General features: G+C 70.1%; 56 protein-coding genes and 2 pseudogenes (1 of these 58 running past the window's edge). 25 read left to right on the top strand and 33 right to left on the bottom strand.

Going from position 1 to position 56,765, the window contains the following annotated elements; translation table 11 throughout:
* Both ACLQ25_RS08735 and ACLQ25_RS08730 read left to right on the top strand, forming a co-directional pair.
* Positions 1-480 carry the 3' portion of an oxygenase MpaB family protein gene (locus ACLQ25_RS08735; RefSeq protein ID WP_425730390.1) on the top strand. Its footprint begins 363 nt before the window's first position, so the window shows 480 of its 843 coding nt (coding positions 364-843); its start codon lies beyond the left edge, outside the window; it ends in the stop codon at positions 478-480.
* A gap of 391 nt (positions 481-871) precedes the next feature.
* Complete coding sequence (locus tag ACLQ25_RS08730; RefSeq protein WP_425730389.1) at positions 872-1,264, top strand: hypothetical protein; 393 nt, start codon at positions 872-874, stop codon at positions 1,262-1,264.
* Positions 1,265-1,345: 81 nt separating this feature from the next.
* Here ACLQ25_RS08730 and ACLQ25_RS08725 read toward each other — a convergent pair whose 3' ends face one another.
* Positions 1,346-2,581: a low temperature requirement protein A gene (locus ACLQ25_RS08725; RefSeq protein WP_425730388.1), complete on the bottom strand. Its 1,236-nt coding sequence runs from the start codon at positions 2,579-2,581 to the stop codon at positions 1,346-1,348.
* A gap of 159 nt (positions 2,582-2,740) precedes the next feature.
* Here ACLQ25_RS08725 and ACLQ25_RS08720 point away from each other — a divergent pair, with 159 nt between their 5' ends.
* A complete protein-coding gene (locus tag ACLQ25_RS08720) occupies positions 2,741-4,588 on the top strand; it encodes a glycoside hydrolase family 15 protein (RefSeq protein WP_425730387.1) in 1,848 nt (615 codons plus the stop codon).
* Between the two features lie 40 nt (positions 4,589-4,628).
* Here ACLQ25_RS08720 and ACLQ25_RS08715 read toward each other — a convergent pair whose 3' ends face one another.
* On the bottom strand, positions 4,629-5,522 hold the full coding sequence (locus ACLQ25_RS08715) for a LysR family transcriptional regulator (protein WP_425730386.1): 894 nt from the start codon (positions 5,520-5,522) through the stop codon (positions 4,629-4,631).
* Between the two features lie 70 nt (positions 5,523-5,592).
* Between ACLQ25_RS08715 and ACLQ25_RS08710 the strand changes: the two genes are divergently transcribed.
* Positions 5,593-6,459, top strand: a complete 867-nt coding sequence (locus tag ACLQ25_RS08710; protein ID WP_425730385.1) for an NAD(P)H-binding protein — start codon at positions 5,593-5,595, stop codon at positions 6,457-6,459.
* A gap of 68 nt (positions 6,460-6,527) precedes the next feature.
* Positions 6,528-7,268, top strand: coding sequence for an AAA family ATPase (locus ACLQ25_RS08705; protein ID WP_425730384.1), 741 nt, complete (start codon positions 6,528-6,530; stop codon positions 7,266-7,268).
* 315 nt (positions 7,269-7,583) lie between these two features.
* Here the strand turns inward: ACLQ25_RS08705 and ACLQ25_RS08700 are convergent, their stop codons facing one another.
* Positions 7,584-7,946 (bottom strand): VOC family protein, encoded by a 363-nt coding sequence (locus ACLQ25_RS08700; protein ID WP_425730383.1) that lies wholly within the window; start codon positions 7,944-7,946, stop codon positions 7,584-7,586.
* Between the two features lie 6 nt (positions 7,947-7,952).
* On the opposite strand from ACLQ25_RS08700, the gene ACLQ25_RS08695 reads away from it, so the two are divergent.
* Together ACLQ25_RS08695 and ACLQ25_RS08690 are read left to right on the top strand one after the other, a co-directional pair.
* Complete coding sequence (locus tag ACLQ25_RS08695; RefSeq protein ID WP_425730382.1) at positions 7,953-8,204, top strand: hypothetical protein; 252 nt, start codon at positions 7,953-7,955, stop codon at positions 8,202-8,204.
* 27 nt (positions 8,205-8,231) lie between these two features.
* Positions 8,232-8,402: pseudogene (locus ACLQ25_RS08690) on the top strand (AAA family ATPase); the annotation flags it as partial.
* 146 nt (positions 8,403-8,548) lie between these two features.
* Here the strand turns inward: ACLQ25_RS08690 and ACLQ25_RS08685 are convergent.
* Both ACLQ25_RS08685 and ACLQ25_RS08680 read right to left on the bottom strand, forming a co-directional pair.
* Positions 8,549-8,980 carry a DUF2000 family protein gene (locus tag ACLQ25_RS08685; protein ID WP_425730381.1) on the bottom strand — a complete coding sequence of 144 codons (432 nt, stop codon included), beginning with the start codon at positions 8,978-8,980 and terminating at the stop codon, positions 8,549-8,551.
* A gap of 89 nt (positions 8,981-9,069) precedes the next feature.
* Entirely contained in the window at positions 9,070-9,519 is a 450-nt protein-coding gene (locus ACLQ25_RS08680) for a helix-turn-helix transcriptional regulator (protein WP_425730380.1), read from the bottom strand.
* A gap of 428 nt (positions 9,520-9,947) precedes the next feature.
* On the opposite strand from ACLQ25_RS08680, the gene ACLQ25_RS08675 reads away from it, so the two are divergent.
* Positions 9,948-11,444, top strand: coding sequence for a sulfatase family protein (locus tag ACLQ25_RS08675; RefSeq protein WP_425730379.1), 1,497 nt, complete (start codon positions 9,948-9,950; stop codon positions 11,442-11,444).
* Between the two features lie 212 nt (positions 11,445-11,656).
* Here the strand turns inward: ACLQ25_RS08675 and ACLQ25_RS08670 are convergent, their stop codons facing one another.
* From ACLQ25_RS08670 to ACLQ25_RS08625, 10 genes are all read right to left on the bottom strand, one after another.
* Positions 11,657-12,055, bottom strand: a complete 399-nt coding sequence (locus tag ACLQ25_RS08670) for a DUF4913 domain-containing protein (RefSeq protein WP_425730378.1) — start codon at positions 12,053-12,055, stop codon at positions 11,657-11,659.
* Positions 12,056-12,168: 113 nt separating this feature from the next.
* Entirely contained in the window at positions 12,169-13,419 is a 1,251-nt protein-coding gene (locus tag ACLQ25_RS08665) for a hypothetical protein (RefSeq protein ID WP_425730377.1), read from the bottom strand.
* 98 nt (positions 13,420-13,517) lie between these two features.
* Positions 13,518-15,293 carry a type IV secretory system conjugative DNA transfer family protein gene (locus ACLQ25_RS08660; RefSeq protein WP_425730376.1) on the bottom strand — a complete coding sequence of 592 codons (1,776 nt, stop codon included), beginning with the start codon at positions 15,291-15,293 and terminating at the stop codon, positions 13,518-13,520.
* Complete coding sequence (locus ACLQ25_RS08655; protein ID WP_425730375.1) at positions 15,290-17,017, bottom strand: ATP/GTP-binding protein; 1,728 nt, start codon at positions 17,015-17,017, stop codon at positions 15,290-15,292. Before ACLQ25_RS08655 ends, ACLQ25_RS08660 begins: the two co-directional genes overlap by 4 nt.
* On the bottom strand, positions 17,014-18,507 hold the full coding sequence (locus tag ACLQ25_RS08650; RefSeq protein WP_425730374.1) for an SCO6880 family protein: 1,494 nt from the start codon (positions 18,505-18,507) through the stop codon (positions 17,014-17,016). The genes ACLQ25_RS08655 and ACLQ25_RS08650 overlap by 4 nt, the downstream gene beginning before the upstream one ends.
* An 85-nt stretch (positions 18,508-18,592) precedes the next feature.
* A complete protein-coding gene (locus ACLQ25_RS08645) occupies positions 18,593-19,819 on the bottom strand; it encodes a hypothetical protein (RefSeq protein WP_425730373.1) in 1,227 nt (408 codons plus the stop codon).
* 12 nt (positions 19,820-19,831) lie between these two features.
* Positions 19,832-20,536, bottom strand: coding sequence for a hypothetical protein (locus ACLQ25_RS08640; RefSeq protein WP_425730372.1), 705 nt, complete (start codon positions 20,534-20,536; stop codon positions 19,832-19,834).
* A 31-nt stretch (positions 20,537-20,567) separates the two neighbouring features.
* Positions 20,568-20,888 (bottom strand): hypothetical protein, encoded by a 321-nt coding sequence (locus tag ACLQ25_RS08635; RefSeq protein ID WP_425730371.1) that lies wholly within the window; start codon positions 20,886-20,888, stop codon positions 20,568-20,570.
* Positions 20,889-20,969: 81 nt separating this feature from the next.
* Positions 20,970-21,281 carry a hypothetical protein gene (locus ACLQ25_RS08630; RefSeq protein ID WP_425730370.1) on the bottom strand — a complete coding sequence of 104 codons (312 nt, stop codon included), beginning with the start codon at positions 21,279-21,281 and terminating at the stop codon, positions 20,970-20,972.
* A gap of 5 nt (positions 21,282-21,286) precedes the next feature.
* Positions 21,287-21,826 carry a DUF6668 family protein gene (locus tag ACLQ25_RS08625; protein ID WP_425730369.1) on the bottom strand — a complete coding sequence of 180 codons (540 nt, stop codon included), beginning with the start codon at positions 21,824-21,826 and terminating at the stop codon, positions 21,287-21,289.
* A gap of 216 nt (positions 21,827-22,042) precedes the next feature.
* On the opposite strand from ACLQ25_RS08625, the gene ACLQ25_RS08620 reads away from it, so the two are divergent.
* Positions 22,043-22,822, top strand: a complete 780-nt coding sequence (locus tag ACLQ25_RS08620; protein WP_425730368.1) for a lytic transglycosylase domain-containing protein — start codon at positions 22,043-22,045, stop codon at positions 22,820-22,822.
* Positions 22,823-22,849: 27 nt separating this feature from the next.
* Here ACLQ25_RS08620 and ACLQ25_RS08615 read toward each other — a convergent pair whose 3' ends face one another.
* The 4 genes from ACLQ25_RS08615 to ACLQ25_RS08600 form a co-directional block, all read right to left on the bottom strand.
* On the bottom strand, positions 22,850-23,590 hold the full coding sequence (locus tag ACLQ25_RS08615) for a hypothetical protein (protein ID WP_425730367.1): 741 nt from the start codon (positions 23,588-23,590) through the stop codon (positions 22,850-22,852).
* Between the two features lie 75 nt (positions 23,591-23,665).
* Positions 23,666-24,433 carry an anti-sigma factor family protein gene (locus ACLQ25_RS08610; RefSeq protein WP_425730366.1) on the bottom strand — a complete coding sequence of 256 codons (768 nt, stop codon included), beginning with the start codon at positions 24,431-24,433 and terminating at the stop codon, positions 23,666-23,668.
* A 100-nt stretch (positions 24,434-24,533) separates the two neighbouring features.
* Entirely contained in the window at positions 24,534-25,103 is a 570-nt protein-coding gene (locus tag ACLQ25_RS08605; protein WP_425730365.1) for a sigma-70 family RNA polymerase sigma factor, read from the bottom strand.
* Positions 25,104-25,284: 181 nt separating this feature from the next.
* Entirely contained in the window at positions 25,285-26,964 is a 1,680-nt protein-coding gene (locus ACLQ25_RS08600; protein ID WP_425730364.1) for a beta-1,3-glucanase family protein, read from the bottom strand.
* Between the two features lie 205 nt (positions 26,965-27,169).
* Here ACLQ25_RS08600 and ACLQ25_RS08595 point away from each other — a divergent pair, with 205 nt between their 5' ends.
* Positions 27,170-28,753, top strand: coding sequence for a ricin-type beta-trefoil lectin domain protein (locus tag ACLQ25_RS08595; RefSeq protein WP_425730363.1), 1,584 nt, complete (start codon positions 27,170-27,172; stop codon positions 28,751-28,753).
* A gap of 52 nt (positions 28,754-28,805) precedes the next feature.
* On the opposite strand, the gene ACLQ25_RS08590 is transcribed toward ACLQ25_RS08595, so the two are convergent.
* Positions 28,806-30,275: a S8 family serine peptidase gene (locus ACLQ25_RS08590; RefSeq protein ID WP_425730362.1), complete on the bottom strand. Its 1,470-nt coding sequence runs from the start codon at positions 30,273-30,275 to the stop codon at positions 28,806-28,808.
* 264 nt (positions 30,276-30,539) lie between these two features.
* Here ACLQ25_RS08590 and ACLQ25_RS08585 point away from each other — a divergent pair, with 264 nt between their 5' ends.
* The gene (locus ACLQ25_RS08585) at positions 30,540-32,558 is read left to right on the top strand and encodes a hypothetical protein (protein ID WP_425730361.1); all 2,019 of its coding nucleotides are present in this window, start codon (positions 30,540-30,542) and stop codon (positions 32,556-32,558) included.
* Here ACLQ25_RS08585 and ACLQ25_RS08580 read toward each other — a convergent pair.
* On the bottom strand, positions 32,489-33,979 hold the full coding sequence (locus ACLQ25_RS08580) for a hypothetical protein (protein WP_425730360.1): 1,491 nt from the start codon (positions 33,977-33,979) through the stop codon (positions 32,489-32,491). The two genes, ACLQ25_RS08585 and ACLQ25_RS08580, sit on opposite strands and share 70 nt — an antisense overlap.
* Before the next feature lie 337 nt (positions 33,980-34,316).
* Between ACLQ25_RS08580 and ACLQ25_RS08575 the strand changes: the two genes are divergently transcribed.
* From ACLQ25_RS08575 to ACLQ25_RS08530, 10 genes are all read left to right on the top strand, one after another.
* Positions 34,317-36,512: a hypothetical protein gene (locus ACLQ25_RS08575; RefSeq protein ID WP_425730359.1), complete on the top strand. Its 2,196-nt coding sequence runs from the start codon at positions 34,317-34,319 to the stop codon at positions 36,510-36,512.
* Between the two features lie 468 nt (positions 36,513-36,980).
* Complete coding sequence (locus ACLQ25_RS08570) at positions 36,981-37,445, top strand: GNAT family N-acetyltransferase (protein ID WP_425730358.1); 465 nt, start codon at positions 36,981-36,983, stop codon at positions 37,443-37,445.
* Positions 37,446-37,925: 480 nt separating this feature from the next.
* On the top strand, positions 37,926-38,738 hold the full coding sequence (locus ACLQ25_RS08565; protein WP_425730357.1) for an ABC transporter substrate-binding protein: 813 nt from the start codon (positions 37,926-37,928) through the stop codon (positions 38,736-38,738).
* Positions 38,735-39,130, top strand: a complete 396-nt coding sequence (locus ACLQ25_RS08560) for an ABC transporter permease (protein WP_425730356.1) — start codon at positions 38,735-38,737, stop codon at positions 39,128-39,130. The genes ACLQ25_RS08565 and ACLQ25_RS08560 overlap by 4 nt, the downstream gene beginning before the upstream one ends.
* A gap of 38 nt (positions 39,131-39,168) precedes the next feature.
* Positions 39,169-39,570, top strand: a complete 402-nt coding sequence (locus ACLQ25_RS08555) for an ABC transporter permease (RefSeq protein ID WP_425730355.1) — start codon at positions 39,169-39,171, stop codon at positions 39,568-39,570.
* Positions 39,546-40,283, top strand: coding sequence for an ABC transporter ATP-binding protein (locus ACLQ25_RS08550; protein ID WP_425730354.1), 738 nt, complete (start codon positions 39,546-39,548; stop codon positions 40,281-40,283). Before ACLQ25_RS08555 ends, ACLQ25_RS08550 begins: the two co-directional genes overlap by 25 nt.
* Before the next feature lie 2 nt (positions 40,284-40,285).
* A complete protein-coding gene (locus ACLQ25_RS08545; RefSeq protein WP_425730353.1) occupies positions 40,286-41,617 on the top strand; it encodes an LLM class flavin-dependent oxidoreductase in 1,332 nt (443 codons plus the stop codon).
* Between the two features lie 20 nt (positions 41,618-41,637).
* Complete coding sequence (locus ACLQ25_RS08540) at positions 41,638-42,702, top strand: aldo/keto reductase (protein ID WP_425730352.1); 1,065 nt, start codon at positions 41,638-41,640, stop codon at positions 42,700-42,702.
* Between the two features lie 61 nt (positions 42,703-42,763).
* On the top strand, positions 42,764-43,999 hold the full coding sequence (locus tag ACLQ25_RS08535; RefSeq protein WP_425730351.1) for a vanadium-dependent haloperoxidase: 1,236 nt from the start codon (positions 42,764-42,766) through the stop codon (positions 43,997-43,999).
* 78 nt (positions 44,000-44,077) lie between these two features.
* Positions 44,078-45,127 carry an LLM class flavin-dependent oxidoreductase gene (locus ACLQ25_RS08530; protein WP_425730454.1) on the top strand — a complete coding sequence of 350 codons (1,050 nt, stop codon included), beginning with the start codon at positions 44,078-44,080 and terminating at the stop codon, positions 45,125-45,127.
* Positions 45,128-45,151: 24 nt separating this feature from the next.
* On the opposite strand, the gene ptsP is transcribed toward ACLQ25_RS08530, so the two are convergent.
* From ptsP to ACLQ25_RS08470, 12 genes and pseudogenes are all read right to left on the bottom strand, one after another.
* A complete protein-coding gene (gene ptsP / locus ACLQ25_RS08525) occupies positions 45,152-46,828 on the bottom strand; it encodes a phosphoenolpyruvate--protein phosphotransferase (protein ID WP_425730350.1) in 1,677 nt (558 codons plus the stop codon).
* Positions 46,821-47,096, bottom strand: a complete 276-nt coding sequence (locus tag ACLQ25_RS08520; RefSeq protein WP_354992317.1) for an HPr family phosphocarrier protein — start codon at positions 47,094-47,096, stop codon at positions 46,821-46,823. Before ACLQ25_RS08520 ends, ptsP begins: the two co-directional genes overlap by 8 nt.
* A 9-nt stretch (positions 47,097-47,105) precedes the next feature.
* Positions 47,106-48,146, bottom strand: a complete 1,041-nt coding sequence (locus ACLQ25_RS08515) for a zinc-dependent dehydrogenase (protein WP_425730349.1) — start codon at positions 48,144-48,146, stop codon at positions 47,106-47,108.
* Entirely contained in the window at positions 48,143-48,568 is a 426-nt protein-coding gene (locus tag ACLQ25_RS08510; protein WP_247683094.1) for a PTS sugar transporter subunit IIA, read from the bottom strand. The genes ACLQ25_RS08515 and ACLQ25_RS08510 overlap by 4 nt, the downstream gene beginning before the upstream one ends.
* 1 nt (position 48,569) lies before the next feature.
* Positions 48,570-48,878: a PTS lactose transporter subunit IIB gene (locus ACLQ25_RS08505; protein ID WP_124778212.1), complete on the bottom strand. Its 309-nt coding sequence runs from the start codon at positions 48,876-48,878 to the stop codon at positions 48,570-48,572.
* A gap of 4 nt (positions 48,879-48,882) precedes the next feature.
* Positions 48,883-50,064 carry a mannitol-specific PTS transporter subunit IIC gene (gene mtlA, locus ACLQ25_RS08500; protein ID WP_425730348.1) on the bottom strand — a complete coding sequence of 394 codons (1,182 nt, stop codon included), beginning with the start codon at positions 50,062-50,064 and terminating at the stop codon, positions 48,883-48,885.
* A gap of 56 nt (positions 50,065-50,120) precedes the next feature.
* Positions 50,121-51,029 (bottom strand): 1-phosphofructokinase, encoded by a 909-nt coding sequence (gene pfkB / locus ACLQ25_RS08495; RefSeq protein ID WP_425730347.1) that lies wholly within the window; start codon positions 51,027-51,029, stop codon positions 50,121-50,123.
* Between the two features lie 13 nt (positions 51,030-51,042).
* Positions 51,043-51,804 carry a DeoR/GlpR family DNA-binding transcription regulator gene (locus ACLQ25_RS08490; protein WP_425730346.1) on the bottom strand — a complete coding sequence of 254 codons (762 nt, stop codon included), beginning with the start codon at positions 51,802-51,804 and terminating at the stop codon, positions 51,043-51,045.
* A 278-nt stretch (positions 51,805-52,082) separates the two neighbouring features.
* On the bottom strand, positions 52,083-52,580 hold the full coding sequence (locus ACLQ25_RS08485) for a DUF3237 family protein (protein WP_425730345.1): 498 nt from the start codon (positions 52,578-52,580) through the stop codon (positions 52,083-52,085).
* Positions 52,577-53,044 carry a MarR family winged helix-turn-helix transcriptional regulator gene (locus ACLQ25_RS08480; protein WP_425730344.1) on the bottom strand — a complete coding sequence of 156 codons (468 nt, stop codon included), beginning with the start codon at positions 53,042-53,044 and terminating at the stop codon, positions 52,577-52,579. The genes ACLQ25_RS08485 and ACLQ25_RS08480 overlap by 4 nt, the downstream gene beginning before the upstream one ends.
* Entirely contained in the window at positions 53,041-53,511 is a 471-nt protein-coding gene (locus ACLQ25_RS08475) for an FAD-dependent monooxygenase (protein ID WP_425730343.1), read from the bottom strand. Before ACLQ25_RS08475 ends, ACLQ25_RS08480 begins: the two co-directional genes overlap by 4 nt.
* A 287-nt stretch (positions 53,512-53,798) precedes the next feature.
* A pseudogene (locus ACLQ25_RS08470) lies at positions 53,799-54,263 on the bottom strand (FAD-dependent monooxygenase); the annotation flags it as partial.
* A 223-nt stretch (positions 54,264-54,486) separates the two neighbouring features.
* Here ACLQ25_RS08470 and ACLQ25_RS08465 point away from each other — a divergent pair.
* From ACLQ25_RS08465 to ACLQ25_RS08450, 4 genes are all read left to right on the top strand, one after another.
* Positions 54,487-55,032 carry an ABC transporter substrate-binding protein gene (locus ACLQ25_RS08465; protein WP_425730342.1) on the top strand — a complete coding sequence of 182 codons (546 nt, stop codon included), beginning with the start codon at positions 54,487-54,489 and terminating at the stop codon, positions 55,030-55,032.
* Positions 55,033-55,104: 72 nt separating this feature from the next.
* Positions 55,105-55,917, top strand: a complete 813-nt coding sequence (locus tag ACLQ25_RS08460) for an ABC transporter ATP-binding protein (protein ID WP_425730341.1) — start codon at positions 55,105-55,107, stop codon at positions 55,915-55,917.
* Between the two features lie 151 nt (positions 55,918-56,068).
* Positions 56,069-56,365, top strand: coding sequence for a DUF7668 domain-containing protein (locus ACLQ25_RS08455; RefSeq protein ID WP_425730340.1), 297 nt, complete (start codon positions 56,069-56,071; stop codon positions 56,363-56,365).
* Between the two features lie 88 nt (positions 56,366-56,453).
* Positions 56,454-56,705, top strand: a complete 252-nt coding sequence (locus tag ACLQ25_RS08450) for a hypothetical protein (protein ID WP_425730339.1) — start codon at positions 56,454-56,456, stop codon at positions 56,703-56,705.
* The last annotated feature ends 60 nt before the right edge of the window (positions 56,706-56,765 follow it).

Genomic DNA, 56,765 nt, shown 5'->3' with positions numbered 1-56,765 from the left:
ATCCCGATTCGGTGGCTGCGCGCCTACGGCTGGCGTCCGCCCTGCTGCCACGAGCGGCAGGCCACCTACCTGTTCTACCGAGAGCTCGGCCGTCGGATGGGCATCACGGACATCCCCGGGTCGTTCGAGGAGTTCGAGACCTGGTTCGACGCCCACGACGCCGCCCACCTGCTGCCCAACGACGACGCGGCGGCCATCGAGCGGGCCACCCGCATGCTGATGCTCGCCCGCCTCCCCCGCCCGCTCGCGCCACTGGGGAACGCACTGGTCAGCGCCATGTACGACGAGCCGCTGCGGCGCGCGACACGGGTCGACACGCCGCCGTGGCCGGTCCGGGCCGGCCTGCGCCTCGCGTTGCGGACACGCGCCCGGTGGCAGCGGTGGTTCGGGGCGCCCCGGGCCACGCCGCTGTTCGCCGACGGCATCAGGGCTCGGACCTACCCCCAGGGGTACGAGATCAGCCAGCTCGGCCCGCGCTGATCAGCGGCTGGTTGGCGCCGAGGCCGCCAGGGTCGGGAACGGCTTGACGTGGCGGCCCCCGTAACGGAAGGTCAGATATCGGCAACCTTCTATGATTCGAGGAGGACCGATGAAGGCAATCGCCACCACCGCCGCAGCCCTGCTGCTCCTGGTCTCGGGCGGCGCATCCGCCGCACGAGGCGCATCCGCCGCACGAGGCGCATCCGCCGCACGAGGCGCATCCGCCCCACCAGGCGCATCCGCCCCACGAGGCGCATCCGCCCCACGAGGCGCATCCGACGCACGAGGCGCATCCGACGCACCACCGGCACCCGCCGCGCCCTGCGCCGGGCAGGTTCACCCCAACCCGTCGTTCGAGCGCGGCGCCGACGGCTGGACGGCCGGCCCCCGCGTGGTCGTGCTCGGCGACGAGACCCGGCCGGCCCACACCGGTCGCGCGTACGCCACCTTCGCCGGCCTGGACGTGACGCGTAGCGACCTGCTGCGCACGACCGTCACCGTGCCGGCCAACTGCAACCTGACGGTCCGTTTCTGGGTCCGCACCAGCACCACGGAAACCACCCGCGGTGACTACCTGAACGTCGGGCTGGCGGTCACCGGCATTCCCCCGAAGACGAGGTTCTCGCTGGCCTTCGACGGCGGTGCGCAGTGGCGGGAGTACGGCATGTCGAGCGGGACGGCGGCGGTCGAGCGCACCGCGACGGCGAGTTTCCTGAGCAGCGAGACGGCCGGCAACGGCGTCACGGCCTTCGACGTCGACGACGTGACCTTCACGTTGAGTTGACGACAACGGGCGGGCGGTCGACTCGACCGCCCGCCTCCGCGTCGCCCACCCCTGCGCCGTCTTCGCGGCAAGGCCGAGCCGTCACGCCTCGAAGTCGCGGCTGCCGGGCAACTCCCGCCCGACCGGCGGGGTGGGGACCTGTGGCGGGTGCCGCCGACTGCCCAGCGCGTCGAGGACCGCGACCAGGGTCAGCACCCCGGCCACCGCACACAGACCGACCATCGGCGGCCAGCGGGTCAACGCCGGCGTGACCAGCAGCAGGACCACGAATCCGATCGTCCGCGATCGGGAGATCTGGCCGAACACCTCGTACTCCAACCGCAACCGCGCGACGAGGAAGAGCGCCGGACCACCCACCACGAACAGCAGCCACGCCGGCCGGGGCGCGCCGAACGGGTCGCCGATCACCAGTTCGTAGCCGACCGAGGTGAGGAGCACGCTGAGCAGGATGAGCAGGTGCGTCCGCTCCAACGCCGTACCCAGGCGAGCGGGCTGGCCCGCCCCACCCAGCGCCTCGGTCAGCAGCAGACCGGCGCGGTGGAAGTAGATCCGCCAGATCAGCGCGGTGGTGACGAAGGCGACCGTGAAGGCGGCCGCTCGACCCGCGGAGTAGTCCTGGCCGCTGAACTCCACGCCGATCACCAGGATCGACTCGCCGAGCGCGATGAGGAACATCTGCTGGTAGCGGTCGGCGAGATGCGTACCGGCGATCCGCCAGTGCGCCACCGCCGCGGCGCCCAGGCGCGGCAGCGGCCACCCCAGGAACCAGGCGAGGTAGTCGACGCCGACGGCGACGGCCCACAGCGGCAGGCGCAGTCGCTCCGGGCCGAGCGCGCCGACCAGCCAGATCGGCGCGCTCAGCGCAGCCCACGCGGAGAGCCGGAACGCGACCAGCCGCCGGGGATGGCCCCGCAGCGCGGCCGCGATCACCAGCGGCCGGACCACCATCACCAGCAGGTACGCGACCACGAACGGGAGCGCCCGCTCCTCCATGGCCCGGGGCAGGGTGACCGCCATGACCAGGCCGGCGAACATCGTGCCGACCACCACGGCCTGGATGATCGCGCTCTCGGGCTCGTAGCGGCTGGTGATCCAGGTGGTGTGCGACCAGACCAGCCAGAGCGCCAGGAACAGCAGCAGGGTACGACCGAGCCCATCGACGAGTTCCCACCCCGTGTCGCCGTCCAGCTCGACGAAGCGCTGCGAGACCCGCGTGAGTGCCACCACGAAGGCGAGGTCGAAGAAGAGCTCCAGGAACGTGGCGCGCCCAGCGCTGTCCGGAGGGCGCAGGAGGTCCGCACCGCGTTTCCCCGACATCGTCCCCCTCCGTCCGCCCTCGTCGCACCAACGAGCGGCCCGCCGAGGGGGATGTGCCGTCGGGGGTACGCGACAGGGTGGTTCAACGTGAATATCCCCTAACTTCGACAAATCCCCCTTAAGTTCGATGCGCAGGACGCGGCCGAACCGGGGAGAAACGTGGACAACTATCCGGCGATCGAAGATCACGGACTCATTGGTGACCTGCAGACCGCCGCGCTGGTGACGTGCGACGGCACCGTCGACTGGTTCTGCGCGCCGCGCTTCGACTCGCCGAGCATCTTCGCCGCGCTGCTCGACAAGGACAAGGGCGGCTACTTCCGGATCGCGCCGCACGACGTGCGGTACGTGACCAAACAGCTCTACCTCCCCGGCACACCCATCCTGATCACCCGGTTCATCAGCGCCGACGGGGTGGCCGAGGTCATGGACTTCATGCCGGTCACCGGTGAGCGGGCCACCGACGCGCACCGGCTGGTCCGCATCGTCACCATGGTCCGCGGCAGCATGCGCTTCCGGGTGGAGTGCCGGCCGCGCTTCGACTTCGCGCGGGAGGAGCACCAGCTGGAAATCCACCCCAACGGCTACGTCTTTCGCAGCCGGTCCGCGACGCTGACGTTCAACCCCGTCGACCCCATTCGGCGGCTGATCCACGAACGCGGCGACGTCCGCCTTGAGGACGGCGACCTCGTCGCGTACGGCACCCTGAACGAGGGCGACGTCGGCGGCGTGGTCCTGGAGACGGGCGCCACCGAACCGCGGATCTTCCCGCCCGAGGAGATCCAGGGCATGTTCGAGTGGACGCGGGACTACTGGCGGCGCTGGCTGGAACGCTCCAGCTACACCGGCCGCTGGCGGGAGATGGTCGAGCGCTCCGCCATCACGCTGAAACTCATGACGTACGCGCCGACCGGCGCGATGATCGCCGCGCCCACCGCCGCCCTGCCCGAGCTGGTCGGCGGGTCCCGCAACTGGGACTACCGCTACACCTGGGTACGCGACACGTCCTTCTCGGTGCACGCGCTGCTCGGCCTCGGCTTCACCGAGGAGGTCAGCCGCTACATGGACTGGTTGGACGAGCGCATCCGCACGGCCAGCGAACACCAGGACCCGCTGAAGATCATGTACCGGGTGGATGGCTCCTCCGACCTGCACGAGGAGGTGCTCGACCACCTGGAGGGCTACCGCGGCTCCCGGCCGGTGCGGATCGGCAACGGCGCCGCCGACCAGCTTCAGCTCGACATCCACGGCGAGGCGCTCTACGCCATGCACCTCGCCGACGAGCAGGGCATCCGCGTCTCACACCAGGTGTGGAAGAGCACCGTCCGGCTCGTCGACTGGCTCTGTCACAACTGGGACCAGCGCGACGCCGGCATCTGGGAGAGCCGGCACCACCCCCGTAACTACACGTTCGGGCGGGTGATGTCCTGGGTGGCGCTGGACCGGGCCATCCGCCTGGCCAACCGCACCGGCCGCCCCGGCGACCTGACCTGCTGGACCGAACAACGCAACCGCATCTACAACCAGGTCATGGCCCGCGGATACCACCAGGATCGCGGCAGTTTCGTGCAGGCGTACGACGAGAACGTGCTCGATGCCGCGCTGCTGGCCATGCCGGCGGTCGGATTCGTCACGCCGAGCGACCCGCTGTGGCTGTCCACCCTGAACGCGATCGAACGCGAACTCGTCTCCGACAGCCTCGTCCACCGGTACGACCCGGTCCACTCCCCCGACGGACTGCCGGGCCACGAGGGCACCTTCAACATGTGCACCTTCTGGTACGTCGAGGCGCTGGCCCGGTCCGGCCGCCTCGACGACGCCCGACTCACGTTCGAGAAGATGTTCACCTTCAGCAACCACCTCGGCCTCTACGCCGAGGAGATCGCCGCGACCGGTGAGCAGATCGGCAACTACCCCCAGGCCTTCAGCCACCTGTCGCTGATCAACACGGCGCTGACCCTGAACAGCCTGCTCGACGCCGAGGCCGACGCCCGCCGCCGCCGCTGACGGCGCGGCGTCGCGTCACGCTGGTTGACCGCACAGGTACTCAGGCGGTCTCCGCGGCGTCCGGCAGCCGGCTGGTCCGGCGGCGGGCCGAGATCGCGGTGGCCACCCGGACGAACGCGGCGACCGCGAGCGAGTGCGAGTTCTGCGGCCACGCCACTGAGAAGGCGGCCTCCGGCGCGTCGTCGACCGGCCGCCAGGTGAGCTGCGGGCGGGCGTTGCGCTCGGCGAGCGAGACCGGGAGCAGCGCGAGCATCCGCCCGAGTTCGATCTGACGCAGCATCTGCACCATGTCCCCGAACGGTGGCGCCTGCTCGCCGCGTCGTAGGTAGACGTGGGCGCCGGGAACAGTCCGTTGGTGCCCGGTCTCGATGTCGGCCATCCGCAGCCGGGGCCGTCCGGCGAGCGGATGCCCGGCCGGTAGCGCCAGCACCTGTGGCTCGCACAGCAGCGGCTCGACGTCCAGACCATCGGCGTCGAACGGCTCGATGACGATCGCCACGTCGGCCTCGCCCGCGCGCAACAGGGCCGGCTGCTCGCGCCAGCCGGTGAACATGACCTCGATCGGCACGGCGGCGTGCTCCGCCTGGTACGCCGCGAGCACGTCCTCGAGCAGGCCGCCCTCGACGTCGGCCTTCACCGCGACCACCAGCTTGCCTCCGGGCACACCCGCGGCTCGCCGGGCGCGTCGGGTGGCGGCGTCGAGCGCGACGAGCGCTGCCCGCGCGTCGGCGAGAAACACCGCGCCCACGTCGGTGAGCGCGACGCTTCGGGTGGTGCGCTCAAGGAGACGGACGCCGAGATCCGCCTCGAGCCCGGAGATCGCGCGCGACAGGGCCGGTGCGGCGATGCCGAGCCGCTCGGCGGCCCGGCTGAAGTTGAGCTCCTCGGCGACGGCCACGAAGTAACGCAGCGGCCGGGACTCCACGAGATTCATACCCTGAGGATAATAATGCCGTCCGAACTGGTCCTTCTCGTCCGCGATCACCGGCGCGACGATGGGAACCATGATCGTCATCACGACTCCCACGGGCACGATCGGCGCGGCTGTCGCCGAGTCCCTGCACGCCGCCGGCGCACCGCTGTGCCTGATCGCCCGCGACCCCTCCCGCCTGCCCGAGACCCTTCGCGAGCACGCCGACGTGATCGTCGGCTCCCACGCCGACCCCGCCGTGCTCACGACCGCGCTGACCGACGCCACGGCGCTCTTCGTGCTCGTACCACCGAACTTCGGCGCCCCGGACGTCACCGAGCACTACCTCGGCTTCGCGCGCCCCATCGCGGAGGCGGTACGTGCGCACGCCGTACCCCGCGTCGTGGCCGTCTCCTCGCTCGGCCGCGGATTCGACGGCCCGGCCGGGCTGCTCTCGGCGGCCTGGGCGATGGACGACACGCTGGAGTCCAGCGGCGCCGCCTACCGTTCGCTCCAGGCGGCGTTCTTCATGGAGAACCTGCTGCACCAGGTCGACCTCATCAGGAGCCAGGGGATGTTCGTGCTCACCGCCGACCCTGACGCGCCGCTCGCGGCGGTAGCCACCACCGACATCGCCCGCACGGCCACCAGCCTGCTCACCGACACCACCTGGACCGGCCACCAGGACGTGCCCGTGCGCGAACCCGTCGACCACACCCCGCGCGAGATGGCGCAGATCATCTCCGAGACCCTCCGCCGGCCGGTCACCTACCAGCAGGCCACCCTCGCCGACTACCGCGCCCGGTACGCATCGTCCGGAGCGAGCCCGGCGGTCGTCGACGCCATGATCGAGATGGCCGAGGCGCAGACGGCGGGCGTCTACCCACCCGCCCACGACGGAGGCCTGGGGACGACCTTCCGCCAGTGGTGCGAATCGGTGCTCGCCCCATCCGTCGGCTGACCGGCACCACCGCCAGGGACGCCAAAGGGCTCCGAGCCAAGCCGCAGAGTTCAGGGCGCGAGGCATCCGTGAAACTGGACAACGGCGGCCCGACGACTCGGTTCCCTTACTCACGAGGTTTGATCGCTGGACGAGGGCTGGCGACCGAACTGCGGCAGATCCAGGTGGATAGACTTTCGGGCGCTTCCAGACCTGGTCCGTTCGGAAGGAGCGTCCTCAACATCACAGACGTGAGGGGAATGACCAGCAACGGGATCGTCTTGCTCTCGGGCCCTCCGTGCTCGGGCAAGACCACGGCAGGGGCGGTTCTGGCCGCCGAGCGGTCCTCCCCGGGTCACGGTCGGATCCACCTGGAGGTCGACACCCTCTTCGAACTCCTGTTCCCTGGGTCCGATCGAAATCGTGACGATCGGCTGCGCGCCTACGACGCTGCGCACCTCCTCGCCCGCATGTTTGTGGATCAGGGAGAGACGGTGGTCCTCGAGTGCACCTACGCTCGGCGTGAACAGCGTGCCAGTCTCCTGACAGCGTTGGCCGGCTCCTCCGCATCGCTCTGGGTCGTCGAGTTCTTCGTAACGCCCGACGAGGCCGTGAGCCGATTCCGGGAACGTCACCAAGCCACGGATCTCGACGAAGCGCTCGTTCGCGAGCGGGCCGACGCGTTCCCGTACTTCGATGAGGCCCTCCGCCTGGAGTCATCCGCCGAGACCCCCGAGGAACACGCCCAGCGCATTCTCACGTGGCTACAACAGGGTCCTCGGCCGGTAGACCAGGAGGCGTGGACTCGGGCTGGAAGAGGCTGGAACTGAGGCCGCACTACCATCGGACCGGCACCGGCTCGGCCCGGTCGCCTCTCCGATCTGGCAGCGCTGGGCTTCTGAGGGGTGCCTCGTGTCGCTGTGTCCAGAACTGGCCGTCGGATTCCCGGTGCCGCGCCCGCCAGCCGTCCCTGGGCGTGGCGTCGCGGTGGAGGCGTTGCGCCGCCCGGGCATCCCGGTGTTTCCTCACCACGACCTGGACCGGGCAGCGGCTGCTCTGGCAGAGCGGGAACGGCAGCACGGCGACGGCTGACGCCCGCTCGTCGCGGCGTGCGTCGAAGTCCTCCATCTGAGGACGTCGACGTCCTAGAGGACGTCGAACTCGTTCCCCTCCGGGTCGGCCATCGTCACGTGGTCGGGCGTACCGTCCGGTGCGTCCACCCCGAGCACGGATCCGCCCGCGGCCACCAGCTTGTCGACCACCGCCTGGACGCGCGGCCACCGCACGTCGAACGGCTCGCCCCGGCCACCGCCGACCTGGATGTCGACGTGCATACGGTTCTTGACGACCTTCGGCTCCGGCACCTTCGGGAACGAGATGCTGGGCCGGACGCCACCCGGGTCCTCGATGAGGGCGCCGTCGTCCCACTCGTCCTCCGGAACGCCGAAGTGGGCGTGCCACGCCTCCCAGGTGGCGAACCTCCAACCCGGTGACCGCCTCCCGCTCATCCGGAGGTGGTCGAGGACCTGGCGATCAATCCGAACACGGTCGCCAAGGCGTACCGGCAGATGGAACAGGAGAGCCTGGTCACCGGCCGGCCCGGCCAGGGCACGTTCGTCGACGCGCAGCAGTCGGCCGTGATGTCGGCATCGACGTACACGTCGCTGCGGCGCGGCGACCTGGCTGCGCCGCGCCTACGCGGCCGGCCTCGACGAGCAGGCGGTCGACGCGCTCTTCACGTCCGTCCACCAGCAGACCAGGAATGAGGACGTGGCGTGACAGCGGCCGAGTTCGTGTCGGCTTTGGCCCTGGCGAAGCGGCCGGACCTGCTCGTCCTCGACGAGCCGGTGGCCAGCCTCGACCCGCTGGCCCGGCACGAGTTCCTCCAGGTCCTCATTGGCGCGGTGGCCGAAGGCGGAGTGACCGTCCTGTTCTCCTCCCACGTCCTGCACGAGTTGGAGCGCGGACCGGTTCTGGACGTTCCAGCTCATCGAGGCTGCGCTGTTCGTCGCGGTTGCGGGGGTCCTGACCGGTGTGGCGGTGTGGCGGGTACGGCGTCGCATGATCTAGTGCCTGACCAGGGAAGGATCCCGTCGCCGGCGACCACCGGTCAGGGGTGCATGTCGGCGCCTTTCAGCACCCTGTCCACCGCGTTGCGCGGGCCGTAGACCGCCAGCCCGACGAGGTCGAGCTTCTCGGTGGGTACCGCCCGCACGGCGGACCGGTTGTCCCGGTCGTTGGCCGTGCCGAACAACTCGGACGTGAACACCGATATAGGAAGGTCCCGGCTGATGGCCCGCTGGTGCGCCAACCGCAGCACATCCCGGTCGCCCTGAAAGACCAGGACGGGCTGGCGGAACATGGGCAGGTACCGCGCGCCGTCCGCGTCCTCGTACGGCTCGCCAATCACCTCGGGCACCACCGTCCCCAATCCACTGACCAGGAACGCCGTGATGTTCAGGCGCTGCCAGGGAAGCACGTCGTCGCGGAGTAGCACGGCAATCTTGGTGTCAAAGCGCACGGGCGCTGGTTCAGGCTGCATGGCTCGATCATGTGGCCTGGGCACTTCAGGGGTCTTGTACGAAGTTGACGTGACTGCTGCGGCACGTGCCAGGACGGCGCTTCCCGCAACTACGTCGACGCTGCGGCGAGCCCAGCCGTGCGGGCGAAGACGCCCGGGCTGACGCCGAGGATCCGCTTGAAGTGGCGGGCCAGATGCGGCTGATCGTAGAAGCCGCTGCTCGTGGCGACCCGGTCCAGGGGGTGCCCGTCCAGGATCAGGCGTCGCGCCTCGTCGACCCGCCGGGAGGTCAGGTAGCGGTACGGCGACATGCCGAACTCGCGGCTGAACGCCCGGACCAGGTACGAGGGGTCGAAGTGCAGCAGCCGACCAGCCTCGTACAGCGAGACCCCGTCGGTAACGTGCTGCTCGATCAGGTCGCGAAGCAGGTAGGCCGCCGTGGGATCGGCGTCCGGCAGGACGATCCGCTCCCCCAGGCGGGCACGCACACTGTCGGTGAGCAGAGGCAGCAGCGTCTCCGCCCGCAATTCGTCGCCGGGTTGCAGAAACGCGCCGTGCAATGCCGATATGGCGCCGCGAAGCCACGGATCGTCGACCAGCGACGCATGGCGCTCTCGGCGAGCGGGTGCGCGGTGTGCGCGAGGATGACGAGCAGATGGTTGAGCCGGTCCGGCGTGCGCCCGCCGTCGATCCGCTCGATGATGCGGCGTACCACGTCGTCGTCCGCCGCCCGGTACACTCTCGCGGGTCACAGCACGTCGGCATCGAGCAGGGCCCAGGTACGGGGTCAGGCTCTGCGGATCGGCGTCGGCGATCACGCCCAGCTTCTCGATGGCGTCGTCGTCCTCGGCGGCAGCGCGCCTGATCAATTCTTCGATCACGAGGGCATGCTAGTCAGGGCGCGCCGGAGCGGGACGCGGCACGGTGTTGATCGGATCATCACCACCTGTTGAATAGATGCTGATAAATTTTGACGAGGCTTGACGGCATGGTCATCACCCATCGACGTCTCGTCGCCGCCACCCTCGTGGCCGCGCTCAGCCTGCTCGCCGCGTGGACACCGGCGCGCGGGGCCGAGCCGGCTCCGGCGTCCGCCGCCACCGCCAGCCCCAACATCATTTTCGTGCTCGTCGACGATCTCGCGTGGAACCTCGTGCAGTACCTGCCGCAGGTACGGCAACTACAGAACGAGGGCGCCACCTTCACCAACTACACGGTGACCGACTCGCTGTGCTGCCCGTCCCGCTCCTCGATCCTGACCGGCCAGTTCCCGCACGACACCGGCGTGTTCACCAACGGTGGCGCCGACGGTGGGTTCGCGGTCTTCAAGGGCCGGGGCAACGAGAACCGGACCTTCGCGACGGCGTTGCAGGGCAGCGGCTACCGGACCGGGTTCATCGGCAAGTACCTCAACGGCTACCAGCCGGCGGACACGCAGGGCGGGTCGCAGACGTACGTCCCGCCCGGCTGGTCCGAGTGGTACGTGGCGGGCAACGGGTACCCCGAGTACAACTACGACCTCAACGAGAACCACACCGTCGTCCACTACGGCAGTCAACCCGCCGACTACCTGACCAACGTGCTGTCCCGCAAGGGCAGGGACTTCATCCAGCGCGCGGCGGCCGCCAACACGCCGTTCCTGCTGGAGGTCTCCACCTTCGCCCCGCACAGCCCGTTCACCCCGGCCAACCAGGACCTCGACGACTTCCCCGGGCTCACCGCCCCGCGCACCGCGGCGTACGACCGGCTGCCCGCCAACCCGCCGTCCTGGCTGGCCGGCAACGGGCCGTTGACCGCGCAGGAGAAGAGCAACCTGGACACGAACTTCCGCAAGCGTGCCCAGTCCGTCCAGGCCGTCGACCGGCTGATCGGAAACCTGCGCGCCCAGCTCACCAGCAGCGGCATCGCCAACGACACGTACGTCGTGTTCAGCTCGGACAACGGCTTCCACATGGGCGAGTACCGGTTGACCGGCGGCAAGCAGACCGCCTTCGACACCGACGTGCGGGTCCCGCTGGTTGTCGCCGGGCCCGGTGTCGTCCCCGGTTCGCAGCGGGCCGAGATCGTCCAGAACATCGACCTGGCGCCGACCTTCCAACGCATCGGCGGCGCGGACGTCGGGACGTACGTCGACGGGCGCAACCTGCTGCCCCTCGCCCAGGGCGAAGCGGCGCCGAACTGGCGTACCGGGGCGCTGATCGAGCACCGAGGCCCCAACCAGGCGGCCGACGACCCCGACGCCCAGGACCGACGCAACGGCAGCCCCATCACCTACGAGGCGCTGCGGACGGCGACCTACACCTACGTCGAGTACTCGAACGGCGAGCGGGAGTACTACAACCGCACCACCGACCCCCACCAGCTCAACAACATCGCGGCCGGGCTCACGGCCACCCGCCGGGCCGCGCTGCACGACGCGCTTGAGGCGTACGTCGCCTGTCACAGCCACTCGGCGTGCTGGACTGCTGGGCACGTCCCGGCCTGACCGGCCGCCAGGCACGTCGATCCTGGCCTGCGGCAGGGCGCTGTCGCCGGTCAGGATCGACGGCCCTGGACCAGGGTCGACCTCACCCGCGACCGACGCCTCGGTGGGAGTGCCGGATGGAGTCCAGGCCCATCCGCCCCAGCCGTCGTTGCACGTCCGCCACGCCGGGCCGGCCCGCCGTTCGATTCCGGCGGGCCGGTGCGGGTGCGGCGTCAGGGTCCGAAGTTCTCGGGGCCGTTTGGTTCGACATATGGGCGCTCCTTCGCGCGGTGCGCCCCGGGTTTGCAACCCGCGAAGGGACCCGAAGGGTTGCGCAGCGCGGTCATGGTGGGGCCGAGGTGGTCCCGGTGCCACTCGGAGGGGCCGGTGAGACTGGCCTTTGGGCCGGTCTTGTCCTGCCAGGCCAGCCACAGCCCGTGAAAGTAGGCGACGGCCTCGGTGTGCTGGTGCCAGCGCGGGCACCACGGCGCCCCGGATGTCACCTCCTCGCCGTACACCGGGATCAGGAGCTTCTCCACCCACAGCGACAGCCGTCGCAGCTCCTCCAGGTAGGTTGGACCGTTGAGGTAGAGAATGAAGAACGGCTCGCTCTTCTTCTCGGACGCAGGCACTTCCGGCGGCGACCCCGCCTCGGGAACATCATCCCGGGCCGGCGCAGAATGCCGCATTTCGTCTATCACGGATAATCCTCACCATTCTTCTTCGACGACGCTCAGCCCGACCATCACGATCCGGGAGCGGCGGCCTTCGCCCTCTCCTGACCCTTGCGGCGGTGGACGCCCGAGACGTCTTCCCGCCCTCGATCCCGGCCCTCCGCGCTCTGCGACTCCAGGCCGGCGAAACCGTGATGCTGATTGACCCCTGCCTCCTTCACCTCCTGCGCGCGCGCCCGCCTGTCGAACACGAGTGCCGCGAAGGCACCTCCGGCAGCGATACCGGCGGGAAGAGCCGCCCATCGCATCTGGGGCCCGTCGTACACGACCTGGTCCGGGTCTCCCGCGCCTGGTTGGTATGCGCGGTACATCTGAGCAGGGATGCCAGCGGTAGCGCCGAACGCAATGGCCTTTGAGAGGCCACTCAACGCTCTGTCCCAGTTTGGCCTTCCCCCGTTCTGGTATTTCAAAAATTCAGTTTTGGCGGCCCAAAGCCCGTTCACGACATCCGGGACGCTTGCTGCGGCTACACCGGCGAGAATACCCGCAGGGGCGACGAGCGCCCTTCCCAGAGTCTCCCCCGTGAATCCCACGGCCGCCCCGAGCAGGGCGGCCTGTTCCCAGGTCGCCCAATGCTTTCGGCCAGCCGCATCGATCCGCACCACACTCGTTTGGTCTTGACTGCGGCGGTCCGGGGTTTCCTGAATCTGATACTGATCGGAGGGAGCCAACCCTCTGATGCTGGCATCGAAGTCGGCGCCCTGCGGGGAGGGCTGATGAGACCCGGGCTGCGAAGCCATACCCACACCCAGGCTCGACCCGCCGCCCTGCAGCGAAGGCGCATGTGACCCGGGCTCCGCAGCGGGAACCACACCCAGCTTGCCGTCACCAGTCGACACAATACTGACCGGCTTTCCCTCGAGCGCGGCGAGAAAGCCGGCTTCCAGCCCGCGGTAGTCGCTGTGGTTCCGATCGAGATCCAGACCCGACCGTTCAGCTACCGAGGATGTTGGCGAGTTCCCCCCTCCCATGAGCCGGTAGTCGTGGTTGATATTCGGGTAGAAGTCATTTACCGTTCGCCCGTCCGTCTGCGTGCCGTTGTCCACATACTGCGTGTCAATTCTCAGTCGGTCGGAGTCGACGACGTCACCCGGCCCGTAGCCAGCCCGACCCAGATTCGGGTCCGATCCAGCTGCCTGCGACTGAGCATACTGCGCATAGTTGTTCGACCCTGCGGCCGTCGGCGAGTTCCGGCCACTGTACGCGTTGGCGTTGCTGCCGTCCTGGTTGTAGTAGGCCCACTCATTGTAAAGATCCGACATCTGCTCTTCCTCCTACCATTTGCGGAACCGGATACACGCTCAACGCGGCACACCTGGCCAGGGTTCATGAGGATCTGGAGGTTTTCCGACACTGATCGTCAGTCGGACGGCACCGCGAATGAGCTCGGGAACTGCTTACGGGTGGCCCGCTCGGTGATGGCGGCCACCTCCCGCTTGGCGGCGGCGGAGATGCGGGCGGCGTCAGGCTCCTTGTACCAGGGACGCAACCGGATCACCGCTGGGCGGATGCCGGTGGCCAGCAGCAGCGCGGTCCCCTTCGGCATGGCGCGGATCCGGTCCGGGGGCAGGATGTTCTCCTGCCGGAACGAGGTGGAGCGCGAGGAACCGTCGCGGCTGCGCGAGACACTGAGCGTGCTCACGTCGTGCTGGCCCACCAGCTTGGAGACCTTCTCCACGAAGTCGGCGTCGTCCAGGCCCGCACCGAGCAGCTTGATCGTGGCGGCGCCCCACAACGCGTCCATCCCCGCATCGCCCCAGACCCGCGACCCCTGCCGGTAGCTCTGCAGCAGCGTCACGACGTTGATCCCCCGCGAGCCGAGGTGGGAGTAGAGGTCGGGCAGGTCGGAGATCCGGCAGACGTTCGCCGCCTCGTCGAGCACCGCCGTCATCGGCGGGTCCAACCGCCCGCCCATCCGCTCCGCGGCAACCACGCCGGCCCGCAGCGTGGCGTCCGCGATGCCGGCGATCACCCCGGCCGCCGAGCCGCCGCCGTCCTTGGAGAGCAGGTAGAGCGTGTCCCGACCGAGTACGTGCAGGTCCGGCAGGAACTCCGGCAGATCCGGGTCATATGACACCCAGGCGAGGATCTCCGGGTCGAGCAGGCAGGCCACGCACTGGCGCGAGGTCTCGTAGATGCCGTCCCGGGTCTCCACCGCGCCGCGCACCGTCCCCTGCAACTGCTCGGCCATCGCGCCCATCCCGGCATCGCGGAGCAGGTCGATCGGCGTACGGTCGGCCGGGTCGGCGAGCCAGCCCAACAGGTCGGAGATGGTGGCCCCGCCCCGAGCCGCGGCGAGGAACAGCGCCGTCAGCGTGTTCTGCGCGGCCGCTATCCAGAAGTCCTTCTTGGTCGTGTCGTCGTTGACCGACGCCACGAAGTGCCCGGCCAGCCGCCGCGCACCCTCGATCGTCACGCAGCCGCCGAGCATGTCCCACCACATCTCGCGCGGTGTGTGCGCGATGCCCTGCGGGTCGAAGGTCCAGACCGTGCCGATCCGCTCCCGCTCGGCTCGGGTCACCGAGTACACGTCGGACTTGTTCGAGGTGAGCAGCACCGCGCCCCGGGCCCGGAGCACCCGGGGGATGGCGATTCCGGTCGACTTGCCCGCGCGCGGCGCCATCAGGTCCAGCTCCACGTCCTCATAGGAGGAGCGCAGCTCCGGCCCGTTCGGCATCAGGTCACCCAGGAGGTTGCCCCGCTCGTCCGGCGGCAAGTCCCGCATGCCCGCCAGCGAGGGGCGCAACTCGCGGGCGCGGGCCGCGATCCCCGCCGGGGCGAGCGACGCCAGCTCGTGCGTACCGGCCAGTCCCTTGCCACGGGCCCGCAGCTCCAGGACCTTGCGGACGCCCAGCGCGGCGGACAGGACGAGCAGCGCCATCGACACCACGATGCCGCCGTAGACCGCGATCGGTGAGACCCCCGGCCACAGCACGTCGATCCGCCCGGAGACCAGCAGGACGTACGAGTCCATCGTCGCCGGTGGCGGGTGCCAACCGTGCAGGGTCACGACAGCGCCGAGGGTGCCGCCGAGCCAGGCCACCAGGAAGATCCCCGCGTTCGCGAGCACCATCACGGTGAAGGCCCAGAAGATCAGGTCGGTGCCGTGCGGACGGCCACCGGGTGAGCGGCTCATGACGACCACCCCTCGCCGTCGGACACCAACTCGGGACGGATGGCCAGGTTGCCCAGTTCGGCCTCGGCCTCGAAGGCCACCATCCGGGCCGCCGCCCGCTCGGCGGCCTGCTCCTGCGCGTACCCGTTCTGCACCCAGCGCAGGTTCGTGTCGTGCAGCCGCCGCTCGGTCTCGGTGATCGTGACCCGGATCGGGATGCCCGGACGTCCACCGACCTTGATCAGGAAACGGCCGCGACCGGGCGGTTCCTCGTTCGAGCCGGTGCTCGCCCAGCCGGGCGGGGACGACCACGACGAGACCAGCTCGATCTCCCGCCGGGACATACCCACCACCCGACCCAGCTCCTGCATCTCGGCCATCGGCAGGCCGGCGCAGGCGACGATCCCGGCCCGCTCCACGAAGCCGCGCGCCTTCGCCCGATCCGCGTCGGTGCCCAGCGCCTCGGCGTCCTTGAGAGTGTGGGTGATCTTCGCGTCGCCGAGGCCCAGCGAGCGGTTGAGCCGGGTCAGGGCGTCGATCCGGTCGACGATACCGGAGGCGGCCCGCAGCGGACGCCACAGCTCGTCGAGGATGGTGAAGAACCACCGGCGCGGCGCCAACCCCGCGTCCGCCAGGGCGTGCGAGGCGGCCACCGTACCCAGGCCGTCGGACCAGGCCGCGAGCATCGCCGCCGCGGTGAGCTGGGTGTCCGCCTCACCGATTCGGGAGATGTCGATGCACACGGCCGGGGCGTCCGGGTCGATGCGGGTGGAGGTCTCCGAGCCGAAGGTGTCCCCCAGCGCCCCGTCGAGGATGCCCAGCAACGACCGGTGCAGCGGGTCCACCGCGTCCCGGTAGCGGGTATCCTGCCCCCGATCGAGGGTCACCGCACGGACCCGGTCCGGCCCCTCGTCCAGCACCCGCAGCAGGTCGGGCAGGAGGGGTGCGCGGTTACTCGGCGTACGGTCCCGCAGGTGACGCAGGCAGGCAGAGAGCACTGCCTGCTCGTGGTCGTCCAGCGCCCGGCCCCGCACGATGGTCAGCAGCGCCGCCACCATGTTCAGCACCCGGCCGTGTGTCTCGGCGGCGAGCGCCTTGCCCGCCGAACCGCCGATGCGCTCGGCGGCGATGCCCATCGCCCCCGGGTCCAGCACGTTGATGCCGCCGACCCCGCGTCCGACCGGGATCACCTGGCCACCGAGCGCGCGGACCGTGTCGGCGTAGTCCGGCTTGAGGTCGCCGAGCACCAGCGGAACCACGCCGGTGGCGGCCAGCCCGACCGCCATCCGGTTGATCAGAGTGGACTTCCCCAAGCCCGGCATGCCGAGCATGAACAGGGAGGGGTTCGAGATGTAGCGGGCGCGGGTGAACCAGGAGAGCGGATCGCCGCACACCGTGGCGCCCGTGAAGAGGTGCTGTCCGATCGGTACGCCGGACATCGGCGCACCGGAGCCGGCGGAGAACGGCCACAGGCCGCACGCCTGCACGGTGGTCGCCCGCCACATCGTCGGCGAGTCGAGATAGCCGACCCGGCCTCCACCCCGGCCCGCCCAACCGCGCGTCGACTCCGGCACGGCCGGACGTTTCCTGGGCTTCTGACTTCGGATCACCGGGGCGCCCTCGGCCAGGTCGCCGGTGACTCCGGTCAGAGCGGTCTGCCCGCCCGAGTGGCCGGCCGGCCAGCCGGCGCCGAGGTCGACCGCCCGGGTAACGGTCCCGGTGGAGCGCGCTAGGATGTCTGTCACATCGCCTCCTGAAGTTCGTGCGGCAGTAGGGTCTGCTCCCAGGGCAGGATCCCGACGGGGAGCGTGCAACTGAACGCGGCGGCCTGCATACGGTTGGCGGCGCGCATCGCGATCCGGCTGGAACCGGTCATGTTGCGGACCAGCACCGCCGCGTCGTCGAGCTGGTCCGGGGTGTCGACGGTGATGGTGAGCATCAACGAGAACTCCACCAGCCCCGCCCCGGTCGCCTCCTCGGCGGCGGCCTGCTCGGCGGCGCGCACCTCGGCGCTGGCGCGGGCCTGCACCATGCCGCGCTTGGACGTCGCCATGAACTGCGCGGTACGCCGGTCCGACTCGACGATCCGTGCGGACGTCGCCGGATCGAGCGGTCGGTAGAGCAGGGCGACCCGCTTGCGGCGGGTCCCGTCCGAGGCGTCCAGCATCGTGCGCAGCACACTGGCCCGCACCGTGCCCCGGGGCGCGAGCGTCAGCAGCCAGGTCCGGGAGACACCCGAGTCGTGGTGGTACGCGTCGACCGACTCCACCGCCGCGACCGGGCCCGCGTCCTCCCACTCCAGACCGGTGTGGCCGTGCTCGGCACGTACGTTGAGCACCTCGGCGGCGCAGGCCGGGTCGTAGGCGACCCGGACCATCTCGGCGATCTGCTCGGCGCTCAACGGCTCGGCCACACCGCCGCCCGCGCTGATCAGCCCGGTCAGCAGACTCGGCACCCGCACGGCCAGGTCCGCGACGACGTCCTCGGGGTCGCGTCGTGGCCCGCCCGACGTGCCGTAGGTGAGCGTGATGTAGGAGTTCATCTCGGACGAGGCCGACGGATAGTCGTCGACCACCTCCTCCATGACGGCCCGAGCGGCGGCCGGCGCGTCCGGGGCGAGGCGGGGCAGGATCTCGTTCGCCAACCGGGTTCCCGGATCCGGGGCGGTCTCGACGATGACCGAGGCGCCCCGCAGGGCCGGCTCGTGGGCGAGCCGGGCCAGCCATTCGCCCCAGAGCGCCACCCACGTGTCGACCTGGTCCGGGTCGACCAGCGAGCCGCCGTCCGGCTCACACCGCAGCACGATGGTGTAGAGGTTGCGTCCCTTGTGGTGCAGCACTCCGAAGGCGCGGTCGTAGCCGTCGCGGCCCTCCAACGCGCTCACCCGGGTGAGCAGGCCGGGCGGGCGGAACCGACCACCGGGGCGCGCCGACAGCGGGCCCGAGACGTAGAGGTGCTCGCCCCGGGACTTGCGCTGTGACCAACCGATCCGCAGGGATATGAGCTGATACACATTGCGCCCGTCCTGGGTGCGGATCGCCAGGGGCGCCAGCAGGACGATGAAGGGGACGCCGACCACCATCGCCGCCCCGAGCGAGATCATCGACGCGAACAGCACCACGACCAGGCCGCCGAAGACGCCGACCGTACCGACCAGCCCGAGCGAGCCGAGTCCGGCCCGACGCGGTCGCCGCCAGTTGCCGTACGTGGGTTCGACCGCGGCTTCCACAGACATCACCGGGAATCCTTTCGTTCAGGTCTACCTGCTTTGATCGGCGGGGACGCGGTCCGGCTGTGACCCCTGCGCCGATCGGGCGCCGTCACTGGTTGTGTCCGGCGTTGCCGTCGGCGCCGTCCACGGCGCCCGTCACGATGGCCCTGCCGTGCCGGCCGGCGCGGACCGCCGCGTCGGTGGCGGCCCCGGCGACGGTGCCCGCCGCCCGGACCGCGCTGGCCCCGCTGCTCCCGCTGCTGCCCGACGCGCCCTGGTTGCCCCGCTGGCCCTGGTCGCCCTTGGACCCGGGGGCTCCGGCGGCCCCCTGGCTACCGGAAGGGCCTCGTCCTCCGCCTCCACCCTGGGAGGATCCTGCGCCGCGCGCGCCGGACGGACCGCTCTCGCCGCCGTAGGACATCCCGGAACCGGCGACCTTCTTCGCCCCGGACGCGACTCCGCCCACCACTGACGAGGCGGCGGCACCGGACGGATCGCCGGTGCCGAGTGCCGCCGTGGCCGGCACAATGATCTTCAGTAGGGCGGGCATCGCGATCGCGGACAGCAGCAGCACGCCGACGCCGGCGATACGCATGTGGGCCAGGCTGGTCCGATTACCCTCGGCGATCATCGCGGAGCCGGAGAACATGATCAGGCCGACGGCCGGTTTGTAGATGAGCCAGGCGATCAGCCAGCCGAGGTGTTTGCGCCACCACCCGGCGCCCCAGTTCGTCATGGAGGCGGCAGCCGCCATCGGCAGCGTGCCGAGCAGCATGGTCACCACGCCTAGGCGGATGTAGAGCATGAGGACGTGCACGATCGCCGAGAGCAGCAACAGGAAGGCGAGAAACAGCAGGAGAAAGGCCTCCATGGTGGTTCCCAGGCCGATGCACGGGACACTCTTGACGAGGTTGAGCGCCGCGCTCTGATAGAGGTGGTCGGAATAGTCGTCGGAGAGTTTCGCGGCATTGGCGGCGACGTACGTGCCGGCGCCCGCGACCAGGATGACCCGCAGGAAGCCCTGGATCGCGACCCGCCCGGCCTCACCCCGCCGGTCGAGCGCCATCTTGGCCGCGGCGAAGAGCACCGATCCGATCGCCAGGTAGGTGACGACCCACTGGACCTGATCACTGATCTGCCCCGGGACGCCGGCGTTGTTCTCGCTGAAGCCAGGACCGAGGGTCGGCACCGATTCGCTCAGTTCGCCGAAGATCTTGATCGCGGCGGCCAGGATGATGTTCGCCACGATCCGCATCAGCGTCCCGATCGGGTCGCCGAGAAAGTCGAAGAAGCCCGTGCCGCCGCTGTCGAGCGCGTCTCCAGGAGCGCAGTCCATGTCGCCCAACCCTCACTTCGTCCACATGGTGAAACCGGCGTTCGCCAGGACCGTCTCCGACGGCGTGCGCACCTCACCGACCCGGGATGGCTGGATCTTCCAGTCGCCGGCGTCCCACCGCAGGTCGACGTCGGTCGCGACGTGTTGCCCAGCCGTGGTCTGGACGAGCAACCGCACCAGCGCCGCCTCCGGCGAATACGTCACGACGCGGTAGCCGACATAGCTGCCGTGCCCACCGCCCGCGCCGGGCGTGGCGAAGCCGAGGCGTCCCACCAGGACGTCGCGGCCCTTTCCCGCCATCACCTGGTGCTCCACGGTGGCCCGCCAACCCCGCTCGCCGAGTTGGGTCGGCACCACGTGCGCCGCCAACACCGCCCCCATCGGGGTGTGCGCGAAACACCGCAGAACCTGCCCGTCAGCCTCTCTCGGGCCGTCGCTCGCGGAGATCGGTATCCGTTTCCCGCTCTCCAGAACCTGCCAGGTCAGGTCCTCGGGAGGGAGGGTCGACGTCGGTGCCGCCGGTGTCCCGGAGACGCACGGTGGCCTGGTCACCTCGCCCCCCGTGGTGAGCCCTACCGACTCCCCGTCCCGGCCCGTCAGGCCGATGGCCGCGGCGAGCAGGGCGGAACCCACGATGAACGCGGCCGAGAGGATCCACCCCTGTTGCCGCCAGAACGGCGGATCCTCGGCGGAGCGTCGTCTGCCGTTGCCGAACATGATGCGTCTCTCCCCTGCTGGCCGGTCGACGTCAGAGGAAGAAGTCCGCGATTGGACCGGCGGCGGAGACCAGGATGCAGCCGCCGAGCACCATGCCGAGCCGCGACATGTGCTCCGAGCTCTCGCCCCGCTTCATCGAGATGGCCATCATGACCCCGGTGATCAGCACCCCGGCGGTACCGGCGGCGGTACCGGCCCAGGCGATCAGACCGAGCAACTTGTCCACGAGATTCTTCAGTGGATCCGGCGCGCCGGGCTTGGGGTCGAAGACGCCCGCGACCGGCCCGGGGAGTTCCGGCACGCGGACGGAGATGGAGGCGGCGAGGACATAGGGAAGGTCCATCAGGTTCATGGGGTGCGTCTCCTTGAGGCGTGGGCCACCGAAGTGACCGCAGAGATGGGACTTAACTAGTACGAAAAGGTGGAAAGCGGCTCAGAGTCCAAGATCGCCGAACCAGGTCACCAGCGGCCCGGCGCTGGCGCCGAGCAGGCAGGCGGCCATGACGATGCTGACGCCGCGGAAGTGTTCGCTCTCCTCACCCGGAGTGCCTCGATTCAGCTGAAGCATCATCAGGATGCCGACGATCATCAGTCCGGCGACGCTGGTGGCCGTGACCGCCCAGGCGAGCAGGTTGAGCAGGGGCTCCAGTCCGCCGCTTCCCAGCGGGTCGTACTGGGGCAGCGGCGCGAGCGAGGGCAGCGGCTCCCGCTGCGGGGCCGCCATGCCATGTGCTGCGACGGTCACGTGGATCACCCCTTGCGCCCGGGTAGCTCACGGTCGGCACCGACGGCACCGGCCAGGCCGAACAACTCCTTCGGCAGCTGTCTGGGTGGGATCCCCAGACGCCAGGCCGGCATCCACGGCACCCGGTGCACCGGGGCGATCGACCGCAGCACCCGGATCCGGCGCGCGAGCGCAAGGGGCAACCGACCGGGCGCGTCCGCCACCAACACCAGACCGATCAGCCGCATGGCGGCCGGATGACGGCCCTCGCGCAACGCGTTCAGCGCCCGTCCGGCGGCACCCATACCCTCGGCGTTGGTCCGTGCCACCAACATCACCTTCGCCGGCTCCCCGAGCGCGGCGTCCGGCCAGCGGCAGCCGAGGTCGATCCCCCCGAGCATCCGGGTCAGCGTGGTGGTACCGGCGCCACCGTGCGCCGCTATCCAACCGATCCCCTGCTCGGAAAGAGCTCGCCGCGGAGTCACGCCGTCGCCGTAGGCCACCGCAAGACCCGCCGCTCCCAACGGCACCCGCCGTGCCGCGTCGACCGCTGATGGGACGCCCATCCGAATCACCACCCTCTTTCTGTCGCATCGTTCTCGACGTCCGACCCCTCCGGTCCGGCCCGGCATTCGGGCCGCCGCCGTTGAACCACGCGCTGCTTGGTCCCGTTGGACCGGCGAACCCGGACCGGATGATGGACGCCTCTACGGCGGACATCAGCCCTCGGTTCAAGGCGGGTTCGACATTTTTCGTGCACGACGACCCCGAGGGAGTGGGACATGAGCGGTTCGAGCACGAAGGACGGTGGCTCGCAGAAGAGCACGGCCGTCCTGGTCGGCGCGGCGATCGCGACAGTCGTGACCTGTCTGATGGGCGGCCCGGTCGTCGTTGTCGTCGTCGCCGGGGCGGTGTTCATCATCGGCGGGCTCGGCGTCCTGCTGTTCCCACTGATCGTGCTGATCATCTTGTTCACCGGCCCCGGCGGCAGCGACAGCGGCGACGCCTGGGACCGGGCCGACGAGTCGCTGGCCGCGTTCCAGGGTGACGGCAAGGGAACGCTGGACCGGACGCAGGTGCCGGTGTCCCTGGCCGACACGATCGAGGACGCGGGTGCCATCTGCACCTCGATCGGCCCGATCGTGATCGCGGCGCAGATCGAGGTCGAGTCGCGCTGGGATGGCACCAAGGTCGGCGCGGACGGTGAGGTGGGCATCTCCCAACTGCCACCCGCCGTCTTCACCCGGTACGGCAAGGACACCGACAAGAACGACAAGACGTCCGCCCTCGACCAGAAGGACTCGATCATGGCGCAGGGCCGGTACCTCTGCGCCCTCGCGGACGAGGCGCAGGGGCTCATTGACAGCAAGCAGGCGATCGGCAGCGCGCTCGACCTGGCCCTTGTCGCGTACGACCAGGGCATGGACGCCGTGCGGGAGGCCGGTGGGATCCCCGCGACGGCCCAGGCCCAGGGTTACGTGGCAAAGGTGCGGGCCCGTTTCGGCCAGTACCAGGGCCTCGGTGGCCCTCCGCCGTCCTTCCCGTCCGCCAGCCCGACCTGAGAGTCACCCCGCGTTCCGGATGCGCGCTCACAGCCGCGCTGAAGTCGCCCGTCGTTGCTGGCGCGGCAGGTGTGCGGCGCTACTCGACTCTGCCCGGCCGCCGTCGTGGTTCGGTCCGCCAGCTCGATCGGCCCGCAACGACGGCATGGCCGCGATGTCCGCCCCCGGCAGGCCGGGCCGCGAGGATGGGATCGGGTGCTCCCGTCGTTCGATCATGGGCTGCGGGAGGTGCCTCGACACGCCGTCGAGGTACCCGCCCGACGAGAGCCGCCGTAGGACCGGGCTCTGGTCGAGCAGCGCACCGAGACGGTTGCTCGTACGCCGATAGAGATCGCTGCGGGGGTCGATGCTACTCAGGTCCGGCACATTCCGCAGATCGATCGGGAGCCGATCCGAGCGGTCCGATCTAGCGTCCAGTTCCGCCAGCCAGCGCTTCACCTTCCTGGCGGCACGCACGAGAAGGTTGAGGAATTCGTCGTGCCATTGAACGTGCGCCGCCGACCCGACGGGCGGGGCTGTCGGCGTTATGGACGGAACACCCGCGGCGGCTCCCTGCGCCGGTGTCCCCAATGGAAGGCGCCCCATGCGTTCCTTGACGATCCCGATCGCCTCAACCACGTCCCCGGACGGGGGTTGGCCAGCAGCCTCGCGCCTGGCCCAGAGCTTGCGCAGCTCATTGCCGAGGGTCACGAGCACCAGAGCTTCCACCTCGACCCCGATCGGGTCGCGGGGCGCGCCGCGCGGATCGGGTGCGTTTGCCTCGGGCATGGCGGTACCTCCGGAGAGCGTCGGGTTCTGTTGTCCGGAGCTCTACGGCTCACCTCTGGCGCGGGTTCACCTCGTTCAGCGGGGAGAGCCGGCGCCTCGAGTGATCGGAGCGGTGACGACGCCGACGCCGTCGCTGGTCCCGACGGTGATGAACGCCAACTCGTCGATCGGCAACGCGGTCTCGCCGGTCACCTTTTGCGGGCCGTTCGACGCCAACCAGTCCCGTACCGTGTGGGTGACCCCGTCGCGGGTCACCGCGTAGAGCCGGTAGCGCAGGCCCGGTCGCAGGCCCGTGACGGTGATCCGGATCGTGGAGTGGTCGCTGTCGTCGGTGGTGACCAGGACGGAGAGGCTCGCACCGTAGGCGGGCGCTTCACCCGAGGCGGTCAGCGTGGGCTCGGGGTCGCCCCGCTCGTTGACCACGACGACCCCACCGGCCAGGGCCAGGGCCAGAACCGCGGCGGCCGCACCGCCCCAGATCCGTATGCGACGACGACGTGCGCCGCCGCGATCGTTGGTCGGGCCGCGATCCGGGCGGGCACCCGCCGGCCGATCCCCGCCGGGCCGCGCGCCGGCGGGTCGAGCCGACCCGGCCGGGTCACCGCCCGATCGCGCGGCGGGGCTCGGCGGCGGGTCCGCCACCACGGGCAACTCCCAGTCGACGTCCGCCAGACCGGCCAGGCCACTGGTCGAGGCCCCGACCTCCGTCGCCTCGTTCAGGCAGCGCCAACAGCCAGCCAGATGCTCCTCGAACGCGACGCGGTCGGCCTCGTCGAGGACGCCGAGCAGGTAGAGCGCCAGCCTCGGCTGCTCTTCGGTGGCATGCTCACCGCCTGGACCCATCCCGCTTCTCCTCAACGCGTCGACACCGCACCAGGTGGTGGCTTCCCGGGACCGTTTGCGTGCTGGTCGACAGGCCAGGATCGGAACGGCCGGGCCGGGATCACGACGACTCCGTCGAGCCGATCGCCGCGTGCAGCGCGCGAACCGCATAGTACGCCCGGGATTTTACCGTACCCTCGGGTATCCCGAGACGCTCCGCCGCCTCGGCGATGGAAGCCCCCTTGTAGTACATCTCGATCAGCACCTGCCGATGCTCCGGACTGATCTGCTTCAGGGCCACCTGCACGGTGTGGTTGCTCACCACGCGATCCATCACGTCCTCGGCCGAGGAGACCCGGTTCAGGTCCGGCAGGTTGACCTCCTGCGGACGTGACTGCCGCGACCGGATCGCGTCGATGGCCACGTGCCGGGCGACCGTGTACAACCACGGGGCGATCCTCTGCGGGTCGGTGGCGAGCGTGTCCAGGTTCCGCCAGGTGCGCAGGAACGTCTCCTGCACCAGATCCTCGGCCAGTTCCCGCTGGCCGAGGACGAGCCGGGTAAGGAACCGCAACAGCGGGACCCGGTACTCCTCGAAGATCTGCCGCATCAGGGCTTCGGCGGCGGAAGGGCCACTGGCGGCGGAGTCCCCAGCCCACGGACCGAGCGCTTCGTTGTGCACCGCCGACACAGACCGCCTCCCCTGACGCACGGGTAGGACCCGCACGACCACACCGGCGCCTCGCCCGCTTTCGACCGGACGCTCTCCGGGGAGAATAGCCGTACCGGCCAGTCGGCGTGTTTCGGCTACGGGACGATTGAGGGCGACCGGCGACCGGCGACCGGCGGGATCCCACAGGGGAATGTCGGCGTCACCGCCCGAAGCGCAACCACCTGATGTTCAGGTACTCCTGGGGCTGCCCGCTGGCGAAGGTGAGGAACACGTCGTGCCGGCCGGTGACCGCCGCCATGTTCCCCGGGATGGTCAACCACCGCTGCCAACCACCGGTGCTGGCCACCGCGATGGTTCCGATCGGCGGACTCGTCTCGCTGTCCAGGCGTACCTGGATCAGCCCGGAGAGCCCCAGGTCGGCGCCAGAGGCGACCCGGACGACGAACTGCGTCATCGGCCGGTCGCCGAACTCGACCCCGTGGTAGGCGACCCAGTCACCGTTGGCGATGGAGCAGAGGTTCTCCCCGCCCTCGCCGCAGGGCTCTCGGCGTACACCCTGCTCGCGGTCGAAACCGGACGCGGCGATCTCCTGATCGGCGACGCGGACCTGACCGCCGACGGTCCCGGCCGCAACGGCCGTTCCCGCCACGGCCGCCGGGACCGGGGCCGGCACCGCCGCGGGCGGAGGCTGCGCGATCGGGTACGACGCCTCGCCGCCGGCGAACGGGGTGAGGGTGACGGTCACCTCACGGGGCGTCGGATCCTGGATGTACGAGGCGTCCCCGACGATGTCGTCGTACGGGAAGCCGTACACCCGACCGTTCGCGGAGTGGTTGTGCAGGATCCGGGAGTAGTGGTTGGTCACCGAGTGCTGGTAGAAGGCACTTCGGTCGTCGACGGGTTGGAACGGCCGGTCCAGCACCGACCGGTTGAACCCGGCGGCCAGGGCCGCGGCCACCTTTCCGCTCGCGTCATTGGGCCTGCTGAACGTGCCGTTGCACATGAGCACGTCCATCGTGGTCGGCCGGTCGAAAGCGCCGATCCCACCGTCGAAGTGCATCCTCCCGTCGTCGCCCACACGACCGGTGAAGGCGCCGAACTCGTTGGAGACACGCAGGTCGGTGCCACGGTACCGATCCCACATCTCGGCGATGTAGCCGTCAAAGTAGGTAGGCGAGAAGCGACCCGCGACGATGCCGTGACCCGGCGCGATGACACGAAGCCCGTCTCCGATGATCAGCCGCTCGTACCCGGGTTGCCGTGCCACCTCCGCGAAGATCGCGTCTCGGCCGCCGTCGGTGAGCTTCCCGGCGGTGTGTTCTCCCGCGCCGACCAGCCGCGTCGCGATCGGGATGCTGAACATGTCGACCATCGTGGTGTTGCAGTGCATGCCGTTCGGGTTGTAGGTGAATTCCCAGAAATCCCAGAGCACCCCGAAGTTCGGATCGCTCTCGACGGACCCCGCCGGCTCCTGCAACATCGGCCTTCCGCCGCCGTCGACCACCTTGAATCGCAGCCGGCCGTCGATCGAGAAGTAGATCCGTCCACCGTCGAGCATCGGCAGGACGAACGGAGTCGCTCCCTCGTCGGCGAGGGGAACGGCGATGTCCAGGAACCCGTCCGGGCCGTTGTCCGCGAACGAGGCCGGGGTGAACCTCCCCGGGCTCCTGACGTAGCCCATCTCCCTGGTGGCGGGGTCGTACCCGGTGATGTACATGTGGATCGAGGAGTTCGCGTAGCGACCGGTACTGTTGACCACGGTCAGCGGCAGTCCACCCTCGGCCCTGGCTCGCGCCAGTAACGGTGTCGCCACCAGCGGCACACCCACCACCGCCGCACCGGCGACCCCCAGTCCGAGCATCTTTCGTCTGGTCAGCAACGGACACACCTCCATAGATCGGCATGCTGGACGGTGGGGCGCAGCGAGGCGCGAACCGTCGAAGACAGCCACGTCCACGGTCCCGACCCCCCTCCGGTTCAATCGCCGACGAGACAAAATTTGATGGATTCGTGGTCGTGCGATGAACATATGCGGCAGCTAATCCGTCACGACAGTGATGTCGCCCCGCCGAAAGGGATGGCCCGTGACAACCGACCCCCGCACCATCCGGCCCTGGTTCGGCCGGACACCGCGCCGAATCGTGGCCGTCGCCGCAGCTGCCCTGGCCGTCGTCTGCGCGGCGATCGCCGCGATCGGCTGGGGCGTCGCCTCGGCCCGCGACCAGATGATCGGCGGACCGGTCTCCGACGAACAGGCCGCGGTCATCGTGGCCGCAGCCCGTTCCTGCCCGATGCTGAGCCCGGCCCGGCTCGCCGGCCAGCTCATGGCCGAGTCGAAACTGGCCTGGAGCGCGACGGAGACCGCATCCAGAGGCACGGGCATCGCCGGGCTCGACAACCAGGACTGGAAGCTCTGGAAGCCGTGGCCGGACGCGGAACGCTCCGACGGCACCGCGAACATCGTCGCGCTGGCTCACCAGGTGTGCGACTACAGCGGCAAGCTGCGCCTCGCCAACGTCTCCGGTGACTCGTGGCGGCTGTCGGTCGCCGCCTTCCACAGCGGCCTGGAGTCGGTGACCACGGCCGGGGCTGTGCCGCCGGACGCGGTCGACTACGTCGACCAGGTCAGCGGCTACGCCGCGTACTACGGGAAGCGGACCCATCTCGGCGGGCCCGGTGGCGTCGCGCCGACCGGGCCGGAAATGGACGCCAGGGGAGTCCCGAGCGAGTACGTCGATCTGCTCCTCCGGGCCGGCTCGGTCTGCCAGGCCGTGACTCCCCCGGCGATCGCGGCGCAGCTGATGGCGCTCTCCAGGTTCGACCCGAACCTGCTCGGGCCCGCCGGCCAGCGGGGTATCGCGCAGTTCCTTCCCGAGGTGTGGCAGGCGTACGGGCCAACCGACGCATCCGCCTGGGAGCCTGCCGTCGCGATCCCGGCCGTCGGCACCGCCATGTGTGCGATGGCCGGCGAACTGTCCCCCCTTGAGGGCGACCCCTACCTGCTCGCGCTCGCCGCCTACCGCAACGGCCCGACCGCGGTGCGGCAGAGCGGCGGCGTCCTCGACGGAGACACCAAGGCGTTCCTGAAGTCAGTGAAGTCGCTCACCGACTTCTACGCGCTCGACGGGCGGCTGGTGGTCGGCGCCAAGCCGGCCCCGTCCACGCCCGCGCCGCCGCCGCCACCGCCGGCGACACCTGCCGCGCCGACGCCGGCCGGACCGGGCACGCCGACCCCGACGGCCGGCGATCCGCCGGCCCCGCCGACGCCGGCCAAGCCGCCCGTCCGTCCCGCTGGCGCAAAACAGCTCTACCACCTGATGACCAAGCTCTGCGTCAGCACCGGCGGGACCGTCGGGGGGACCCGGCTGACCTTGAAGGCGTGCGACAACGGCGACCCGACCCAGTGGTGGGTGGTCCTCGCCGACGGAACGTTCCGCGCCGCGGGCCTCTGCATGGACGTGGCCGAGGGCGCCAATAAGGACGGGGCGGCCGTCATGGCCGCCACCTGCAACGGAAGCCCCACCCAGGTGTGGCGGATGAACAGCAAGGGTGGCGTGCTCAACCTCCACATCCTCAAGGCGCTGGACGCGAACGTGAACGTGCCGAACAAGCCGCTGCTCGTCTGGACCTTCGTGGAGAACCGCGAGCAGTTCTGGGCCTGGCGGTGACGAACGGCCCGGGTACGCGGCTCGTCCGCGTACCCGGGCCGCGCCTGCTCCGCTATTCGTTCGCGCGGCGCCGGAAGCGGATCGCGAAGACAAAACCGATCGCGGCGACCAGCCCGAGGCCGAGGAGGACGGCGAGTGCGGTCCCACCGCCGCCCCCCGCGTTCTGCTCGCCGGACACCTGCCGCTCCTCGTCGAGCTTCTTGGCGACGGAGGCAGCCGGATTGATCATTCCGGCGCCGTATCGGGCGTCCCCGTTCTCCATCGCGTCGGCCGTGCTCCGAATGCGTTCCTTCACCTGGACGGCAGTCAGGTCCGGGTAGGCCGCCCGGACGAGCGCCGCTTGACCGGCCACGAACGCCACCGCGAACCGGGTACCCGTGTTGCTCAACACCCCGGTGCCACTGATCCCGAGACTCGCCACGTCGACCCCCGGAGCGACGACCTCTACTGTCCCCTGCTGGTACTCCTCGGCGAGCTGCCCATCGGCGCCGACACCACCGGCCAGGAGCAGCGCACCGGTCGCGGACCGCTCCGAGCCCGAAGGGGCGGTGACCGGTTTCGTCGGCGCCCCCGCCACCACGACCACGTCGTGGTTCAACGCCGTGGTGATGGACGCCGCCACCGTGGGGGCTCCCAGGTCGACGTCGGCGCCCAACGCGACGACCGAGGCGCCGGCGCTGACCGCCACCTCGATGGCGTTCGAGGCGTCCATGGCCCGACTGCTCGCGGAGGGCCCCATCATCCGGATGGGCAGGATCGTGGCGTCGGGCGCGATGCCGACGGGAGTCTTGTCGGCGCTGGTGGAAGCGCTCGCGGCGATGATGGACGCCATCGCGGTGCCGGTACCGAGGCAGTCGGTATCACCCCGGCCGTTCCCGGCGGTGACGTCCGCTCCCACGGCAACCCGACCATTGAGCTGCGGGAGCTTGCCGTCCACACCGGAATCGACCACGGCAACCATGACACCGTTGCCCCGGCTCATATCCCAGGCGCCGTCGGCCGCCAGCCGCAGCTGGGCCCAGTTGGATCGGCTGCTCGACCCGGCGGTGGCGGTGCACCCGGAAGGCGCGCCGCTGCCGGTCGGTGGCCCGCTCGGCGATGCGCTCGGGTCGGGTCCAGCCGAGGGCGACGTGGTGACAGGCGGCTTCGGGGCGGTCCGGGAAGGCTTCGGGGCGGGCCGGGAGGGCTTCGGGGCGGACGGGAGCTGGCCATACTGCACGCCCTCACCTGCTGCGTCCCACGGGAGCACCAGCCGCCAGCCGGGGTTGAGCTTGGCCGGATCGGTCAGGCCCGCGCCGTCGGCCTGGACACGCCCCGCGTTCAGGTTGTAGATCTCCGCCGACCGCTCGCCGCTGCCGAGGAAGCGCACAGCGATCTCGGTCAGGTTCTCCGGCTGCCCCTGGTGCTCTGCTGCGACCACGTAGAACTTGACATATGCCTGCGGGTCCGGGGTGGGCGCCTGAGCCGCAGCCGCTCCCGCCGCCGCCACAAGCACGCAGCAGGCCGTCGCAACGACCGCCATCAGGCGTGCAAGGGTTGGACGCTTCGCTAGCACTGATGTCCTCCTTCAATCGCCGAGCCCGATCGCCTCGGCTGTTACAACTATTGCGGATCAGCGGCCGGTTAGTTCAAATCAATCTGAACCGAAGTTTCAACAACGTCGTGGTGTGGGCAGATCTGGTGTCGGCGGACCGAGGGTACCGAGAGCGCGGCGTGCGGTGGATCGCGGCTGGCCGTCCTGATTCCGGCGGGCACGAAGGCAGAGCGGATGGATGGTGGTGAGCGCATGAACCCGGTGACACCGACGATCGACGCCGGCATCGACGAGCTGCCGGCCACCCGACGGTTCGACCCGCGCAGACACCTGCGGATCGCCGGCCTGTTCGACCTCTGGCTGGAGCCGGGGCCCGAGGGCGGGCTGGTGGTGCCGACCGAGCCCAGCGTCCTGCTCAATGCGCGAGGCATCACCGACCTGGTCCGACGATCCGGTGAGGCCGCGCACGACGTCCGGATCCTGACCAGTGACGGCACCCGCAACCGGGACCTGTTCAGCGAGGTCGCCGGCCTGCTCGGACATGACGTACTCGTGAGCCCCGACGGCGCCGACGTCCGACACCGGTACCGGTACCGGCGCCAGGAGAACGCGGAGGGCGGCCCGCTGCACGCGGTACCGCTGGACCGGGTCACCCGCCGCTGCATGGACTGGGTCGTGATCCAACCGCCGGACCTCGCCACCCCGCTGCCCGGCTGGTTCGCCGTCGACCGGGGTGTGGTCCGTCCCCGTACCGGCCTGGTCGGCCTTCCGCTGCCGGCCGGACTCGCCCTCGCCACCCGGGCCGACTTCGTGACCCGTCGCGCCATCGCACACCAGCTCACCGCCACGTCGGACGGACTGGTCACCGTCGCCGTCACGGCGCGGGCAGAGGGATTCCTCGTCGGGGACTACGGCGGAACCCAGACGGTGCACGGTGGTGAGCAACTCGCCGCCCTCCTCGGCGACCTTCCGCTGTACGGCAGCGACCTCCGGCTCTGGGTCACCTGGCCATCGGATCCGCAGGAGCAGCGGGGCCTCGCCGAGCAGGCACGGGACCTCGCCGAGCAGACCGGCGCCACGGTCTGGACACCGGCGCCGGGCGGCAGCGCCGAGCTGGTCGACGGTGGCCGCGACCTCCGCGCGCTCGCCCCTGCGGGAAACGCCGGTGAGTGGCACGCGTACCGGCCCGGATCCGCCGCCGGCCCGTTGGCACTGCGGGCGACGCCGGACGGTCTGCTCGTGCCGGCGCTGGCCCGCGTTCGCATAACGGTGTCCCCGCGGCTCGCGCTGCCCGCCTCCACGCCGGCGGATCGGCCGGATTCGGCGCACGATCCGGTCACCGTACCGGCCACGGCCCTTGATCGCCCCGCCCTGATCACCGAGAGTCGGCGGGCCCCGGTGTACGGTCCCGCGTGGCTTGCACCCGGGCAGCAGGTCAACGCCGAAGAGTTCGAGGCGTTCGTCGTCTGCCCCGTGGACCCCGCCCGCGCGGTCGCCGAGGGCGTGCAGAGCGCCGAGCTCTTCCTGACCGCCCTCCTGGACCCGGGTTCGGTGCCGAACGACACCTACCTGCTGCGGGTACGCGTCGCGCCCGGAGGCGCGATCCCCATGACGACGCTCCGCTCGCACATACCCGCGCGTCTCCAGCATCTGCGCGGAGTCAACGACGCCTATCTGCTGCCGGCGGGACGGCTGGACCGGGTGTCCCCGCTCGGCGGATTCCGCACCTACCGGTTCGGCCGGCTCCTTCGAACGACCGACTGCGCAGACGGACCGCTGCGAATCCACTGCTCTTCCCGGTACCGGACGATCGCCGGCCTGCCCAACGATGTCCGCCGCTGGCCCGGTTTCGGCAGCCGGCGGGCGTACGCCCTCGTACCGGAGTCGGGCAGCCGCCTGCCACGCGGCTGGCTGCGTCTGCACCGCAAGGCCCCGCCGGCCCGGCCGGGCCGGCTCCTGCTGGAGGTCCGGGTGCCCCGGGGCCGCACGATCGACGTCACGTCGACGGCCGAGATGCTCGCCCCGCTCACCCGGCTGCGTAGCCAGGCCGAGCGGCTCCGGGCCGCCGGGGTGGAGCTGATCGTGGGCAGCCGCTCGTACGAGCGTGTCCAGGTCCGCCGCGTGTACCGCGCGCAGGAGCACGCCTGGCGGCGCGTCCCGGGGACCGTGACCGGGCCGCTACCGGCCGTACTCAGCCAGGTTCAGCCTCCGTCCCCCACCCGAACCGACCACCGGCCGCCGGGGACCGGACCGACCACGACCGGCACGTAGCGGCCGCCTGTCGCTGTGGCGAGCCCGCGTATGTCGTCCGCCGCGCCTGCCGGCAGGCCGGCGACGAAGAACACGCACGGATCCGGCAGCCCATCGCCCGGAGTTGGCGGTGACGGCAGGCCGGGCAGCGTCTCGTAGCCGTTCACGTCCACGGCGCCGAGCGCTTCACCGACCACGGCGACCCGGACGCCCTCGGAATGGAGTCGCCGGGCGAGTGCGGTGGCGAGCCGCTGGCAGACGTCGAGGGCCCCGACAACCGTGAGGACGTCGGGCACCTGGCCGAGGTCGACGTGGAGCCGCCACGGGCCCTGCCTGCCCAGCACCAGCGGTACGGATGCCGGGGGCGCCGGTTCCGCCTCGCCGAGCCAGGCGTAGGCGGGCGCCTCCCGACGCTTCGCTGCTCCGACAAGTCGGACGTGCACGGGACCTTCCTCGCTGAGCAGATCGGCCCGCAGATGGGGCACCTCGCCCGGGGCCAGAGCCGCCGGCCGCGACTCCACTGCCCGCGACTCCGGCGGCCGCGACTCCGGCGGCCGCGACTCCGGCGGCAACGCGGTTGGCGTCGGTGTAGGTGGCGGCGGCACGGTTCGCGACGGCGGCAGGGGCCACGACGACAGCGACGGCGGGGACGCGCGAGGCGGCGTGGGCCTGTCCTGCGGTACCGGGGCTGCGGAATCCGCGCCGTTCACGGTGTCGGTAGCGACCTCGGCGGGGGCCGGGGTGTGGTGTCGCTCCGGCGGCCACGGGCCGGTGTCGTCGAGGGCAGCCGTGCGGAACCGGTATCCGCCCCGACGCAGCGTCATCACGGCGATCACGGCGAGCACTACCGCGAGGACACCGGCACCACCTCTGACCAGGATTGGCGCGAACTCACCGGCGTCGGGATCGCCAGAGGCACGTCCGGCGGCGGCGCTCTCCGTCACCGCCGGGGCCGCCGTCGGGGAACGGGCGACGGCACTTGACGCCGTAGAACTGGGTTTCACCGCAGTGGCGTTCGGCTTGGGCGCAGTGGCGCTCGGCTTGGGCGCAGTGGCGCTCGGCTTGGGCGCGGCAGCGCTCTTGCCGGGTGGCGAGGAGCTCACCCCGATCGTCGGCAGCGCTCCGCTGCGCACTCCGGATCCCTCGGCGTCGCGCGGCAGCACGAGAAGCCAACCGGGTCGCAACTCGACGCCGTCGGTGAAGGTGCCGCCGTCGGGCTGTTTTCTGCCGATGTTGAGCTGCGTGATCTCCCGGAACCGGTTGCCGTTGCCAAGGGTATGCAGGGCGATGTCGTACAGGTACTCCCGCTGGCCGTTCACCGGCGGTCCGACCACGTAGTACCTGCCTGTCTCGTCCGGCGCCGCAACCGCCGGTACCGCCGGGGCGAACAGCACCAAACCGACCATCAGCAGCACCATCGCCAGCGCTTGCCGCATCAACACCGCTGCCCTCCACACCCTCGCATCATCGCCATCCTTCCGTCCCGGCCCCCTTCTACGCAGCCGCGTCCGGGAGGTTCAACCGCACAGCGGATTCGGCCAGCGCGGTCCATCGTGGACCGATGTTGGGGTGGTTCGAGCCCCACCTGGGTCACCGGGGTTGAGCGGACGCTGCGCGCTCGGCGCACCAGGCAACGGCAGGCATCGATATCTTTCTGCCCCGCGACGCGATGAACCTTCATGGTGGACGCGCCGTAGGGGCTAAACAGCGACCATCCAAACGGGAGGACCACAAATGCCCCGACATTTCCCGCTCCGACCCCGCAACGCCCATGATCCGATGGCCTACGACGAGGTCATCGAGAACCCCGGCGTCGCCGATGCCCGCCTTGCGATGGCCTGGGTACACGCGTCAGGCCGAATGGCGCCCACAGTCACCAAAACCAGTCGGCTGACCCAGGAGATGTTGAACGACTTTGCCCATTCGCACGGTCTCCCCTCCGGCTACTACACACTTGAGCGGATCGGATCGAAGGATTTCCTGCAGGACCACCCTGAGCTTGCCTCCGACGGCGCCGTCCCGAGATCCGCGGCAGCTCGGCGAATTCAGCCACCCGCCGGCTGGATGCGGGCCTTCGCGCCGGCAGCCTACCAGGAGGTCGTCGATCTCCCTGGCCTCGCCGATCCTCCTCTTGTAATGGCATGGACACGCGCAACGGGGCGCCTGCGCAAGGCGGAGATATCCAAGCTGAGTCAAAAAGTGCTGGACGACTTCGCCGCAGCACACGGGCTACCTTCGGGCTCGTACACCCTTATTCACGACGGCAACCGCTCGACCATCAAATCTTACCATCTACAATCGAATCCGGATCGCTTCCCGAACGGCGCGGACCTAAATCTTGCGGCACCTAATAGAATCAGCCCACCCGACGGTTGGGGGCGAACCTATCCGAGCCTGGCTTACGACGAAGTCATCGATGACCCAGAAATCGCCGATGCAAAACTCGTACTAAAATGGGCGCGCGAAACCGGCCGACTCCGCCCTACTAAAACAATCGAAAGGGTAAGCCAGGAAATGGTCGTAGAATTCGCAGCCGACCACGGGCTCCCCCCTGGCTCGTACACCCTCACGTACGACGGTCGGGGCAGCGTCAACGCAGCGCAATCCTACCGACTACGCTCACACCGCGAGCTTTTCCCCGACGGCGCCGATCGGCATTGGGCCGCAGAAGAGAGGGCTCGGCTGTCCCGCGCGGAGGGGCATCCTCTAAGGCGGACCGCCTACCAGGAGGTCTTATACAACCCCGGCATCGTCGATGGCCGACTCGCCCTCGCCTGGGCAAGAAAAAACGGCCGACTCGTTGGACCAAAACTCGGACTGGCGGCGCTTGGACATGGTGTGTTGAACGACCTTGCCGATGCCCACGGATTGCCCAATGGGTACTACACTCGGGTCAGAGTGGGCCATTATTATTTCGTGGAGTCACACCCGGAACTTGCCCCCCACGGCGCGGACATGAATCGAGCGGCGGCGGAGAAGATTCCACTACCCGTCGGCTGGGCAAAGATCGCCACGCAGGCAGCGTATCAGGAGGTCATCGACAATCCGGCAATCGCCGACGTCCGACTCGTCATGGCCTGGGCTCACGAAACCGGCCGACACGCCGCCGCCAACGTCTCGAAGGTGAGCTTGAGTGTGGTCAACGAGTTTGCCCAGGCCCACGGACTTCTCACAGCTTCGTACACTCTGACCAGAGAGGACGGGACCTACGTCCTGCAGTCACACCCCGATCGTTTTCCCTACGGCGCCGACCGGGACCTGGCGGTGCCAGGCAGGATCAATCTGCCCTCGAACTGGCGACCGAACGCGCCCTACGAGGCCCAGCAGCACGAACAGGTCATCGCGCCGATTGACAACCTGTTGCCCACCCCCGGAGGATCCGCCCTGCCCTATCCAGGGCCCTCGGGGCTGTACGCCGATAACCCTGCGCCACAGGAATACCATGTACAGAATACGTACGATTTTGCCTCCTCGGCCGACCTCTACGACGCCAGTCCACGTCAAACAGGATCGGACATTGGGTTTCAGAGCACGAATCCCTATTCGGTCGGGGCTCAGTTATCGTACACATTCCAGCAATCCTATCCCTCGTACGACGCCAGCAGTCACACATCTCAACAAGGCACGAGTGCGTCCTACGGCTTCAACCAGCTCGCCACCGACGCCTCCCAGTACGCCAGATACTCCGATAGCGGAGGCGCCGCCTTTTCTTCCGTCGCCGGCCCGAGCCGGTCCAATTACACCGACTACACCGGATCCGCCGTCACGCCGGACATCCAATACGGCAACAGCAGCGTCAGCCAGCAAGCCATCAGCTACAAGGCCCAACAGATGGGCGCCATGAACATCACCACTGACATGGCAGGCATCCAATCATCGGTGGCACCGACGAACCAACAGGCCGACTACAACGTCGACGAAGTCAGGTCACCAACTCCTGAACGGAGACACAAGAGACACCGCCAACGCCGATAGCCACCGCCCGCAGGAGGTCCCCAGCGCGCCTAACCCTGCGCTGCCGGCCGAGTCGATGTGCTGGTGGGCCGTATACCTCGGAGGCGTGGATATGACTCTGAGGTATGCCGCTGACAACCGAGTCCGCCCCCACTGAGGTGACCGGGCGAGGGGGTCTTCTGCCAGTCCTGACCGTAGTGCCACCAGCCCGACAACGGACTTCTGTCGCCGGCCCCGGTGAACCACCCCTGGTAGCCGACGGTGATCTTTCCGACCACGTCGCCGGGCGGGCTGACCGCGGCAGCGGCGGGACCGGCCGTCAGGGCGTCGAGCGAGACGCCGGCGACGGTGGCCGCGGTGCCGGCCATCGCGGAGCCGAGCAGGGTACGGCGGGACAGCCTCATGACAGTGGCCACGTTCCTCAGAGGACGTTTTGCCCGGATCGTGAAGCTGAGGGCGATCCGGACGAGATGAGGTTAGTGAGCCGTTTTGCCGAGCATCAAGCGGAGCGGAAGAACTTCAAAGAACCTTAAGAGTACGAGGATTCCGGCCACGATCGACCTGGACCTCGTCAATCACTTCCACCTGCGGGACTGCTCCGCCGCAAGCCGGGCGGCCCGCTACCACGCGGGCCGGAGCCGGATCCGGGCGAGTGAGTGGCGGCACCTGACCCGACCCGACAACGGCTACACCGTCCTGATCTCGACGTGTGGGCAAGACCGCCTGGTGGGCCTCGCCCATCTCTTCTGGCAGGAGTGCGCGCCGCCGGAGGTCGCGATATTGATCGCCGACGACCGGCAGGACATCGGCGTCGGTACGGCGGTCGCCCGGTGGCTGGCCGGACTGGCCGCCGCGCACGGGCACCTCGTCCAGCAGGCCTACATCGCGCCGGACAACGTACGCGCCCTGCGGCTGGCCAGGCACTTCGGCGCGATCGTCGATCGCACCGGCTGAACGACGGCAGTCGACTGCGCGAGGGAATGTGCTGGTGAGCGGCATACCTCAGAGGTATGAATATGACTCTGAGGCATGCCGCTCACGACCATATCCGTCCCACGAGGATGACCGAGGGTCACCGCCGGCCGCCAACCGCGGCCACCAAACTGCGCCCCGAGCGCGTCAAAGTATCGCGCCCTGTCCCACCTGCGAGTAGATCGATGCCGGTACACGGGGATGGCGTACGCCAACGGATCACCACCGCCCGTCCCAGCGCCTGAAATCCTACTTGACACATAGGAAATGTGGGTTAACGTCGTATCCGTGACCAGCCAACACACCCTGCTTCAGGGCACCGCCATCGCGGTGTCGCGGGGATGCTGCCGTGGCTGGACCGCCGCCTGCGGCTGCTGCCGCTGAGCCCGCGATCCTCTCTGTTTCCACTCGCGCCGCCGGCTCGACGATGACCTGCAGCCGATTCCTCGTACCGATCGACGGTTGCTCGCCGCCCTGGGTCCGTTCCGCGCGAAGGCGCTGGACATCGGCTCGGTGGCGGACATCCCGCCGTTCCACTCGCACTGGACGGGTATCCCCACGAAGATCGTGGCCTCGAAGTTCCGCCAGGACCCGCTCAACCACGCCATCTACCGGCTCGGCATCGCACCGGGCGTCACGGTCGCCACCCTCAGCGACCTCGCGGGGAAGAAGATCGCGTACAGCCCGGGCCAGGCGCAGGGAGCACTGGTGCTGCGGGTACTGCACAAGGCCGGCCTTACCAAGAAGGACGTCAAGCTGGTCGAGCTGCCGAGCACGGGCGACGTCTACAACACCGCGCTCGCCAGCCGCCAGGTCGAGGTCGCGCCGATCGGCGGTGTGCAGATCAAGCGGTACGAGACCAAGTACACCCGGGACGGCGGCACGACGATCGCGCACGGCCTGCGCGACGACCCCGGTCACCTGTACGCGCCCGTCACCGTGCTCGGTGATCCGGCGAAGGCCGCGGCGATCCGCGAGCCCGTGCAGGCGTGGGCGCGGGCATGGCGGTGGCGCGAGGCCAATCCGGACGAGTGGATCGAGCGTTACTACGTCAAGGACCAGGGCCTGACCGCCGACGACGGCAGGTGGCTGGTCGCGAACAGCGGCGTGGCCGACATCCCGGCGAACTGGACCGAGGCCATCGCCCGGCACCAGGAGACCATCGACCTGCTGGCGAAGGAGACCGGCAACAAGCGCCTCACGGCTGAGGACCTGTACGACCGACGGTACGAATCGCTGGGCGCGCAGGCACTGACTGCCGGAGGTGCCCAGTGACCGCCTCGACCCTGGCCCGACCCCGGTCGGACGCCGCCGCTCCCGCCGGCCGGCCGCGACGCCGACTCACGCCGCGCCGCCCCATCCCGTTCGGGGCGGCGATCGGCCCGACCCTGCTGCTGGCGGTGTGGGCGGCCGGCTCGGCAACCGGCTGGATCGACCCCCGCACCCTGTCGGCGCCCTGGACCGTGGTGACCACGGCAGGTGACCTCATCGCCGACGGCCGGTTGCAGGCCAACCTGGCCATCTCCGCTCAACGGGCCGGCCTGGGCCTCGCCATCGGCACGGCCGTCGGCACGGTGCTGGCCGTGCTCGCTGGTCTGAGCCGGTGGGGCGAGGCCATCCTCGACGGCCCGGTCCAGATCAAGCGGGCCATCCGGCCCTCGCGCTGATCCCGCTGCTCGTCCTCTGGTTCGGCATCGGCGAGCAGATGAAGGTCATCACCATCACGCTGGGCGTGTTCGTTCCCGTCTACATACATACCCACAACGGGCTGCGCACCATCGACAGCCGGTACGTCGAACTGGGCGAGTCGCTACGGCTGCGGCGTACCGCCTTCATCCGCCGGATCGTGCTGCCCGGCGCCCTGCCCGGCTTCCTACTCGGCATGCGGTTCGCGGTCGTCGGGGCGTGGCTGTCCCTGGTGGTCGTCGAGCAGATCAACTCCACCAGCGGCATCGGCTACATGATGGAGCTCGCCCGTGAGTACGGCCAGACCGACGTGATCATCGTTGGACTCGTGCTGTACGGACTGCTCGGGCTGCTGTCCGACGGCACCGTCCGGCTCGCGCAGAGGAGGGCGCTGTCGTGGCGACGCACGCTGGCGGACTGACCGCGTCCTGCGCCGTGCGCGTGCACGGCCTGGCGCGAGGATTCGGGGACCGGGTGATCCTCGACGGATTCGACCTGGAGATCACCAGTGGCGAGTTCGTCGCGCTGCTGGGGCGCAGCGGCTCGGGCAAGAGCACCATGCTGCGTGCGCTCGCCGGTCTGGACGGCGACGCCACCGGCTCAGGCCTGATCGACGTACCGGAAAAGTCATCTGTCGTCTTCCAGGATGCCCGGCTTCTGCCGTGGCAGCGCGTGCTGGACAACGTCATCCTCGGCCTGCGCGGGCCGGACGCCACCGAACGCGGCCGTGCCGCGCTCGCCGAGGCCGGTCTCGCCGGCAGGGAACGGGCCTGGCCCAATGAGCTGTCCGGCGGCGAGCAGCAACGGGTGACGCTGGCCCGGGCGCTGGTGTCCGAACCGGACCTCCTGCTCGCCGACGAGCCGTTCGGCGCGCTGGACGCGCTGACCCGGCTACGCATGCACGCCCTGCTGCGCGTGCTGCATGCCCGGCACCGACCCACGGTGCTGCTCGTGACCCACGACGTCGACGAAGCCATCATTCTCGCGGACCGCGTGCTGCTGCTGGACAGCGGGCGGATCGCCGTCGACCTCGCCATCGACCTGCCCGCCCCGAGGTCGTACCGACAGCCGCAGTTCCTCGCGTACCGCGAAACCCTGCTGCGGGCGCTCGGCGTCGACCAGACAGAAGGATGACCATGCTGCACCTCAACGCGTTCCTGATGGGCGTCGGCCACCACGAGGCCGCCTGGCGCCTGCCCGACAGCGACCCGTTCGCGCAGACCGACGTCGAACACTTCACGCGCCTGGCCCGCATCGCCGAGCGCGGCAAGCTCGACTCCCTGTTCCTCGCCGACAGCCCGGTGCTGTGGAACAGCATCGGTCGACGGCCGGGCGGCACGTTGGAACCGACCGTACTGCTCACCGCCCTGGCCGGAGCGACGAGCCACATCGGGCTCATCGGGACGGCGTCGACGACGTACAACGAGCCGTTCAACCTGGCCCGCCGCTTCGCCTCGCTGGACCACGCCAGTGGCGGCCGGGCCGGCTGGAACATCGTCACCACCGCTGGCGAGAAGGCCGCCCGGAACTTCAACCTGGACGACCTGCCGGCGCACCGGGACCGGTACGAGCGGGCAGCCGAGTTCATCGAGGTGTCCCAGAAACTCTGGGACAGCTGGGACGACGCCGCGCCGCTCGGCGACAAGGAAGCCGGGCGGTGGGGCGACGACGAGCTGCTCTATCCGCCGGAGCACTCCGGGCGGTACTTCAAGGTGGCCGGCCCACTCAACGTCCCGCGCTCACCCCAGGGCTATCCGCTGCTGGTGCAGGCCGGGTCGTCCGAGGACGGCAAGGACCTGGCCGCCCGCCACGCGGAGGCCGTCTTCACCGCGCAGCAGACGCTCGGCGAGGCGCAGGCGTTCAACCGCGACCTCAAACAGCGTGCCGCGCAGGTCGGCCGCGACCCGGACACCATCAAGATCCTGCCGGGCATCGTGCCAGCGATCGGGGCCACCGAGGCCGAGGCCCGCGCGCTGGAGGAGGAGTTGGACCGGTTGATCAAACCGGAGTACGCCCGGCAACAGCTCGCCACCACGTTGCGGGTCGCGCCGGAGGACCTCGACCTGGACCGGGAACTCCCCGCCGACCTGCCGAGCGAGGACGAGATCGAGGGCGCCAAGAGCAGGTACACGCTGATCGTCACCCTGGCCCGGCGTGAACGCCTGACCGTCTGCCAACTCATCGGCCGGCCCGGCGGCGGGCGCGGGCACCGCACCTTCGCCGGCACGCCTGAGCACGTCGCCGATGCCATCGAGCAGTGGTACCGCGGCGGCGCGGCCGACGGCTTCAACATCATGCCTCCCGTGCTGCCGTCCGGGTTGGAGACGTTCGTCGACCACGTCGTGCCGATCCTGCAACGCCGCAAGCTGTTCCGCACCGAATACACCGGGACCACCCTGCGCGAGCACTACGGGCTGACCCGACCGACGAACCAGTTCACGCGGCAGCTCACCACCGCGTCCCGCTGACCCACCACCAAGGAGAAGTCATGGTCGACCAACGGCCCTTCGGACGCACCGGCGTCCGCATCAGCTCCCTGACCCTGGGCGCGATGAACTTCGGACAACGGGGCAACCCGGACCACGAGGACGGCATCCGGATCATCCACCGGGCCCTCGACGAGGGCATCAACGCCATCGACACCGCAGACATCTACTCCAACGGCGAGTCCGAGGAGATCGTCGGAAAGGCCCTCGCGGGCGGGCGGCGCGACGACGTCTTCCTGGCCACCAAGTTCCACGGCCAGGTCGGTGACAACCCGCAACACCGCGGCAACTCACGCCGCTGGATCGTCCGATCGGTGGAGAACAGCCTGCGCCGGCTGGGCACCGACTGGATCGACCTCTACCAGGCACACCGGCCGGAGCCCGAGACCGACTTCGACGAAACCCTCGGCGCGCTCACCGACCTGGTACGCCAGGGCAAGATCCGCTACATCGGCACGTCCACGTTCAAGCCGTCCGCGATCGTCGAGGGGCAGTGGATCGCGCAACGGCGCGGCAGGGAGCGGGTGGTCAGCGAGCAGCCGCCGTACTCGATTCTGGCCCGCGGCATCGAGCGCGAGGTGCTACCGGTGGCCCAGCGGTACGGGCTGGCGGTCATTCCATGGAGCCCGCTGGCGGGCGGGTGGCTTTCCGGCCGCTACCACTCCGGCCTGACAGCGCCGATCTCCGGACGCGCCGAACGGCTCCCGGCCCGGTTCGACCCGACCCTGCCCGCCAACGCCGCCAAGCTGACCGCCGTCGACGAACTGGCCACACTCGCCGACGAGGCCGGGCTCTCCCTCATACACCTCGCGATCGCCTTCGTCCTCGAACACCCCGCGGTCACGCCGGCGATCATCGGACCGCGCACCCTGGCGCACCTGGAGTCACAGCTCGGCGCCGCCAAGGTGACCCTGTCCGAGGACGTACTCGCCCGCATCGACGCCATCGTCCCGCCCGGCACCACCCTGAACCCCGCCGACGCCGGCTACCAGCCGCCGTCGCTGACCGATCCGGCCAACCGCCGACGCGGCGGGACGACGCCACATGCCGCCGGACCGGCCCGATGAGCAGCCGAGCACGCCGCCTTCCCTCCCGTTCCACCCTTCCCACGCGAGGAGCCATCGCATCATGATCCTGTCGAGCCGCCGCGGCTGGCGCCGTGGTGTGGCGATGATCGCCGCCGCCGTGCTGGTCGCCGGCCTTCCCGCCGTGCCGGCCGCCGCCGCCACCACGACCGACACCGCTCTGGCGTGGTACGACGCCACCGCTGCCGCCGTCGCGACCGGCACCCGGCCGCAGGTCACCAACAACCGCGCGTGGGCGATCAGCTGGCTCGCTGCCGCCCGCGCCACCCGCACCGCGCCCACCGGAGACCCCCGCCACTACCAGGATGCCGCACTCGCGTCCGCCGTCCACACCGCGCTGAGCAGCCTGATTCCCGAGGACGCTGCCGCGCTCGACACGGCACTGCGGACCACACTGGACCGGATCCCCGACGGACGGGCCAAGGACCGGGGCACGTCCGTCGGCCGTGCCGAAGCACGCTCGCTGCTGGCCCAGCGGACGGGCGACGGGCTCGACCCCGCCTCCGTCAATCCGGCGTATCCGAACCCCGAACCAGGCCCGGGCATCTGGGAGCCCACCCCACCGAGCTTCTCCCCCGCTCAGCAGGCCGGAAACCGCTTTGCCCGGCCGTTCCTGCTCGACCGCCCGGACCGGTACCGGCCCGGTCCACCGCCCGCGCTGGACTCGGAGCGCTACCGGGCGGACCTCGCCGAGGTCCGGGCGTACGGGGCTGTGGACAGCGCGGTACGCACACCGCAGCAGACCGACACGGCGACCTTCTGGCTCGGCGCCTCACTGACCCTCTACACCGGGATCCTGCGCGCCGCGCTCGCGCAGTCCACCGGGCCGGTCGCCGGGCGGGCGAGCCTCGTGGCTATCTTCCACGTCGCGCTCGTCGACACCCAGATCGCGACCTCCGACGCCAAGTACGCCTACCTCCGCTGGCGACCGGTCACCGCCGTCCGGGCCGGCGCAGGAGAGGATCCCGCCTGGGCGCCCCTGCACGCGACGCCGCCGCATCCGGACTACCCGAGCGGGCACAACACCTACTCCGGCGCCGCCGAGCAGGTGCTCACCGCCCTGCTGGGGCCGCAGGCCCGGGAGCCGTACACCATCAGCAGCCCGAGCCTTCCCGGCGCTACCCGGACCTACCGGGACTGGCGGCGACCCACCAAAGAGAACGTCGACGCCCGGGTGTGGTCGGGCATCCACACCCGTAGCGCGGACGAGGCCGGCGTCCGGCTCGGCCGCGACGTCGCCGCGCACGCGGTCCGCAACGCACGACAGCTGTTCCGCTGACCGAACCCATCGGGGCGGGACGGCTGTCGCCGTTCCGCCCCCGAAGCGGGGAGACCCTCTGATGAGCCTCGAGTTCCTCTGGTACATCCCGAACCAGGTCCAGCCCGGCCACCGCGGCGACGACGTGACCGACAACCACAACAGCCTGGAAACCCTCACCCACCACGCCACGCCAGGGCTCTGGAGGAGCACGGGTGGGGCGGCGCGCTCATCGGGACCGGCTGGGGCCGGCCCGACACCTTCACCGTGGCCACCGCCCTCGCCGCCCGGACGACCACGTTCCAGCCGCTGATCGCGATCCGACCCGGCTACTGGCGGCCCGCCAACTTCGCCTCCGCCGCCGCGACCCTCGACCACCTCAGCCAGGGCCGCACGCTCATCAACATCGTCTCGGGCAAGGACGACCTGGCCGCGTACGGCGACGGCGAGAGCGACCCGGCCCACCGCTACGCCCGTACGCGGGAATTCCTGCAGATCGTGCGCAAGCTGTGGACCCAGGAGAACGTCACCTACCAGGGGGAGCACTTCACCGTCACCGGCTCCACCCTGGCGCTGCGACCGATCGTCCACGGCCAGCGCCAACACCCCCGGCTCTACTTCGGCGGCGCCTCCCCCGCCGCCGAAGAGGTGGCCGCCACCGAAGCCGACGTCCAGCTCTTCTGGGGCGAGCCCCTCGACGGCGTGGCCGAGCGGATCGAGCGACTCAAGCAGCTCAGCGAGAAGCTGGGACGCGAACACGCTCCGCTGGAATTCGGGCTACGGGTCACCTCGCTGGTGCGGGACACCACCGAACAGGCCTGGGCCGACGCCGAAGCCAAGGTTGCCGCCATGGCCAAGGGCGCCGGTGTCGTCCGCGAACACAGGTGGCGGACCGCCGTCGGCCAGCGCCGCCTGCTCGACCTCGCCGCACGCGGAGAGGTCCTCGACGATAACCTCTACACCGCCCCCGGCAGGTTCGGTGGCGGCGGAGCGGGCACCACCTGGCTGGTCGGCTCCCCCGAGGACGTGGCGAGCTCGCTGCGCAAATACGAGCGGCTCGGCGTCACCCACTTCGTGCTCTCCGACACGCCCTACCTGGGCGAGATCAGGCGTCAGGGCGAGCAACTGCTACCGCTGCTGCGCACCTGAACACGCCGTGTCGCCAAGCCCTCATCACGACGGCGATCCGGTGCCGCCGCCCAACGGGAGTCGGCGCGAGGCACCGGATGCCGCCGCCCGGGCTGCCTCCGGGCTGGGGGCGGCGAGGGCGGCCTCGGCGATCTGGCGGCACTCGTCCAGGGTGTGTGCGGCCAGGGACTCGCGCACCGCCGGGATGCTGCGGGGTGCCATGGACAGGCTGGTGATGCCCAGGCCTGCCAATACCAGGGCGAAATCGGGATCCGCGGCCGACTCTCCACACACACCGACTGGCTTGCCCGCCTCGACGCCGGCTGCCGCGCAGGAGGCGAGGAGCGCGATCAGCGCGGGCTGCCACGGGTCGAGCAGGTCGGCGAGGTCGCCGCACATGCGGTCGGCGGCGAACGTGTACTGGCTGAGGTCGTTGGTGCCGATGCTCAAGAAGTCCGCGTGGCACAGCACTTGGCTGGCACGCAGGGCCGCGGCCGGCACCTCGATCATCACGCCGGCGGTTGGCAGGCCGTGCTCGCGGCAGGACTCGGTGAACGCGGCCGCCTCCGCCGCCGTGGCCACCATCGGCGCCATCACCCACACGTGGGCGTCCGCCGCCGCAGCCGCCGCCGCGATCGCGGCCAACTGCGTACTGAGCACCGACGGCGTCTGCCGCGCGATCCGCAGGCCGCGGATGCCCAGCGCGGGGTTGGGTTCCTCGGCGAGACGCAGGAACGGCAGCGGCTTGTCGGCGCCGGCGTCGAGGGTGCGCACGACGATCCTGCGGCCGGGCAGCGCGGCGAAGACGTCGCGGTACGCGGCAACCTGCTCTTCGTGCGACGGCGGGTCGTTGCGGTCGAGGTAGAGCAGCTCGGTGCGGAACAATCCGACGCCTTCCACCTCGCCGGTGAGGTCGCGAGCGGAGCCGATGTTGGCCAGGAGTGCGATGGGATGGCCGTCCGCGGTCCGCCCCGGGCCTTGGGAGCGGGTGCGGCGTTCGATCTCCGCGAGCCGGTCCGCGTTGACAGTGGTCACCGTCTGGGCGGAAACTCCGGCCACCACGACGCCGCTCGCGCCGTCGAGACTTGCCAACTCGCCGTCGGCCAGGTCCAGGATGCCCGCACAGCGAACCACGGCCGGGATACCGAGTGTCCGGGCCAGGATCGCGGTGTGGCTGGTCGGCCCGCCGTCGGCCGTGACCAGACCCAGGACCAGATCCGGTTCGAGGCCGGCAGTGTCGGCGGGCGCCAGGTCGCGGGCGATGAGCAGGTACGGATGGCCAGGGTTCGGCACGCCCGGCATCGGCATTCCCAGACATGCCGCGATGAGGCGGTCCCGCAGGTCGTCGAGGTCGCTGACCCGCTCGGCGAGGTACCCGCCTGCGGCTTCGAAGGCGGCCCGGTGTTCGGCGAGCACGTCGGTGATCGCGTGCGGGGCGTCCGCACCGCCGTCGATGGCGATGTCGGCCGCGTCGACGAGCGTCTCGTCCTGCGCCATCATGACCTGCGCGCGCAGTACGTCGGCGGCGGTCGCGTCCCGGGTCGTGTCGGCGCGGCGGGTCAGCTCGGTGGCGACGGCGAGGACCGCTGCCCGGACTGTTGCCTTCTCCGTGTCGGGATCAACGGTCCCCGCCAACGGCGGCAGGGCCGGCGGCGGGGCCAGCCGGTAGACCGGCCCCGCCGCGCCACCGGGGCTGGCCCCGATTCCCCGAAGTTCACGCATCGACGGCGTCGAGATCGCGTTCGAGGAGGTCGGCCAGGGTGTCGACGGCGGCCTGCGCGTCGTCGCCGTCAGCCTCCAGGGTGACCTCGGTGCCCTTTTTGGCGCCGAGCGACAGCACGGCGAGCATGCTGCGGGCCGGTACGGGTTTCTTGTCGCTGGTGCGGATGGTGACCAGCACCGGCTGCTTCGCCGCCTCCGCGACGAACAGCGCCGCCGGGCGGGCGTGCAGCCCGCTGGCGGAGCCGACGAGGACTGTTCTGGTGGGCAACGGATCCTCCTAAGGTTCGATGGTCACCTTGATCGCTTCGCCGCGCGCCACGATGCCGAAGGCGTCGAGGGCGCGGTCGAGCGGCAGGCGGTGGGTGATGAGGTCGGCAACCGGCACGGATCCGCTGGCGATGAGTCGCAGCGCTTCCTTGTTGTGCTCCGGGCTGGAGCCGTTGGCACCGACGATGGTCAGTTCGCGGTAGTGCACGAGGTTGGAGTCCAGGGAGATGACGGGCTTGTCCTTCGGCAGACCGCCGAAGAAGCTGATCCGGCCCTGCCGCGCGGACATCTGTACCGCCTGCTCCTGGGCGACGCCGGCGGCCGTGGCGGTGATGACGACGTCGGCACCCCGGCCCTCGGTGAGCTTGAGCACCGCGTCGACGACGTCGGTCTCGGCGCCGCAGATCGCCGCGTCCGGCTGGACCAGGTTGGCGGCCAGGTCGAGGCGTTCGCGGTTGAGGTCGACGAGGAACACCCGGGCCGCGCCGCGCGAGCGGGCCAGGCGGACATGCAGGCAGCCGATCGGCCCGGAGCCCACGACGACCACGTCGTCGCCCTTCCCCACATCGGCGAGGTTCTGGCCGTTGAGGACGCAGGCGAGGGGCTCGGCGACGGACGCCTCGGCGAAGCTGAGTCCCTCGGGGATCCGGTTGAGCCCGTCGACGGCGAGGACGTTGTGCGGCACGACCAGGTATTCGGCGAACCCGCCGTCGAAGTGGTATCCCATCGACACCTGGTTGGGGCACACGGTCATCCGGCCGCGCCGGCACTCGGCGCAGTCACCGCACGGGATGGCGGCGATGACCTGGACCCGGTCCCCCGGCCGCCAGCCCGTGACGTCGCCACCGACTTCGGTGATCTCGCCGGCGATCTCGTGGCCCATGACGCGCGGCGGGGCGATGTGGTGGTGGCCGAAGCGGGAGATCTTCACGTCGGTGCCGCAGGTGGAGCATGCGCGGACGCGGATCTTCACGTCGGCGGGGCCCGGTGTGGGCTCGGGCGCGTCCTCGATGCGGACGTCACCGGGTGCGTGGAATCGAACAACCTTCACGAGGGCTTCCCTTCGAGGATAGTGATCACGTCATCGACACTCGTGGACTCTCGTAGCCGCTGCGCCTGCGCCGGGTCCATCAGCACCGAGGCGAGCTGGGCCAGGATGTCCACGTGTCCGTCGCCGGCCGCGGCGATGGCGACGCAGACCCGCACGTCGAAGCCGTCCCAGTCGACGCCGTCTGGGAAGCGCAGCACCGCGAGGGCGTCGCGCTGGACCGACTCCTTGCTGTTCAGCGTGCCGTGCGGGATGGCGACGCCCTCCCCGATGTACGTGGAGACACTCTGCTCGCGGGCGAGCATCGCGTCCACGTACGCCGGGGCGACCGCGCCGACCTCGACGAGTACCGCGCCGCAGCGGCTAATCGCCTCGTCCCGCGATCCGGCCCGCTCGTCGAGCCGGATCGCGTCACGGGCCAGCATCTCAGCCACTCAGCTCACCACCGCGCTGCACCGCGTTCACGACCCTGGTGACGGCCGGGTCGCCGATAAACACCTGGATCGGCACGATCACCTTGTCAGGCGCGCTGACCCGGGCCCGCGCGGCGAGCCCCTGGTGGCAGATGACCACGTCTGCGTCCGCCGGGATCGAGTTGACCGGCGTGTGTTCGACGGTCACGGCGTTCTTCGCCAGTTGCCGCCGAAGTTGGCTGGCCAGCATCACGCTGCTGCCCATGCCGGCGTCGCAGGCGACGACGACCTTCTTGATCTCGGTGCCGTTGATGGTGGACATGTGCTCAGACCTCCTGCTTCGCCGGCTTGTCGAGGGCCTCGTCGGTGTTGACGACCTTCTCCTCGTCGGGGCGGACAACCGTCTCCTCGTCCGGGCGGACCGTCTCCTCCTCCGGGCCGAGTGCGTCCGCGGCGGGCTCGCCACGGCCGAAGCCGAGCAGCGCCGAGGCGACCGCGAAGGTGACGGCGGCGGCGATCACCACGCCGAGGATGACCCCGACGTGGCCACCCTTGGGGGTGACCGCGAGGAAGGCGAAGATGCTGCCCGGCGAGGGGGTGGCGACCAGGCCCGCACCGGTGATCACGAAGGTGCCGACGCCGGCCGCACCTCCGGCGATCATGGCGAGGATCAGCTTCGGCTTCATCAGCACGTACGGGAAGTAGATCTCGTGGATGCCGCCGAGGAACTGCACGATGATCGCAGCCGGGGCGCTGGGGCGCAGCGCGCGGGGACCGAAGACCATGAAGGCGAGCAGCAGACCGAGGCCGGGGCCGGGGTTCGACTCGATCATGAACAGGACCGACTTGCCCTTGTCGGCCGCCTCGGCGATGCCCAGCGGGCCGAACACGCCGTGGTTGATGGCATTGTTGAGGAAGAGCACCTTGGCGGGTTCGACGAGCACCGAGGTCAGCGGCAGCAGGTCCTTGCCGACGAGCCAGTCGACGCCCGAGCCGGCCTGCTTGGTGAGCCATTCGACGACCGGGCCGATGCCGAAGACACCGCCGATGGCCATCGCGGCGCCGATGATGCCGGCGCTGAAGTTGTCAACCAGCATCTCGAAGCCGGGACGGACCTTGTTTTCGATCAGGCCGTCGAAGAGCTTGAGGACATAGGCCGCGAGCGGTCCGATAATCATCCCGCCGAGGATCATCGGCACATCCGCGCCGACGACGAGGCCCATGGTCGCCACCGCGCCCACGACCGCACCGCGCTGGCCGTGGACCAACCGGCCGCCGGTGTAGCCGATGAGCACCGGTAGCAGGATGCTGATCATCGGGCCGACCAGTTCGGCCAGGGTCTTGTTAGGGATCCAGCCGGTCGGGATGAACAGTGCGGTGATCAGGCCCCAGGCGATGAACGCGCCGATGTTGGGCATGACCATCGCGGCCAGGTAGCCACCGAGGCGTTGCACCGCGGCTCGGGCACCTTGGCCCTTGACTTCTGGTGTGTAGGAAGAGGAAGTCACGGGGGTTATCTCCTTCACGAGGGGCGTCCAGATGGCCGCGGGGGAAGATCGTCCGGCTAGGGGTGGATGGTGACGTCGTGGCGAAACAGGTCCGCCGGGCCGGGCATCCGGCTGCCGGGCAGGCTCACCGCGGCGGCGCCCCAGGCCAGGCCCTCGGCCAGGGCGGCGGCACCCTCCGCGCCCGCAGCGAGGAACCCGGCGAGCAGCGCGTCGCCGGCACCGACGGTGCTACGGGGCCGGGCGACCGGACAGGTGCCGGTGCGGACCCCTTCGGCGTTGACCAGGACGGCGCCGTCAGCGCCGAGGCTGGCCACCACGGTGCCGGCTCCCCATGCCCGTAGGCGTTGAGCGGCATCGACCACATCGCCGAGGTCCTTCAGCGGGATGCCGACCACCTCGGCCAGTTCGTCGCGGTTGGGCTTGAGCAGGGTCGCGCCGGCAAGGGCGGCCTCGCGCAGGGCAGGGCCGCTGGTGTCGACGGCGACCCTGACGCCGGCAGCGCGCAGCTTGCGGCACAACTGCGCGTAGGCGTCGGCGGGCAGGCCGGGCGGGACGCTGCCGCACAGCACGAGCCAGTCGGCACCGCTGGCGCGGGCGAGCACACGGTCGGTCACCTCGTCAAACTCGGCGCGGCACATGGCCGGACCAGGCTCGTTGATCTTGGTGACCGTGCCGTCGGGCTCGGCCAGGGTGATGTTGGAACGGGTCCTTCCGGAGATCGACACGGCGAGGACCTCCACACCCTCCGCCTCGAGCAGGCGGATGAGCTGGCTGCCCTCGTCACCGCCGGAGGGCAACACGGCTACCGACGGCACGCCGTTGGCCAGCAGGGCACGGGATACGTTGACGCCCTTGCCGCCGGGGTCAAGGTGGGCCGTAGCAGCCCGGATGACCTCGCCCCGGGTGAGCGAGTCGACCTCCACGGCCCGGTCGAGGCTGGGGTTGAGGGTGACGGTAACGATCATGCCCGGCCCGCTCTCATGCGCGTACCACCCGAACGCCTGCGGATTCCAGGTCACCAACCAGGTCGAGGTCGGCACGGCTGTCGGTGACGAGCAGGTCGACGTCGGCCAGCTCAGCGAACCGGGCCAGATAGTCGTTGCCGAGCTTGGTGTGATCGGCGACCAGCACCGTGCGGCGGGCCGCCCGGACCATCGCCCGCTTCACCGCCGCCTCGGACGGGTCCGGGGTGGTCAGCCCACGCTCGACCGAGATGCCGTTGGTCCCGATGAACGCGACGTCGACGTAGAGGTCCGCCAACGGCGACAGCGCCCAGTCGTCGACGGTCGCCAGGGTCTTCCCCCGGACCCGTCCACCCAACAGCAGGACGTTGAGGTTGGCATAGGTACTGAGGGTCGTGGCGATGACCGGCGAGTTGACCACGACGGTCAGCTCCCGGTCGACCGGCAGCAGCTGGGCCAGTCGGGCGGTGGTGGTGCCGGCGTCGAGAATGATCGCGCCCTCCTCCGGCACCTCGCTCAGGGCGAGCTTGGCGATGCGCTCCTTCTCCTCGATGAGCACCGCGTCACGCGCCGCCAGCGCGGGCTCGAACCCGAGCCGTTCGACCGGAATCGCTCCACCGTGGACGCGGCGCAGCACCCCGGCCCGCTCCAGGATGGTGAGATCGCGACGGATGGTCTCCGACGTCACGTTGAGCCCATCGGCCAGGCCAGCCACCTCGACCCGGCCCACGTCCCGGGCGATGCGAAGGATCTCCTGCTGTCGTTCTTCGGCGTACATCGTGTTGTTTCACCGCCGTTTCGTTTTGCTTGTGCTTTGTTTACGCCCGACTTCAGGGGAAGTCAAGAGGTGCGCCACAGAAAGCCACACCGGCGGATACCCGGCGAGGTACCCAAGCTCCGGTCGCGTGCCTGCTGCCGAGCGGCTGCGTGCGGTGGTGGCGCAGACGCTCGGGGAACCGTCGGCCCCCCGGACCATCCAGTCGAACGACCGGGTGCCAGTGGCTCCCCGCGGCAAGCCCGACAAGCGCGCCCTGTCGCAGCCCTGGGCGGGAACAGCTACGTGACGCGGTAGGCGGTGTAGCGCACCCGGTCGGCCTCGCGGATCGCCGACGCCACGAAGACGGACTGCTCCAGGACGGCCAGCGCGGGCACCGACGTCTCCAGTCGTACGCCCAGGCGGAAGTAGTACGCGGACGGGTCGACGGCGTCGCCGCGCAGCAACGCCTCGAGGACCTCCGCGCGGCCGCTGCGGACGCCGAACGTACGCAGGTAGACGTGACCGCCGTCGACGGTACGCGCCGAGTAGCGCGTGTCGATCTCGATCGCGCCATCGGGGCGAACCACCTGCCAGTCGGCGCCGCCGGGCAGGATGTCGGCCTCGAACAGACCGGTGACCCGGCCGCCGACAACAGGCACCACGCGACGGTGACCGGCACGGGTCATCCCGTGGTCCTCCAGCGCGCCCAGCCGCACCTCCACCTCGAACGCGGCTTCCAGCCCGGGAACCGGCGGGGCGGTCACGGCGTCCCGACCGGCGGCTCGGCGCGTACTCATGAAGTGTCCTTGGCGTTCGCGAGGGCGTCGCGGAGGCGTTCCAGCGCGGGCACCGCGGCGGCGAGGGCCGCGCGGTCCGCCGCCGGCAGCGTGGCCGCGGCGCGGGCGACCAGGTCTCCGCTCGCGAGGTCGAAGCGGTCGAACAGGTCGAGGGCCTTCGGGGTGGCCAGGACGTCGACGTGACGGTGGTTGCCGGGACGGGGACGGCGCTCGACCAGGCCGTTGCCCTCCATCGCGGTGAGCAGGTTGCTGACCGTGGATCGGCTCAGGCGCAGCCGCTCGGCCAGCTCACCGGGGCCGGCCACGGTGCCCCGGGGCAACGCCCGCACGATCTCGATCTGCGCATCCGGGATCTCCGGCAGGTGCTCGGCGGCCCGGGCGGCGGCGAGCAGCGTGCGCCGCAGCGGTGAGATGACCGAGGCCAGGCGTGCCGCGTCCAGTTCGGTCGCTTCCGGGCCGGTCACGGCAGGACACCGGAGAAGACCGTCGGCGTCAGGGAGGCCCGTTCGTTGAGATCGGCGGGCAGGAAGCCGGCCGCCTTCTTGTAGCCGGTGGCGATCTCGGTCAGCTCGTCCGGCGGGATGACGTCGTGGATGTGCGCGAACCCGTCCGGCGCGCGCTCGCGGGCGAGCACCATCACCTGTTCCGGGCCCTGCCACCGGTTGCTCAGAACGAGCGCGGTGGTCGCGGGCCGCCGGTCCGCCTCGTAGGCCTCCAGCGCCGCCGGGACCGTCGGCGCGGTGGCGAGGTGGAAGACGAGGGTACGCGCGTCCAGGATCGCCTGCGACGCCCCGTTGGAACCGTTCGGATACATCGGGTGGGCCGCGTCGCCGAGCAGCGTGGTGTTGCCGTGGGTCCACGTGTCGATCGGATCGCGGTCCACCATGGGGTATTCCAGGATCTCGTCGGCGGCGGCCAACAGTTCCGGCACGTCGAGCCACGGGAACCGCCAGTCCGCGAAGAGCGCGACGACCGGCGCGGGGTCGACGTCCGGTTCCAGTCCGCGTTCGGTCCGGCGAAACCGGGGCCGCGCCGCTCGGCCACGACGTTGATCACGCCGGGACCGATCGGGTACGCGACGAACTTCTGCTCCGCGTCCCCCGCCATGATCATGGTTCGCCCGTCCAGGAATCCGGGCGCCCGGGCCGTCCCCCGCCACAGCGTCAGCCCGTTCCAGAGCGGCTCGCCCTCGTCGGGCCGATGGTGGCGGCGCAGCGCGGAGTGGATGCCGTCCGCGCCGACGATCAGGTCGGCCGCGACGCTCACCTCTCCCGCTGCCATCGCGAAGCGCGCGACGCCGTCGTGGACGCCGACGAGCCGGTGCCCGGTGCGCACCACGTCGGCGTCCAGCCGTTCCCGCACCACAGCGAGCAGTTCCATCTGGAACCGGCCGCGGTGCACGGAAAGCTGCGGCCAGCGATATCCGGCATCCAGCCCGCGCGGCTCGCTCCAGATCTGCTGACCGCGCCGGCTGTAGTAAGCCAGTGTGCCGGGCGCGGCGCCCAGCCTTTCCACGCGTTCTCCGAGGCCCAATTCGGTCAGTTCTCGGACGGCGTGCGGGAGCAGATTGATCCCGACGCCGAGTGGGCGCAGCGCGTCGGCGCGCTCATAGACGGCGATGTCACGGAAGCCGGCCCGGTGCAGGCTGAGCGCGGTGGTGAGGCCACCGATACCAGCGCCCACGATCACGATCGCCAAGTCGTCGCTCCCTCCTCCGCCGCACCACCAACCGCACAGTTGGGTCACAAAATCGTCGCGCGTCACGACGTATTCTCATCGAGGTCGGGCCACTGCGGACGCAATGCGAGTCGCCTTATCGGAATTCTTGACAATCAATCAGCTCTGCATGACGCTAATCGATGCGGTCGGAGGGTTCACGTCTCCTCGCCGGCCCCCACTCCTCCGGATGGTGGTGCCCGCACAGGGCGGCGCCCAGGCCATCCCGGCCATGATCAACGGCGACATCGACTTCGCCATCGGCCAGCCGTTCGGCCCGTTCCGCGCCGATCTGCAGAACCTCGGCGTGGTGATCATCGGCAACTACGCGTCGTCCTACGCCGACGGCGACGACATCAACGCCGTGGTGGCGTCCGCGAAGTCCGGTATCACCCGGCCGGCCCAGCTCGCCGGACGCAAGGTGTCGGTGAACAGCCTGGGTGCCGCCGGCGACGTCACGATCATTGCAGCGGTCGAGAAGGACGGCGGCGATCCCACCAAGGTCAAGTTCGTCGAGGTGGCCTTCCCGGACGCGCCCGCCCAGCTCGCCGCCGGCAACATCGACGCCGCCTGGGTGACCGAGCCGTTCATCACCCAGATGCGTAAGCGCGGTGACGTTCTCTTGGTCGCTCCATACCAGGCCACCGTTCCCGGACTCACCACCCTGACCACGATCACGTCGAGCAACCTGAAGGCTCCGACGCCACTCTGGTGGCGGACTTCTCGGCGGCGATGAAGAAGACGCTCACCTGGGCCAACGACCCGGCCAACCAGGCCGGCCGGTACCACGGAATGAGGGAGGTCACCCGTGCCTGACGCAAGTCCGCTGCTGCGGGTCGAGAACTTGCGGAAGGTCTACGCCTCCGGCCGGGGCGAGGTCGAGGCGATCGCGGATCTCAGTTTCACCATGATGCCCGGCGAACTGCTGTGCGTCGTCGGCCCGTCGGGCTGCGGAAAGACCACGCTCCTGAAATGCCTCGCCGGGCTGCTGCGGCCCACCAGCGGCCACGTCACCATGGAGGGATCTCCGGTGACGGGCCCGAGCCCGGCGATGGCAGTGGTGTTCCAGGAGTACGGCCGCAGCCTCTATCCATGGCTGACGGTCCGGGGCAATGTGGAGTTTCCCCTTCGACACCAGAAGCTCTCCCGCGCCGAACGCGACCGAAGGGTCGCCGACGCCCTCGACGCGGTCGGACTGCCGCAGTCGGCACGCAGCCATCCGTGGCAGCTCTCCGGTGGGATGCAGCAACGGGTGGCCATCGCGCGCGCCATCGCGTACCGGCCCGAAGTGCTGATCATGGACGAGCCGTTCGCGGCGGTGGACGCGCAGACCCGCGCGGACCTGGAGGACCTCGTACGCGACCTGCACCTGAACCGCGGTATCTCCACTGTGTTCGTGACGCACGACATCGACGAGTCCGTGTATCTGGGCCAGCGCGTGCTCGTCCTGTCCCACTCGCCGACCCGGGTGCAGGAAGACCTCGTGATCGACCTCCCGCGGGAACGCGATCAGCTCACCACCCGGGCGCTGCCCCGGTTCACCGAGCTACGGACCCACGTCTACGCGCAGATCCAGCGGGCCAAGCGTGCGCCGGCCTCGGCATCCCACCCGGCACCGTGACGCGCCTCGCCGACCCCGGCAACGCCCGTAGCCGCCGGCACGCGACCGGGCCGCCCGGGGCCAGCGCGGTGGATGTTCGCCCAACGCCTGGCTGGCCAGAGTCTCGCCAGCATCTTGGCGGCCAACGCTTAAGGCCCTCGTCGACTCGCTGGTGCGACGAGACGCCGCCATCGGCGCAGGTCTACCGCCAGTAGACCCAGTTCCTGCCGAAATCTCGCAAGAATGCCTCCAGGCGGTTGCCAACTACGGCGCTGTCACGCTGATCACCCCGCCGGACGAATCCTGGAACACATCAGTTGCATTATGGTTCGGCGATCGCTGGCGCTCCCTGGTCGACCTCTGGACCGAAGAAGGCAGGAGCGACCTGGTCCTCGATGTCGACGTCTTCTGCTCAGCAGCGTCAAGGACGACTTCTTCGAGCTTCCCGGCCGCTCCCCGTAGCGACTGAGCGCGGGACGCAAGCCGTTTGTCCGGCACGGTCACGGGTACCCGCCGGTCCAGCCGACAGGACGACCGGGCGAAAGTAGGGCGTGACCATGGCGGGGGACGAACAGTACGAGCGGGGTCTTGAGGCCCTGCGGCAGGCCGACGGCGGCGCCGGGCAGAAGCTCCTGGAAGCCCTCGCCGACGTATCACCCGAGCTCAGCCGTCGCTCCGTCGCCTGGTCGTACGGGGATCTCTACGTCCGGCCCCAACTCGCGCGCCGGGACCGGGAGCTGCTCACCCTCGGTATCCTGACCGGCCTCGGTGACGCCGACGCTCAGCTAGAGGCAACGCCGTTCAGTTAGGCGGTGGGTGTGGTCGTCAAGGGTCCGGGCTGATGATGTTGATACTGGTGGTGGCCTGGT

This window comes from Micromonospora sp. DT44, from assembly GCF_049841635.1.
Lineage (GTDB): Bacteria > Actinomycetota > Actinomycetes > Mycobacteriales > Micromonosporaceae > Micromonospora.
The sequence above is the reverse complement of the archived record's forward strand: the minus strand, read 5'-3'. Positions and strand labels throughout refer to the sequence as shown.

Bases quoted from the DNA above. Each gene is read 5' to 3' on its own strand.
- ACLQ25_RS08725 (WP_425730388.1), bottom strand. From the start codon at position 2,581: ATGTCGGGGAAACGCGGTGCGGACCTCCTGCGCCCTCCGGACAGCGCT.
- ACLQ25_RS08715 (WP_425730386.1), bottom strand. From the start codon at position 5,522: ATGAATCTCGTGGAGTCCCGGCCGCTGCGTTACTTCGTGGCCGTCGCC.
- ACLQ25_RS08710 (WP_425730385.1), top strand. From the start codon at position 5,593: ATGATCGTCATCACGACTCCCACGGGCACGATCGGCGCGGCTGTCGCC.
- ACLQ25_RS08700 (WP_425730383.1), bottom strand. From the start codon at position 7,946: ATGAGCGGGAGGCGGTCACCGGGTTGGAGGTTCGCCACCTGGGAGGCG.
- ACLQ25_RS08685 (WP_425730381.1), bottom strand. From the start codon at position 8,980: ATGCAGCCTGAACCAGCGCCCGTGCGCTTTGACACCAAGATTGCCGTG.
- ACLQ25_RS08675 (WP_425730379.1), top strand. From the start codon at position 9,948: ATGGTCATCACCCATCGACGTCTCGTCGCCGCCACCCTCGTGGCCGCG.
- ACLQ25_RS08665 (WP_425730377.1), bottom strand. From the start codon at position 13,419: ATGTCGGATCTTTACAATGAGTGGGCCTACTACAACCAGGACGGCAGC.
- ACLQ25_RS08660 (WP_425730376.1), bottom strand. From the start codon at position 15,293: ATGAGCCGCTCACCCGGTGGCCGTCCGCACGGCACCGACCTGATCTTC.
- ACLQ25_RS08650 (WP_425730374.1), bottom strand. From the start codon at position 18,507: ATGTCTGTGGAAGCCGCGGTCGAACCCACGTACGGCAACTGGCGGCGA.
- ACLQ25_RS08645 (WP_425730373.1), bottom strand. From the start codon at position 19,819: ATGGACTGCGCTCCTGGAGACGCGCTCGACAGCGGCGGCACGGGCTTC.
- ACLQ25_RS08640 (WP_425730372.1), bottom strand. From the start codon at position 20,536: ATGTTCGGCAACGGCAGACGACGCTCCGCCGAGGATCCGCCGTTCTGG.
- ACLQ25_RS08635 (WP_425730371.1), bottom strand. From the start codon at position 20,888: ATGAACCTGATGGACCTTCCCTATGTCCTCGCCGCCTCCATCTCCGTC.
- ACLQ25_RS08625 (WP_425730369.1), bottom strand. From the start codon at position 21,826: ATGGGCGTCCCATCAGCGGTCGACGCGGCACGGCGGGTGCCGTTGGGA.
- ACLQ25_RS08620 (WP_425730368.1), top strand. From the start codon at position 22,043: ATGAGCGGTTCGAGCACGAAGGACGGTGGCTCGCAGAAGAGCACGGCC.
- ACLQ25_RS08615 (WP_425730367.1), bottom strand. From the start codon at position 23,590: ATGCCCGAGGCAAACGCACCCGATCCGCGCGGCGCGCCCCGCGACCCG.
- ACLQ25_RS08610 (WP_425730366.1), bottom strand. From the start codon at position 24,433: ATGGGTCCAGGCGGTGAGCATGCCACCGAAGAGCAGCCGAGGCTGGCG.
- ACLQ25_RS08590 (WP_425730362.1), bottom strand. From the start codon at position 30,275: ATGGCGGTCGTTGCGACGGCCTGCTGCGTGCTTGTGGCGGCGGCGGGA.
- ACLQ25_RS08585 (WP_425730361.1), top strand. From the start codon at position 30,540: ATGAACCCGGTGACACCGACGATCGACGCCGGCATCGACGAGCTGCCG.
- ACLQ25_RS08575 (WP_425730359.1), top strand. From the start codon at position 34,317: ATGGCCTACGACGAGGTCATCGAGAACCCCGGCGTCGCCGATGCCCGC.
- ACLQ25_RS08555 (WP_425730355.1), top strand. From the start codon at position 39,169: ATGAAGGTCATCACCATCACGCTGGGCGTGTTCGTTCCCGTCTACATA.
- ACLQ25_RS08545 (WP_425730353.1), top strand. From the start codon at position 40,286: ATGCTGCACCTCAACGCGTTCCTGATGGGCGTCGGCCACCACGAGGCC.
- ACLQ25_RS08540 (WP_425730352.1), top strand. From the start codon at position 41,638: ATGGTCGACCAACGGCCCTTCGGACGCACCGGCGTCCGCATCAGCTCC.
- ACLQ25_RS08535 (WP_425730351.1), top strand. From the start codon at position 42,764: ATGATCCTGTCGAGCCGCCGCGGCTGGCGCCGTGGTGTGGCGATGATC.
- ptsP (WP_425730350.1), bottom strand. From the start codon at position 46,828: ATGCGTGAACTTCGGGGAATCGGGGCCAGCCCCGGTGGCGCGGCGGGG.
- ACLQ25_RS08510 (WP_247683094.1), bottom strand. From the start codon at position 48,568: ATGCTGGCCCGTGACGCGATCCGGCTCGACGAGCGGGCCGGATCGCGG.
- ACLQ25_RS08505 (WP_124778212.1), bottom strand. From the start codon at position 48,878: ATGTCCACCATCAACGGCACCGAGATCAAGAAGGTCGTCGTCGCCTGC.
- pfkB (WP_425730347.1), bottom strand. From the start codon at position 51,029: ATGATCGTTACCGTCACCCTCAACCCCAGCCTCGACCGGGCCGTGGAG.
- ACLQ25_RS08490 (WP_425730346.1), bottom strand. From the start codon at position 51,804: ATGTACGCCGAAGAACGACAGCAGGAGATCCTTCGCATCGCCCGGGAC.
- ACLQ25_RS08485 (WP_425730345.1), bottom strand. From the start codon at position 52,580: ATGAGTACGCGCCGAGCCGCCGGTCGGGACGCCGTGACCGCCCCGCCG.
- ACLQ25_RS08465 (WP_425730342.1), top strand. From the start codon at position 54,487: ATGGTGGTGCCCGCACAGGGCGGCGCCCAGGCCATCCCGGCCATGATC.
- ACLQ25_RS08450 (WP_425730339.1), top strand. From the start codon at position 56,454: ATGGCGGGGGACGAACAGTACGAGCGGGGTCTTGAGGCCCTGCGGCAG.